Source organism: Curtobacterium uvaldense, assembly GCF_028307415.1.
Classification (GTDB): domain Bacteria; phylum Actinomycetota; class Actinomycetes; order Actinomycetales; family Microbacteriaceae; genus Curtobacterium.
This window is the reverse complement of sequence record NZ_JAQMHU010000011.1, coordinates 1-54,727: the sequence shown is the minus strand read 5'-3', so window position 1 is coordinate 54,727 and position 54,727 is coordinate 1. Positions and strand designations below refer to the sequence as shown.

Genomic DNA, 54,727 nt, shown 5'->3' with positions numbered 1-54,727 from the left:
CAGGACTGGGGCGTGGCCGCACTCGAGCGCGCCGCCGAGGGCCTGCGCGCCGAGACCGCCGTGCACATCTGCTACGGCTACGGCATCGAGGCGAACAACCGGTGGAAGGAGACCCTCGGCGCCGAGTGGCGGCAGTACGAGCAGTCCTTCCCGCTCCTGGAGCAGTCCTCGATCGACATCGTCTCCCTCGAGTGCATCCACTCCCACGTCCCGCTCGAACTCGTCGAGCTCATCCGCGGCAAGAAGGTCATGCTCGGTGCGATCGACGTCGCCACCGAGCAGGTCGAGACACCCGAAGAGGTCGCCGCAGTCCTCCGCCGCGCTCTCGACCACGTCGACGCCGACAAGCTCATCCCGAGCACGAACTGCGGCATGGCGCCGCTGGCGCGTGGGGCGGCCCTGCAGAAGCTCGGTGCGCTGTCCGCGGGTGCGGACATCGTCCGAGCCGAGCTCGCGAGCGTCGCGGTGCCGACAGCGCGGTAGCGGCGCGGCTCCAGACCGGTCTGGAGGCACGGCTCGGTCCCTCGACGAACGTGACGATCGACTGCTTCGCCTGCTCAGGGCTCTTCCCGCAGCGCTCGGGCCCGCCGCGCGACCACTGACACAAGCAGGTCAGGCTGGGAGCGTTGACTACGCCCATGATCACCAAGAGCACGATCCACGAGATCGAGAACGCTCCTGTCAAGGACCGCAACGGCGCATCCGTCGGCAAGGTCGCGCAGGTCTTCCCCTCCGCCGAGGACGGCAGTGCCGCGTTCATCAGCGTCGCAACGGGACTCCTCGGGGGTCACACCGTGCTCGTCCCGGTCGAGGACGCCACGTTCGACGGCAACGACCTGCACGTCGGCTACTCGAAGAGCGCGATCAAGGATGCCCCTTCCCCAGGAGCCGGGAACACCGTGACCGACACCCAGGCGAATGCCGTCCGCAAGCACTTCGGGCTGTCCCCGGCAGGCAAGGCGACCGGCGACATGGGCGACCCGCACGAGAACCTCGACCAGGCCGGTACCGGTCCGGCGGGCGCTGACGACACCGAGGGCGCGGGAGCGACGCCGCCGGCGTGAGCCGCACCAGGATGCTTTCGTGAGCGACGACCGAGACATCTTCGCACCGGAGGTGCGCGGCACCTTCTTCCGCGCGGTGGACCCGCGCTTCCGCGCATCCGCCATCGCAGGGTCACGGTCCGCAGGCCGGTACTCACGTGCTGACGAGCCCCCGCTGTACCTCAGCTCGTCGGTCGAGGGTGTGGAGGCCGCACTGGTGGCGCATCCGGACAAGCGCGCCACGGAGCCGATGATCGTCGAAGTGGGCGTGGTGGCGTCCCGGATCGTCGACCTCCGCGACCGGGCCGCTCGTTCCGAAGCCGTGGTCGACCTCGAGGACGCGACCGCTCCGTGGCAACAGGTCGTCGCAGACGGTGGCGTCCCGGCCTCGTGGCAGGTCCGAGACCGCCTGGTGGCACTCGGCGCCGACGGCCTGATCGATCCGTCGAGGAAGCGCCCGGGCCTCTGGCACCTCGTGTTGTTCCGCTGGAACACCGACGGTTCGCCGCAGGTACGCGTCCGGACAGAGGCCGGCTGAGACCGTGCCGGGTTCGACGACACGTAGGTGACACTGATACTTCGCTGTTCTCCGCCGGGGACGCTAGCGTCGTCGGCATGGACGGTGCGGTGGTGTTCCCGATGGCCCTCGAGATCGGGGCGGCTGCGCTGGTCACGTGGCTGACGTGGAGGGCCGCCAACGGCTCGCTGCCACGGAACAGCCTCGCCGGCGTCCGGACGTCGGTCACGATGTCGAGCGAGGCGGCCTGGCGGATCGGCCATCGTGCAGCGCTGCGCCCGACGATCGTCTCCGGCCTCCTCGTGACGGCGTGGTGCGCGATCAGCATCGGAGTTCCAGCACTCCACACTCCTGCCGCCGTCCTCGTCGCCGCTGGTCTCCTCGTCGGTGGAGCACTCCTGTCCATCCCGGCCGCCCACCGCGCCGTACGACGAGCGTTGCCCGAGGCTGGAGGCGACGGTTCTCACCCCGATGGCTCCCCCGCGACCCCGTCGCCCGTCTCGAACGAGAGGGACACTGACGACGCCGGTACGGTCGGATGATGCTGTGCACGTGGGTGTCCCATCCCGAGGTGACCGTCGACCCGACCGTCCGGATCCAGGACTGGGGTCTGGCGCCGGTCGGACGGGCCCGCGCCGCACACATCGCGACGCTGTTCCCCCAGCCCCTCCGCATCGTCAGCAGCAGCGAGCGGAAGGCCCTGGACACCGCGGAGATCATCGCCGGACAGTGGGGCTCGGAGTTCGAGGTCGACGAGGACCTCGGTGAGATGGACCGCGGCGCGACCGGTTACCTCGACCCGCGTGAGTTCGAACCGATCGTCGACGCGTTCTTCGCCGAACCGCACCGGTCCGTCCGTGGTTGGGAACGCGCGATCGACGCCCAGAGCCGTGTCGAGCGCGCGGTCCGACGCATCGCGGCCCAGACACCCGAGCGGAGCATCGCGTTCGTCGCTCACGGCGGGGTCGGGGCGCTCCTGCTGGCGAGCCTCCGACGCGAGCCCATCAGCCGCGCACTCGACCAGCCCGCGATGGGCAGCTCCTTCGCCTTCGACCCGCAGGACTGGACGGCGCTGTCGTCGTGGGAGCACGTCGGCTGAAGCGGGAGTCGGGGGCAGGTCCGGCGGCGGCAGATCAGGCCGAGAGCAGTACGCTGCCGTCAGGGGAACGCGAGGGGGAACCGTGACCACTGATCATCGAGAACGACCGACGGCCGGGCAGCTCGAGTGGCCCGCGGTGTCCTGGCCGGGGCTGCCGTAGATGGACGACCAGGACACGCGCGCAGGCCTCCCGGACAACTCATGGCCGGAGTCGGAGGTCGGAGACCAGCGCACCATCGCCCAGGTCAACAGCAGCCGGAAGGCCTTCCGCACCACGGCCAGGACCGGCTTCATCATCGCGCCGGCGATGTTCCTCCTCCCGCTCGTCTACCCGCTCCTCGGCCTCGGGTGGCACTTCCTGCCGATCATCTGCATGACGGCGGCGTGGGCCGTGCTCGTCTCCGCGTGCTCGTTCGCCGCGATGACCACCACGGAGCCAGCAGGTCACCCCTGGGTGCACCAGGTGTGGGCGGTACCCGCGGCCGTCCTCGCGATGTTCCCCGGCGGCATCGCCGCCTTCGCGCTGTACGGGTCGGTCGTCGCAACGGTCTACCAGCGAACGAAGTGACGGGCGGGCGCCGCTGCACCCGCAGGACCCGCGCCTCCCGGCCCGGACCGGAGGCGCGCGAGCGCCGCTGACCCGAACGGTGTGCTGCACCAACCGTTGCTCGGTCGACGTGGACGCTGCTGGCGTTCGTCGGTCTGGTCCGACGACGGGGAAGGTGGCGACGATGCCGCTCAGTGCCCCTCGTGGACTGTTCCCCACGAAAGCCGCCCCCGAGCTCGTCGGACCGCGGCCCGTCCCCCCCGGAGTCATGGCAACGCAGCACTGAGCTGACCGACACGGTCAGCCTTCCTCGCCGCGAGCGTTCTGCTCGCGTGCTCCTGCACGCCCGCGCCGCCGCTCGGCGGCGGTGCGACGACCTCACGGGAACACCTCCATGCGCTTCACCCCTGCCCGGTTCCGGCTCCACTCGCGAGCCTCCACGAGCACCGCTTCGTCACGTTCGCGGTCCTGACCGACACCGTCGGCGCCGGCCTCACGCTGCCGCTGACGATCGTCTACTTCACGATCACCACCGACGTGTCCCTGGCGGTGATCGGTGGCCTCTCCACCGTCGCATCCCTGGTGGCCCTCCCGATCGGACTCGTCGGCGGCGTCCTCACCGACCGGTTCGGTGCGAGGGCGTCGATGGTCCTCAACAACCTGCTCTCCGCAGCGGGCTTCACGCTCTACCTCTCCGCCCACGATCCGGCGGTGATCTTCGCGGCGATCTTCCTCGCCAACGCATCCGAACGGCTCTACTGGACCTCGTGGACTGCGTACGTCCACGACCTCGCGGCAGGCCGCCCGTTCGAGCGCTGGTTCGCATTCCTCGAAGCGACGAAGGCCGCCGCCCTGGGTGCAGGCGCGATCGTCGCCGCGGTCACCCTCGCGCACGGACACCAGGACGGGTTGCGGTGGCTGGTCCTCACCAACGTCGTCACCAGCGTCGCAGCGGCCGTCGTGTTCGCCATGCAACGCACCGGCCATCGAGCCCCGCAGGCAGCGGCACCGACGGGAGCGGGACCAGCCGATGCCTCCGGGCTGCTCCGCGCCTTCGTCTTCGACCGGTCGATGCGCCTCATCGCGCTCGGCCAGTTCCTGATCGGCCCCGCCAAGCTGCTGCCGAACGTCGCGTTCAGTGTCCTGTTCATCGAGCGGTGGGACATGTCCCCGGCGGTCGCACCCGTCCTGTTCGCCATCGCCACAGGCCTGTGCGCACTCTTCCAGACGTCCGTCACCCGGTGGGTCGCCGGGCGACGGCGCGGGACGCTCATCGCGCTCGGCGCCGTCCTGACCGCTGCGACGACGGCACCGTTGATCGTCCTTCCTCCGCTGCACGGACCGGGCGCGTGGTCCTACGTCGTCGTGGTCGCGGTCGTGCTGGCCGCGGCGGACATGGTCTCCCTGCCCGCGGCGAACGCGGTCATGGCTGCAGTTCCGCACCCACGCATCCGAGGCCGAGCCATCGGGGTGTTCCAGACCGCGAGCTCGATCGGGATGGCACTCTTCCCGCTCACCCTCGGACTGATGGACTCGCGGATGCCCTGGCTGCTGTGGCTCATCGCCACGGGCGTGTTCCTCGCCGCTGCCTGGGCCTGGCACGGAGCGGTCCGCGGACTGCCGCCCCAGGTCCAGGGAGCGGAGTCGACCGACGTCGACGGATGAGCGGGGCGCGGCCGGACGGACCTGCCACGGACCGGTCGCACCACGCTCGGCCGCACCTGACTCGGTACCGTGCAGGGGTGACTCCCCTGCGTCTGCCGGTCATCTCGTGCAGCCTCGATCCCGTCAGCAGCAGTCGCCGGCTGGCCGAGCGGTCGGCGTCCCTCCTGAGGGCGAGCGGCCACGGGTCAGAGGTCGTCGACCTCGCAACGGCATCGCTGCCGGCGTTCGACAACGACCAGGTCTTCGACAGCGACGCGTTCGGTGCGCTGCACGAAGTCGTCCGGGAGTCGGACGGCGTGGTGCTGGCGTTCCCGATCTACAACTGGGCGCCGTCATCGACGGTCAAGTCGCTCATCGAAGCCACCGGTGCGACGGGGGAAGGCCGGCGTGCTGCATGGTTCGACAAGGTGGTCACCTTCGTGTGCGCTGCCGGGCTCCCGCACAGCTACATGGCGACGGGCGCGCTCGCGCAGTCCCTGATGCTCGACTTCAAGTGCGTCGTCAACCCGTACACGGCGTACATCGCGGAACGGGACTGGGAAGCGGGGACGCTCTCCGTCGACAGGGCAGCGCGTCTGGAGAAGACCATGACGGTGCACGCCGAACTCGCCGGTCTCCTCCGCGGCAGGACCTCCCTGTCAGACTGGGAGGTGTGAGTTCGACGACGGTCGCGCGGTCCACCGGCCACCGGTCCTCCGGCGTGCTCGGACCCGATCACCGACCGACGATCGCCGTCCTCGGCGTGACGTCGAGGGTCCATGATGGGGCTGTGGCCACGCACCCGCTCTGGCGGCCGTTCATCGCAGACGGCAATGCAGCCCGTCAGTCGCAGCGCGTCGCGTTCCGACAGGTCGACCCTGGCAGCCTCCAGGACCACGACCCACATCGGGCCGATGCGTTCGCGCGTGTACGGGACCTCGTCGCAGGTGCGCTCGGCGCCGATCACACCATCGCGCACGTCGGCTCGACTGCCGTGCCCGGGATGATCGCCAAGCCGGTCATCGACGCCGACCTGCTCCTGCCCGACCTCGGTGATGAACGCACCTGGCTCCCGGAGCTCGAGGCCGTCGGGTTCCGTCTGGTCTTCCGCGACGTGATCGCCGGTGACCCGCACCGGCAGCTCACCCTCGGCGATCCCAACACCAACCTGCACGTGTGGCAGCCCGGGGCAGCGGAGCCGCAACGGCATCGCCTGTTCGTGGAGTGGTTGCGATCCCACCCCGAGGACCGGCAGGTGTACGCGGACGCGAAGGCAGCGGCCGTGAACGCCGGCAACGGCCTGCGCTACAACGACGCGAAGGCCGCTGTCGTCCACGAGATCTACGAACGAGCCTTCGCGTCGGATCCGCACCACACCCACGACGCTCAGCCGCGGCCATGACCACCTGCGGCCGTCCGTCGCCCGTGCCGCGGTAGGGTTTGGCCGATCAGCAAGTGCTTGCCAAAGTGGCAAGTATGTGCCAGGTTGGAACCCGAGAGGGGAACACCATGGACAACCAGCACAGCATCAGCCCGGCAGAGGCACGGACGCTCCTCGACACCGCCGATCGCCTCAGTCGAGGAGCGCACGAGTCCACCCGGTGGCCGTACGTGACGTTCATCCTCGCGCTCGGCACGGTGACCTCGTTCGGGACCCTCGGGATGGGCCTGACGACCGGCTCGGCCTTCGGCCTCACCTACGTCGGCACACTCGCCGCCTTCTTCGCGTTGATCGTGTTCTTCGCGGTGTCCATCCGCGGGCGAGCGGCCTTCGCGCGGAGCCGTCGATGGACGACCTACATCGCGAGCTGGTTCGTCACCTACGGGGCTGCGATCGCCGTCGTCGCCTGGGCGCACGGATCTGTCCTGTGGTCCGGGATCACGTCCGGAGCGATCCTGGCGGTCACGATGGCCTGCGCGTCGTACGAGGCACGACGATGACGACGACGAACCAGGCACCGGTCCATCCCCGTCACCGGCTCGACGGTCACTTGCTGAACCCGGTCCGCTTCTCGATCATGGCCACACTCGACCGTGCCACCACGCTGGGGTTCCGCGAGGTCCGCGACGCCGTCGAGATCACCGACTCGGCGCTGAGCAAGCAGGTCGCGCTCCTCGAGACGGCGGGGTACGTCGCCGTCGGGAAGGCCTTCACGGGGAAGACCCCCCGGACGTCGCTCACCGTCACACGCGAGGGTCGGACGGCGTGGCGTGCGCACCTCGCAGCGCTCCAGGAGATCGCCGACCCGTCCTGATCCCTGCGGTCGTCGCTCGCGCGGCACGGGACGAACCTCCTGGAGCGGCCGTCCGCTCCGCTCCTGTCCGCACGGACGGCGGGGGGGGCAGAGTGCGCCGAGAAGCGGTCGACACGTTGGGGAACGACGGGGTGTACTTCGACCCACTGTGGCGGATCGAGGTGCGCCTCACGGCGACCGAACAGCGTCCCCTCCGCACCTGGCCGGTGCGGCGTCTCGCCTTCATCGCCCACGCAGGAGCCGCGTCGATCACGACGGTGCAGACGTACTCTCGCCTCGAGCACTCGCTCGGGGTACTCGCACTCGTGGCCCATTTCGCGCCCGAGCACCAGCCCGCGCGCACCGCTGCGTTGCTGCACGACGTCGGCCACCTCCCGTTCAGCCACACGCTCGAGGGTCTCGCAGGCCTCGACCACGACCTCACCCGACAGCAGATCACCGCGTTGTTCGCCGCCGATGCGGCACTCGGTGACGATGCCGGGACGATCATCGCACTCGACGACGGAAGCATCCCCTCGCCACTCACGGCGTCACACGGCGGTCTGAAGCTGGACCACCTCGACTCGTTCCTCCGCAGCGGACAGGCCCACGGGCGCACACGATCAGCACCGCATGAACTCCTGCGACGGCTGCATCTGCGCGACGGTGCCGTCGATGCTGATCCGGTCGATGCGGTCGAACTGGCGGACCTCGCGATCAGCGAAGCACTCGCCCAGAGGAGCGCGGCGAACCTCGTGCCCGTCGCCGTCGTGCGGGGCCTGGTGGGTCGCCTCCTCGACACGGGAGCCCTCGAACCGACCGAGTTGGTCGGCATGACCGACGACGAACTGTGGTCAGTGCTCCTCTCCAGCACTGAGACCCGTGCCGACGCAGCGTCGTTGCGACGGCATCCTCAGCAGTGGCAGCTTCGCCATCACAGCGACGACAGTTGCGGCGAACCCTTCTCGCACGTGGTCCGCCGCAGCTACCTCGACCTCCCCAGGAGTGGCGGTCGCCCCACCTCCGATCCGCGCGTCGCCGCCTTGCAGGGGGACCTCCCGATGTGGGTGAGCGCGAAGCGGATCGACGATCGGACGCACGTCGCCTGAGCCGAACCGCACCCGGTGGTGGATCGGCCGTCGGACGGACCGGCTGTGCGTCTCGTGCAGCACGGGTGGGAGCCGACACGAGCCACGCAACTCCACCGGCTCGACGGCGATGACTCAGCAGGTGATGACCGCACCGATCGACCACCAGGACGAACGCGCGCGGTAGGTTCTCGGCATGGACTCGGCGAGCGCGAAGGTGCTGGGTTCCATCGCGCTCGTCTTCGGCTTCATCTTTGTCGCGGCATCGGTCGTGCGCCTCACGCGTCCCGAAGGAGACGTGCTGCTGGTGCTGCTCACGATAGCGCTGGGCGCCCTGTGGCTCGGAGCAGGGGTGTGGTTGTGGCGCTCAGGGGCTTCGCGGCGGCCGCCGAACGAGGTCGCGGTCTGGACGCCGTGCACATGAACGCTGGCGGTGGGGTGTTCACGGCCCTCGACGCCGTCACCGCCGGAAGATTCGAGGTGACGTTCGGCATCACCCGCCGCCAAGCTCACCCCGACCGATGACCGGGCGACCCGCTCTTGGACACACGTTTCCGAGAGCGGATCGTTCAGCGAGACGCAGGAGTTTCCAGGTCGAGTGTGGCGGCGATGAGTTGCGCCGTTCTGTCTGCGCTGAGATGGCTCGTGTCGATCCACCAACCGCGGTCTCCGAAGCCGCGACGCATCGACCGGTCGAGTTCGTCGTACCCGTCGAAGGTGAACCGCTCGCTCGCTTCTCTCCCTGCGTCGCGCTCCTTGCACGCAGCCGCGCCCGGGGCAAGAACAACCAGAGAGAAGGAATCCGTTGAGAGATTCCCGAGTAGCCGATTGAGGTGCGCACCATCCGGAATAACGCAGTCGATGACCGTGATGAACCCAGCCTCGGTGAAGTTCTTGGCCAGCGCAGCGAGATTCCGGTAGCTGAGCTCGACCTGACGGTCGGCCTCTTCCGCGGGTTGACCAAGTGGCCAGACGGCACCGGCGATGATCATGGCGTTCAATTCGTCCGCTGCGATCCGCGCGGCGCGCGGCAGCCTCGTCGCGAGAAGTCGGCTCACGGTGGACTTGCCGGCACCGGGCATCCCGGTCAGGATCACTGTCTGCACGAAGCCATCCGATCACGTCCGCGGTCATCCGACTCCGAGCGGAGCTTCTCGACGCGGCTTGGTCCGAGAAGCTATCGGGCTGCCGGTGCGCGGTAGCCGATGGGCATCCGGATGCACATCGGTAGAAGCGCGGTCCTCAGCACCTAGAGGTCCGGATCAGCGCGCCACGTTGTCCACCGGATCAACTGTCTCAGCCGGCTTAGTTGCGCGAGGGCTGACCTGCGTGGCGAGGACGACACCAACGGCGCAGAACACCAGCGGCAGGATCAGCGCGTGACTCAGACCCGTCAAATGTGACAGCCACCCGATGACGGCAGGTCCGGCGAGGAGGCCGACGTAGCCTGCTCCGACGACCCGAGAGATGACCACGCCCTGGTTCTGCACGCCGAGGTTGCCCGCCGCGGTGAAGATCTGCGGAACGATCCCGGAGAGCCCGAGGCCGAACACGACCCACCCCACGAGGGTCAGCGGGTACACGCCGGAGAACACGACTAGGGCCATGCCGATCGCTGCGAGGACGGAGCCGTAGCGGACGATTGCGACGGGGCCGAAGCGGTGTGACACGGGGTCGGCAGCAAACCGCCCGATGGTCATGGCGACCGCGAACGCCCCGTAGGCGATTGAACCAGCGGCCTCGGGCACGCCGAGCCGCTCCACCGCCTGCAGGGCGGACCAGTCGTTCGCCGTGCCCTCAGCCAACATCAGCAGGAACGCCAACAGCGCCAACGCTGCGATGCGGCCACGAACTACCTTCGCTGGTACGACGGTCGATGGAACGGGCGCCTCTGACCCGGCCGGGCTGACCGGCGCGCTGGGCAGCAGCAACGGGATGCACACGGCGGCCAGGATGACTGCGACCACGGCACCGAACCCGAGCGACCAGTGCACGGAGAGCCCATTGGCCTGGACGAGGGCACCGACCCCGGCGCCGACTGCTCCACCCACCGAGAAGAACGCGTGGAAGCTGGACATGATCGGCCTACCCCAGCAACGCTCGACGACCACGGCCTGGTCGTTCATCGCGACATCCATGACGCCGTTGCCGAGTCCGAGGACGAACAACGCCACACCGACACCCCAGGCATCTTGCGCCACTCCTGGCAGGTTCACGCCGACCGCGATCAACGCAGCACCGAGGACGGTCATGCGCTTGCTGCCGAGGCGGTCGATCAGCGGACCAGCGCCCTGCATGCCGATAACCGATCCGGCGCCGAGAACGAGGAGAAGTCCGCCGAGCACGCTGTGCGAGACCCCCGTCCGAGCCTGCACGGCGGGGATGTTCACAACCCACATGGCCAGCGCGAGGCCGGTGAGGAAGAACAGGCCGATGACCGCGAAGCGCGCGCGGCGAAGAACGGTGGAAGTGGGCATGCGTACGAACGTACACATGATGTGGACGGTCGTAAACTCCACGTATGGTCGATCATTTTCCCGGCGACGCCCGAACCAACCGGGAGCGCATGCTCGCCGGTGACCTCTACATCGCCGACGACCCCGAGAACACCCGTCGCGCACAGCGGGCAGTGCGCCTCGCGGCCGAGTACCACCGTGCCGCGGTCGAGGACGAGCCGTCCGCTACACCGATCCTCGCTGACCTGCTCGGGCACCTGGGCGACGACGCGTTCGTGAAGCCGCCGTTGTTCGTCGACTACGGCGAGAACATCTCGATCGGTGCCCGGACGTTCGTCAACTACAACCTGATCGCGCTCGATGTCGCCCCGATCACGATCGGATCCGATTGCCAGATCGGACCGAACGTGCAACTACTCACACCGACCCACCCCGTCGAGGCAGGCCCGCGGCGGGACAAGCTCGAGGCCGCGCGGCCGATCAGCATCGGTGACAACGTCTGGCTCGGCGGAGGGGTCATCGTGCTGCCGGGAGTGAGCATCGGCGATGACACCGTCGTCGGAGCCGGTGCCGTCGTGACGAAAGACCTGCCCGCAGGTGTGGTCGCCGTCGGGAACCCGGCGCGGGTCATCAGGACGATCGCGTGATGCGGCGCCTCGATCCCGAGCGGCGCGATCGCATCATTGCTGCCGCGACCGACAGCATCGCCCAAGAGGGGGTATCCGGTACGTCGCACCGCAAGGTCGCGGTACGGGCGGACGTCCCGCTCGGTTCGATGACCTACCACTTCTCAAGCATGGACGACCTCTTGACCGAGGTGTTCACTGCCTTCGCCGCGACGATCAGCACCGAGTTCGAAGCACGCATGGCGGCAGCGGAGACACCCGCTGCCGCGCTGGATCAGATCGTCGATCTGATTCACAGCGACCTCCAGCGATCCAAGCGGGAGCACGTGCTGACGTACGAGCTCTACACACTCGCGGCACGCCGGGCCGACTTCCGCTCGATCACCGAGCAGTGGATGCAGGCGAGCCGCGCAGCACTCGAACGTCACTTCGAACCAGACGTCGCGCGCGCCCTCGACGCGTACATCGAAGGAACGGCACTGCACATCGCCCTCGACACCAGACCGCAAAACCGTGAACTTACCCGCGCAGCGCTGCACGCACTCACCAACAGCTCGTCAATTCACGAACGATCCAAGATTGCCTCCTGACACACCACCTCAGGCGGGATTGGGAGTTCCCGCTCCGCTTGAGGTGTCTCAATAGACGATTGGCTATTGGACACCGACGGGTGTTCGTAGGCTGCACGAGTGGGGGCCGGTGACGCGAGACGACAAGTGCGACGCCTCACCCTCATCGCCGCACTGTGGATGCTCGGTTTCAGCGTCGGCACGCTGACTCATCTGGTCGAACTGATCGCCGTGGGGGTGAACGTCTACGACGGCGCACCCGAGCCGGTCCGATGGTTCTGGGTCTCGCTCACCGTCGTCGATCCTGTGATCGTCGCCCTGCTCCTGACCAAGCTCCGAGCAGGTGTGCTCGTTGGAGTGGCCACGATGGTCGCGGACGTCACGGTCAACTGGTTGGCGGCGTCCGCGCATCCTGCCCTCGCAGGGCCCGGGCTCGTCACGCAGCCGGCGTTCCTGCTGTTCCTGCTGCTAACCGCCCGGCCGCTTTGGAACTCTGCTGGAGCGACGCGACCTCGTCGTCCCCGTCCCGATAGCTGATCGGTCACCGGTCACACGATCGCGACGTTGTGGGCACGGAAGAAGTAGCCGTCCTGCCCCGGCGGGTACGGCTCTACTTCGAACCGGACACGTTGTCCGGCTCTCAGCGAGTGGTAGCCGGTCATGTCGACGTTGGAGAAGTGAACGAAGACCTCCGACTCGACCTCGTTTGAACGGAGAGCGCCCCAACCGTCCTCGTCACTCCACCAGACACACACGCCATCGACCACCTGCACCAGCGCACGCTACCGCGCTATCGTCCGATAGCCGATCGGCTACCGGGACGGCGTTGGCTACCCGGTTTCGGGTTGTTGGCTGGGTAGACCGGTGGCTCGTACGCTCAGCGTGTGATGGACCGTGAAGACGACGTCGAAGTTGAAGACGATGGACGCTGGGGTGCCGCCACGGAACAGGCCCGGGTGCTTGCGGAGCGGGGTCCAATCGTCGTTGGCGCGTGATTGCAGGCCGTTCTCACAGGACTCGCCTTCGTGTTCTTTGCCCTCGCAGCGCTGCCGGCGTCGCTCGGATCACCTCCTTGGGGACTCATCACGAGTGGCGCCGGCTTCGCGGTCGCCGCGATCGCTTGGTGGCGAGCTCGACGCTGGAACGGGCTCGAGCCGGCTCTCCCGAGTGGTGAGCCGACTCCGATGGCCCTTCTGCGTCCAGGGCAGCGACGGGATCTGCGTTCACAGCTGCGCGGGAGGACGAAACCAACGCATCAGTCTGTGGAGCTTGTGCGCTTGCTTATCGAACGGCAGCGTGCGTCGTCGAGGATTCTCTGGCCCACCCTCGCCGGGTTCGGCATCACCCTCCTGGGTAGCAACATCACATCGCCCCGACTGTTGCTTGGCGGTGCGATATGCGTCGTCCTGGTTGCGATTGCTGTGTCCGTCGAACGGTCGCGGTGGCGCCGAGGAGTAGGGCTATCGCTCAAGTCAGCGCGTTTCGGTAGCTCATCCTTTTCGGGACCCAGGATGCTGAACATGTCTACGGAAGCGGCCGTCGTCGGATCCAAACGGTGACCACCAAGTGGGCGAGTCCGCTTCCGGCGGCGCAGATCATGGCCCATCCGATGAGGCTGCGTCCGGTGGCGATGGAGACGACCCCGAACGCGAGGGCGAGCGCTACCAGTAGTGCGCCGAGGACGACCATCACCAGGCTGGTCACGGGACTGGCGTTCTGAGTGAGCTGGGTGTCGCGCACCCACGTCGGATTCCGCACGCGCCACAGGAAGAGCGCGACGGTCCCCACCAGGACCACGACGCTCACTGCAAGGAGAAGCGCTTCGGCCATGACGAGATGCTAGCTCGCGTTCAGATCCGCCCAGCCAACGTCCGGAAGGCCCGCCTGCTTGCCCCATTGACCGATCCGCCAGTGAGACGGTCAACGAGTCGACGGTGATCGTCGAAGGCGCCCCTCGGGCGACCGGCTATTGGGCGAGAGGTCAGTGCTCGAGCCAGGTCGCGCCCCCGCATCACGTCGTGTCAGGATGACCGCATGGGGAAGCTAGTAGGAACGCTGGTGTTCGGGGCTGTCATAATCGTCGCACTTAGCGGCTGTGCCTCCAACCAACCGGCACCGACGAAAACTGTGACTGTGAGCGCAACTCCGCGCGCGCTACAAGCCGGCGACATGGACACCAGCGTTCCGGCAGTCTGCGGGCAGATCAGCGCCGTCGAGACGATCGCATTCAATGCCCGCGAGGCGCATCAGCGCGGGGAGCTCTCGGACGAGGGGTACCAGTCACGGCTAGAAGCGGCGCGATACGTCTACGCACACCTGCCCACCAACAATGCGATCGCGGCGGCTGTGATCAAGTTGCAGTCGTGGCTGTCCGATCATCCGACGACCGCTGGAGCACTCGCGCTGGACCCGGACGATTCCGGACTGCAGGATGCAATTGGTGCCGTAACGAAATCATGCGGCGATGCTGGCTCGCCCATCGGGGTGTCCGCCGCGTACGGCGGATGACTCCTCCCGCGAACCCGGTCGGAATCGTCGATTCCGTCGTCGACGGCCGCCACGGTCGGACGACGACCCGAAGGTCCTGGCGAAGGCTTCGACCGCCGAACTGCGGTGCGGGCCGGCCCGCCGCGGGCTATCGCGGGGTAAGACGGCGATGGCCGCGCTACATCGGCTCGGCCTCCGCACGCCGGACGATGTCGCGGCGATCGGTGTCGAAGACGCACCCTCGCGGTGCTATCCGGCCCGCCGCCGACGAGCGTCGCCCTTGTCGGGGATCAACCACCCGGGGTGGAGGAACGAGTCAAGGCGCTCGAGGCGCCGACGGGCTCGTCCGAGGGACGCCGAGTGGCCGCCCGGGCGTCCGCCGGATCGATCCAGGCTCAGCGATCGCCTTGAGGCGCCGTCGTCACCGACCACCCGGGGCGGAGCCGTGCCGTCGTACTCGGACGGCGTCGTCCGGAGCGTCCCTCAGGACGCCTCGCGGGCCCGTGCCGCTCGGGTCGCCTCGTCGAGGTACCGCTCCGCCGCATCGCGCAGCGGATCCAGCGCTCGGACCTCCCAGTCACGGCCTTCGGGAGCGCCTCCGGAGGTCGTCTCGGTGAAAAGCGCGTCGCGCATCGCGACGACGACCGCGACGGCCAACTCGGCCCGCGAAACGAAATTGCTCAGGTCTCCGATCGCCTCCCGGACGTGGGCGGTGACTGCCGTGATGGTCTGCTCATCGTCGCGAGAGGTCATGCATGGCAGTCTGCTGCATCCGCAGGTCTCGGCGCCACCACGTCCCGAGCATGGGACCCGTGCGCGCGGTCGAGCGTCTTCCGCTGGCACGATGCGACGGACATCAGCAGGATGGCCGTATGACGAGCAGCTTGTACACGGACCGTGCCGATGGCGGCGGCCGAGGACCGCTCAGACCCTGCCCGCGGCGACGGCAGATGGTCTCCTCGCCCTGGTGATCTCCCGTCTGCAGGGGGATTGGTTCGCCGAGGGGTTCCCCGACCGCTGCCCCGATCCCGATACACAGCATGTCTACGCGACCGACGTCGACGCGTTCCAGCGGCGCATTCAGGCCCTCGTCCCCGACCTGCGCATCCCGCTTCGGCGTAACCACGGGCAGATCCGGACGACACCCTGTTCGACCTGCTCGAAGCGGTCGGGGGGTTCGTCTCGGAACCCACCAGGCGGTCGTATCACAAGTTCAGGGTCCGCCGACGTGGATGGTGCAGGAGTTCATCACCCGCCTCGACCGCGGCGAACCGGTCGGTCCCGGCATCGACGCGGGCCTGCTCGTCACCGACGTTGTCGTCGCGATCCACGAGTCGTTGGAGACCGGGGAGCGGATCACGCTCGCCGCGACCACGGGCGAGAGCGCCGAGCGGTGAGCGCGATCGTCCGCCCGGAGCGCCGGGCCAGGTCGCTGACGCGGAGCGTGACGACCGTCGCGGCGGCGGTCGGCGTCATCTACGGTTACGACGCAGGGTCCATCAGCGGTGCGCTGCTGTTCCTTGAGGATCAATACCGCCTGACGACGACGGAACAGTCGGTCATCACCTCGGTAGTGGTGCTCGGCAGCATCATCGGGGCGATCATCGGACCGCGGATGGCGAACGAGCTCGGTCGTCGGACCACGATGATCGTCCTGTCCGCGGGCTTCGCCGTGTTCGCCGCCCTGAGCGCCGTCCCGCTGGGGGTGGCTTGGCTGACCGGTGTCCGACTGCTCCTCGGCATCACCATCGGACTCTCCACCGTCGTGGTCCCCGTGTTCATCTCGGAGTTCGCCGCCCCCCACAACCGCGGCAAGCTCGGCACCGCATACCAATTCTTCACCAGCGCCGGTGTCGTGCTGTCCCTGGTGGTGTCCTACCTGCTGGCGCCGTCGAAGCCGTGGGAGCTGATGCTCGGGCTCTCCGCGATCCCCGCAGCAATCCTCTGCGTCGCGTTGTTCCGCTACCCCGACAGTCCTCGCTGGTACGCGATGAAGGGCCGCGACGCGGAAGCACGGCACACGGTGCACCGCATCGACCAGGATGCCGACGCGACTACCGAACTCGCCGCGATCCACGCCGACCTCGGGCACGGTGAACAGGGCCGTTACCGGGACGTGTTCACCAAGCGATACGCGCGGGCGACGTTCTTTGTCATCGCTTTCGGTTTCTTCGTCCAGATCACCGGCACGAACACGGTGCTGTCCTACAGCCCGACGATCTTCCGCGCCGCGGGCATCGCCGACGCCTCACAATCCATCCTCGTCTCCGCCGCGGTGCAGGCAGTGTCCGTCGTCGGCGTCGTCCTGTCGATCCTCACCGTGGACCGGTGGGAGCGGCGCCGACCGCTGATCGTCGGCGGCGTGGCGATGGTGGTCGGGCACGATGCTCGCGACGGCATTCGCGATCGGCGCCAGATCTGCGAGCGTGCTCGCCATTGCCGGGATGTCGATCTTCTACCTCGGCTTCTACTTCTGGATCGGCTCGCTGATCTGGATGTACACCGGCGAAGCGTTCCCCGCCCGGCTGCGCAGCGTCGGCGCCGCCGTGCTGCTGCTGTCCGACTTCGGCGCCAATCTCATCGCGACGTTCCTGTTCCCGGATGTGCTCGCCCACCTCGGTGGCAGCGTCGGCTTCGGAGCGTTCGCCGTCCTGTCCGTCCTGGCGGTCGTGTTCATGTGGTTCCGCGCCCCGGAGACCAAGGACCGGTCGCTCGAGGAGATCCGCGGGTACTGGGACAACGGCGGCAGGTGGGCCGACCGCGCGGGACGCTGACCACGACGCACGGGCCTGGCCGGCGGTGCTCTTCGGCGCCGCTGCCCAGGCCCGTGCGGCATTCAGATGTCGATGCGCACGATCTGTCGGATCTCCTCGAGCAACGGCGGAGGGATCGCGGGATAGTTTTCGAGGATCCGTCTGGCGCCGTTGGAGCCGTAGAGCGCTGCGATGACGCAGACGATCACCCCAGCCGGCGTCGTACAGGGGATCGGGAACGCGGGCCTGCTCTCGAGTACGTGCCGCCTGTTCAGACCCGCGTTGACGTCCGGGTCGTACCAGAACGGTGCATGGAAGCCTTTGTCGTCGCTACCGTCGACGATCTTCTGCCACGAGGAGATCGCCTGCACGTGCGGGAAGTGATGGAAGTGGTCCCCGGTTCCCGGTCCCCCGTCGGGACCACCATCGGGCAGCTCGAACCGCCACCCCGACGCGTACAGTCGCGCGTCCTGTTCGTAGTAGGTGACGATGCGGACGTTCATGTTCGGCATGTCGTCGCGTTTCCCGAATCCGAACATCACCACCGGGTACAGGGCCAGACCGTCCGCGGTCGCGATCGGCGCCGGCAGGAAGCAGTCCTGGACATAGTTGATCTTCACCTCACCGCGGGCCTTCTCGTACTCATTGAGGTGCTTGCGCAACACCTGCGCGTTGGTGCGGCTGAAGTAGTTCCGGTAGGCGTCCGCCGGGCTGGTCGAGTCGATGTCGGCCGGCGACGACGCCTCCCACGCGAGCATGACGTCGTAGAAGCGTTTCGTCGCCTCGCTCCACCCGCCGCTCACCGACGTCGGGTCCTCGGTCGGTACTCGACCTCCTCGTCCCCACGACGGTCGAGGCTCTCGACGAAACGGCGAGCAGCCGACCCGGGCAACGCGGACCGGAACCCATCCGCCTCACTCGGGTCGACGAAACGCGACGTGTCCTCGGCGTAGACCAGACGCACCGCCGGTCCGGTCGACGTCCGCTGCCGTGGGCCGAGGGAACGAACCGCCTCGAGGTCGTAGAACGGTCGTCCGACCAGCTGCGAGACCGGGCTCCGGGCGGCGTCGAGGAAGCGAACGTCGACGGCGGCCTCGGCTCCCTTCACGGCGGCCGCATCCCAGAAGCCGCGTTCGGCGACGTCGTCGCCGAAGAGCTGCGGGAACCGGGTGAGCAGGTGCGGCAGGTCGCTGACCACGTTCTGCGGCGAGCAGACGGTGCGGACGAGCCATCGCAGCAGTACCGAGGCGGCTACCCGGCGGACGGCGTCCTCGCCCACCGGCGCGTCCGGGAATCGCAACCCCAGCGGTGAGTCGACCAGCTGCCGGAACGTCGCGTCGTGCGGATCGTCGACGTGCTGCAGGACGTCGAGCTGCTCCGGTTCGAGCAGGTCGGGGTCGATCCCGAGCGTGTCGAAGACCTTCGCGTCGAGATCCTCGACGACGGTCACGGCGCGGTCGATCGCGTCGAGACGCGCACCGAGCACTGGCCAGTACGAGGGGTTGAATCGAGCTCCGTCGGCCGTCCCGGTCCAGAGGGCAGCATCGCCGATGTCGTCGTTGGTGATGTACAGGTCGGCGGCGCCGGTCTCGAACAGGTTCATCGTGAGGTCGAAGAACCGGCTGCCGTAGTAGCGGTTCACGACGATGATGTACCCCACCGTGGTGAGGGCGCGTGCCTGCCGAGCGAGCGTCTCGCCGGACTGGTTCCGCAGCGCACGGGTGATGTCCTCGCCGTCGGCGATGGCATCCATGTCGGATCGGCTGGGCGTGAGATCGGAGTCGAGGACGAGCAGCCCGGCGTCGTCGACCCGCCGCAACATGGCCGACTGGTCGGAGGTGAGATTGGCGTCCGGGTGGCCCGCCTCCCGGTGTGGACGCTCGGCCTCGGAGAGCGCGTCGACGAGGAGAGCCAGCTCGGTACCGGTGATCTCCTCCACCCGCCATCCGTCACCCAGGCGCTCTTCGAGCTTCGTCGCCCACGTGTGGAGGCGGTCGGCTCGATCGTCGCAGACGAGGGCGATCTGGGTGCTCATCAGCGGTGGCTCCATTCGATCTGGACGGCGGTCGACTGGCCCGGCGGCGGCGGGACGAACGTGACGCGCACGCGGAGCTCGTCGGCGATCATCCGCACGATCGTCAGCCCCAGACCGGTCCCGCCGAAACCTTCGTCGACGATATCCGACGAGAGCTGCATCCGGCGGACGAACGGTTCCCAGAGTTCGTCGGCGCGTGCAAGGTCCACTCCGGAACCGTTGTCCATGACACGGACCCGGCCTCCGCGACCCCGGTGCTCGGCGTCGATGGTCACGGTCGGCTGCGCGACACCGTCCATGGCGTTGAAGGCGTTGACGAGCAGATTCTGGAAGATCGACGTCCACGCAGGGTACGGCCCGACGGGCAGGGTGAAGTCCTCGGGCACACCGCTGGTGTCGATGTCGATCATCGCGGAGACGGACCGGACCTGATCCTGCACGTCGGCGATGATGGCGTCCAGCTCGAACGCGTCGACGGCGTTCCGATCCTCGGGTGAGGTCAGCGGGGCGAACACCATCCGCAGGTCGCGGGAGCGTTTCGCCCAAGCGCGGATGTCCCGCGATGCACGATGCACCGCCGGGCGGGACCGTTCGGCGACGTCGTCGACGAGGCCGTCGAGGACGTCCGCGATGTCACGGATGGTGCTGACCTGCTTGCTCATCTCGTGTTCGTAGGCGAGCGACGTCATACCCGCGGTCGCGAGCGCACCCAGCAGTGCCGCATATCCGCGCCGAGACTCCTCCGCGGCGGTTGCCTCTCGGGCCGCGGTGTCGAGACTGCTCTCGAGCCGTTCGAGTACCGGTACGGGGATATAGGGGCGGGCCGCGTCGAGCTCACGCCGGACCGACACGAACGACGTCGCGGCCGGCGTGATGTCCGCGGTGCGGGTGATCTGGTAGGACCGGTCGCGCGCCGCCTCCATCGCGTACAGGTCCAGCGGCGCGCGCAGGAGCACCCGTAGCTGCTGATAGGCCGCGTTGTCCGTGAGACGGTCGCGACTGACCTGGATCGACAGGCCGGACCGTGGTGCGTAGCCGATCTGCTGTCGCCACGCGGTCTCATGGTTGGTGGAGACCTTCACCCCGCCGTACAGGCGGCGGTTGCTCGGCAGTTCCAAGAGGCCCCGGCTCACGGAGAGGTAATCCGGCAGCAGCCGCGAGGCGACCAGCCGCGCCGAGTGGGCCTTCTCGATGTCCAGCCAGTCCTGCTCTCCGCCGTAGTAGGGCAACCGGAACCCGTTGTCGTAGACGCCGACACCGCCGAACCGTCGAAGGTAGGACCGGGCCTCACCGACACGGATACCCTCGGGTTGGCGGTTGTCGAGGTCGAACACCAACACCTCGAGGTCGAGTTCGTCGATCTCGCAGTGCTCGACCCGCCAGACGGTCGTCGTCGTCGAGCGGTCCTTCAGCTCCACCGTCGCCTGCAGGTACCGGGTCGGCAGCCGTCCCCGATCCGGTTGCACGTCGGCGGGATCTACCGGTTCGTCATCACCGATCCCGATCGGCGGTAGCTCCGACGGCAACGGATGCGCGTACCCTGGCGGTTCCTCGCCGGCCGGCAACAACGCCGCCGTGACCCGCGCGTTCCAGATCTCGAAGATCGCCCGCATCTTCTTCGAGAAGGCGTCGACGATCTCCTGGTGCTCGGAGGTGAGCTCGATGGTGAACGCGCCGGTGTCGACATCGAAGGGGGGCTGCAACGCCCACACCTCCTGCCCAAGCCGGCCGAACCGGGCACGGTTCCACCGCTCGACCAGACCCGAGAGACGGATACGCGTCCCGTGCCGGCTCCCACCCGGGTACATCGTCGCCGCGGGCCGGGACCGCACGTCGACATCGACGGAGGTGAGGAAGTCGTGGCGGACGGCCGAATCCCAGTCGACCTCCGCCTCGATCTCCCGCTCCAACCCGCGCGACGGGTCGGTCTGGTCCTGCAACGCGGTCGAGGTGATCTGGATGTTGCGTGCCAGCAGCTGTGCCGCCAACCGTCCGACACCCTTCGACCCGGTCATCGTGCGCGAGAACCGAGGAGAGGTACGGCCGGAGAGTTTGTGGACGGTGCCGACCCGGAGCCATTTCTCCGCGAAGTCGTCCTCCGACATGCCGTGGCCGTCGTCGCTGACGATGATGTCGGATCCAGTGAACTCGATGCGCACGTGCGTCGCGTCGGCGTCGTAGGAGTTCTTGATCAACTCCGCGAGCGCGATGTGAGGGCGTCCGACGAGACGTTCGCCGAGTTCTCTGAGCAGCTTCGCGTCGACGGTGAACGAGTGCTTCGCCAAGTGCCCTCCACTGCCGGGGAACGGTACCGCCGGCACCCGACGGGGACGCGGCCGTTCGAGCCTATCGGGCGACGCACCCGAGAAGGCCCGACCCGCTCGCCATCCATGACATCGATGCCGACGCGCGTCCCGGCTCCGGCCGGTCGGGCCGCTGGGCCAGCCGACCTCATCCGGGGTCCGTGTCCGCCTCGGCCCGGCGCTGCAGGCGAGCCGAGAACATGGCCGCGACGGAGCGATGCAACGTCGTCACACGCATGGTGGCGGCGACGACCTTGCGCCGCAACGCCGTGACGTCGTCGAAGTGCTGGCCGAACCGTTCGGAGCTCGACCACCGCACCGCTTCGTCGAGGGCGTCCAGCAGCCCCCGCTTGTGGAGGAGGATGCGTTCCACCGCGTCGGCGAAGGCGAGGCCCGCATCGGTCTGCTCGGGTGTCCGGTCGTCCATCGGGTCGCTCCTGTCGTCGGGGTCACGACCGCTATGCGCGGACGGAACGACGAGTCGCGAACCCGGACGGCCCGGGCGCGAGGATGACGGTGGACTCGAGTAGGGTGACCGGGTGCAGCACCGACCGGCGTCCGAGCCCGCACGCGCACTCCGCGTGGTGTCCCTGTTCTCCGGTGCGGGTGGCCTCGACCTCGGTCTGGAGCGAGCCGGTCACCGCATCGTGCAGCTCTGCGAGAACTGGGCGCCGGCGCAACGGGTCCTCGCCGAACGGTTCCCCGGCGTGCCCATCGCGGACGACGTCCGAGAGCTGGAACCGACGACCGAGTACGACCTGCTCACCGCCGGTTTCCCTTGCGTCGACCTGTCCCACGCAGGCCGGCAACGGGGGATCTTCGGGCCGCAGTCGGGACTGGTCGAGGAGGTGTTCCGCATCGTCGAGGCGACGGCGCCGGCGTTCGTCCTGCTCGAGAACGTCACGAACCTGCTCCGCCTCGGTCGCGGCGCCGGGATCGCGCACGTCGTCGATTCGCTCGAACGACTCGGTTACGCCTGGGCGTATCGGGTCCTGGATTCCCGGTTCAGCGGTGTCCCGCAGCGACGACGACGGGTCTTCATCCTCGCCGCACGCGACGACGATCCGACGTTCCTGCTCGACGGGGATGCGGTCGTCCCTCCCCCGCCGGACGACACGGATGTGTACTCCGGTTTCTACTGGACCGAAGGCCGTCGCGGCGTCGGACTCGTCGCCGACGCCATCCCGACCTTGAAGGGCGGGTCGACGCTGGGGTTGCCGTCCGCGCCGGCGATCTGGCGGCCGGGGGCACCCGTCGGTGACCGGATCGTCCTGCCCGACATCTCGCACGCGGAGCGGATGCAAGGGTTCCCGGTCGATTGGACGGCACCGGCGCGTGTCGCCGGGGAACCCGACCGCCGCTGGAAGTTGGTCGGGAACGCGGTGACCGTCGGTGTCGCCGAATGGCTCGGCCGCCGGCTCGCCGCGCCGGGCACCCCGGTCACTTCCCGGCCGGCGGAGCCTTGGGATTCCACCCGGCCGTGGCCGGATGCCGCATCCGGGGACGCATCGGGACGATGGCGTTCCCCCGCGACGGACCGACCCGAGCAGTCCACCCCGACCCCTCTGGCGAGCATCTTCGACGAGGGCAGCACGACCCCGCTGTCCCGACGCGCCACGGCCGGGTTCCGTTCGAGGGTCCGCGAGTCCGGGATCACCTTGAACCCACGGTTCGTCGAGGACCTCCAGACCCACGAGACGGCCATGGACACGCTGACGGTGTCCTGGGCGTCGTCGCCGACGGTCCGACGACGTATGCAGCACACGCTGCCCGCGGGGGGATCGGCCGAACAGCGGATCCGTCGCGCGTTGACGGCGCGCGGCGCGCGGTACCGCCTGCAGATGCGGCTCGTCCCGGACGCACGGTGGCGGTCCGACATCGTCTTCACCCGAGCCCGGGTGGTCGTGGACGTCCGCGGATGCTTCTGGCATGCGTGCCCCGATCACGGCACTCGACCGAAGACGAACACGACCCGTTGGGACACAAAACTCGCTGCGAACATCGACCGTGACGCCAGGATGGTCGCCGACCTCCGACGGCACGGCTGGCATGTCGAAGTGGTCTGGGAGCATGAGGATCCCGACGCCGCCGCCGAACAGATCATGCGGATCGTCGCCGACCGCCGAGCAAAGATCGCCTCATAGTGGCGAGCTCCCCGACGACACTCGGTGCGGTGTACACCCGACGCTGGGCGGCCGAGCTGCTGCTGGATCGGATCGGGTACGTCGCCGACGAGGACCTCACCGTGGACGTGCTCATCGAACCGTGCTGCGGTGACGGTGCGTTCGCGGTCCCCATCGTCGAACGGCTGCTCCGTTCGGCGCGGCAGCACGGCGTTCCCGCGGCCAGTCTGCGGAGATCGTTGGTGTTCGTCGATATCGACCCCGACGCCGTCGACGCCGCGGCGGAGGCCGTCACCGGTGCGCTCCTCCGAGCGGGCGTCGACTACGAGACCACGGCCATGTTGACCGGCAGCTGGTTTCGGGTCGCGGATTTCCTCCTCACCTGCACGTTGCCGGGAGCACGATGGGTGGTCGGGAACCCGCCATACCTGCGCATCGAGGACGTCCCCGCAGCGCGGCGCGACCGCTACCGGCGCCGCTGGGACGCTATGCGTGGTCGGGCGGACGTCTACGTCGGGTTCTGGCAGGCGGGTCTTGCCACGCTCGCGCCCGGCGGACGGGTGGGCTTCATCTGCGCCGACCGGTGGCTGCGCAACCAATACGGCACCACCCTCCGACGGATCGTGGCGCAGCGGCATCGAGTCGAACTCGTCTTGGACCTCCACGACGTCGCGACGTTCGAACAGGACGTCGACGCGTATCCCGCGATGGTCGTCATCGGACGTGGACCCTCGTCCGAACCCGCCCGCGTCGGGAAGCTCGCCGCGGGCTTCGGCGCAGACGACCTCGACGCCCTCGAGACCGCACTCACGCGCTCCGCGACCCGCCGGACCGAGACCTTCTCGGTCTGGTCGCAACCTCAGGCCTCGTTCGGCCCGTCCGGCTGGGTGCTCGTCTTGCCGGGAGACGACGGCGACGTCCGGCACCTGCAGGATCTGCTGCCGTCGCTGCCCGATGCCGGGGTGCGCGTCCACGGCGGCCTCGCGACCGGCGCCGACGACGTCTTCATCGTCCATGGGAGCGTCGACGTCGAAACAGAGTTGCTGCGCCGCATCGTCGGGCCGTCGGATCTCGTCGGCGGCCGGCTCGTGTGGTCGGGCCGTCGGCTGATCTTCCCCTGGACGCGATCGCGTGCGCTGGTCGACCTCCACGACCACCCGAGGCTCGCGGCCTACCTCGCTCCGTATCGTGCTCGCTTGGAGCGTCGTCACGTCGTCCGGACGCGGAAGGATCGGGACGGGTGGTGGCGCACCATCGACCGGGAACCCCTCGGTGGGTACGTGGGCGATGCGCTCCTCATCCCGGACATCCGGGAACGGGTGGAACCCGTCCTGGACACCGAGCAGCACGTGCCGATGCACAGTCTCTACCGGCTGACTTCCGACGTGTGGGACCTGGAGGTCCTCGGGGGTGTGCTCCTGTCGGACTTCGTCCACGGTCAGATGAAGGCGCTGTCGATCGCGATGGCGAGCGGCCGGATGCGCGTCAGCGCCCAATACCTCAAACGGCTCCGTATGCCGACCGTCCACCAGCTGGGCGATGTCGCGGACCCGTTGCGGGAAGCGTTCCGCCGACGTGACCGCGAGAGCGCTTCGGAACTGGTACGCGGGGTGTTGACGGCGGTGCAGGCGTCGTCGGAGGCGGGCCGCGATGGATGCTGAATCGGCGGGCGAGTGGGAACTGCCCCGGAAACGGTTGCGGGTGGGTGTCGTCTCGGAACGCGGAGCGGTGAACGCCGTCCGCGCGCTCCTCGAACGTCACAGCTTCGTGGTCAGCGAATGGGACGCGCGCAGCGACTACGGCCGTGATCTCTTCATCGACCTGACCGACGCCGGTGAGCTGACCGGCACGGTCATCGCCGCGCAGGTCAAAGGAGGCAGGTCGCATTTCTGGAGAGGGACCGCGACGATCTCCGCACGCCTCTCGGACATCCGGTTCTGGTCGGAGTCCACCGTCCCCGTCGTCGGGATCGTGTGGGATCCGGACGATGGGTCGATGTGGTGGGTGGACCTGACGCTGCGGAGCCGGGAGCTCGCGGTCCGGTTCCGCGACGAACGTCCCGCTCGCGGGCATGTCGAACGCATCGCCGTGACAAACCCGCTGGACGAACTGACCGTGCACGCGATGATCGACGCGGTCAAGGACAACGCTCCCGGATACGCGGAGGACGCGTTCCTGAAGTTGTTCGACGACGACGACGTGGTTCGCTCCGACGGCGTCATCGCATGCTGGACGTTCGCGCGACGAGATCCTAGATCGTTGACCCTGCTGCGTCGCGCGCTGCCCCGCCTCCGCGGCCGCAGCTTCCTCGACGCCCTCACCGTCTTCGGGATGTACGTCGGACACCCCGACATCTGGTACCCCCGCGGGTTCGACGTGGATCGGCGGCCGAAGGATATGCCGGCGCTGCTCGACTGGAGCGGCGAGGAGGTCGCCGCGATGATCCACGAACACGAACGTCTCGTCGGCGACGACGACCAGTGGCGACGCGGCGGCACCGGACAGACGCTCTGGCACGTCCTGCATCCTCTCGGTCGGACCGGACCGGTGCCGTTCGAGGAGGCGCTGCGTATCGCGGTGCACCGCCGGCAGTTCGATGCGGCGTTCAGGATCCTCGTCGGCGTCGCAGCGTGGGCCGACGATCCGTGGACGGCGCTCGGGGATGCGCTGCGGACGTATCCCGCTCTCGACGGACGCAGCGACGTCGCGATGTTGCTCCAGCACATCGCCGACGTCGGGACGATCGAACCGTACGACTGAGCGGACGCGCACCATCGGCATCCCGAACGCAACCGCGACGGCCCGGTGACGGCACCGCGACCGGCCCCCGCGGCGGCACGCCGAGACCCGGACACGGGTCCTTCCGCCGACGTCGGTACCCGCCGCATATGATCGGCGGAAGACGACCGACAGCCTCGTGCCGCCGGTGACGGATCCACACGCGGGAGGAACCGATGTACGGAGCACAAGACGACCTCGCCACCGGGCTGGCGACCTCGGCCCTCGGTCTCGAGCTGACACGCGTGGCGACGGCTGCGTCGAGGACCCGTCACGGTCAGCCGCCGCTTCCCGTGGAGCTGCGGGCGATCGATGCGGTCGTGCACAAGCTCCGCACCGAGGTCGACCTCCTCAGCGGTCGACGTGAGGCAGCGGTCGACGACCGATCATCGTACGCGATGGCCGGGTTCACCCTCGACGCCCTGCACGCGCAGACGGCTCCACGACCGGCCGACACGTCACCGGACGCCGCCGTCGACGAGCTGGAACGCATCATCGATCGACTGCAGCGACTGCACGACGCACACGTCGAAGCCGCCGATGCCGAGTTCCTCGAGGAGCTGTTCCTCGCGAGCGGTTCCGGGGCGCTCCAAGCGCTCTCCGCGACCGGCGAAGAAGCCCCGGCGCAACTCTGATGCTCCCCGTCGTGCCGTCGAACGCTCGTGCACGGCACGAACGCGACGCGCTGCTGGACCGGGTCAGAGCATTTTCGTCCCACGTGGAGACACAACGCGCCCTCCTCGGCGGCGACGGCACCGGTGCGCATCTGGCGCTGCGACTCTTCCTCGACTACTGCGACCTCGTCGAGGTCGAAATCACCGAGTCGTTCGATACCGCTCCGAGCGATGCGACCCGGTTGGGACAGATCCGACACTGGAGCAACCACGTCCGCACCCGCGTGCGCCTGTTCGACGCGCAGTTCCGCCGCGGCCGAGGGGAGGTCCCCGCGCCGGTGGTCGACCTTGTCGAGTCGGAGCTGACCAGCATGGGTCTCCCGGACGTACGTGCGGTCGTGTCGGTGGGGATCCCGGGCAACTTCCTCACCTGGACCGACTTCGTCCGGTCGCTGTTCAACGGGCTGTCCGATCCCGCCGCACGCGACCGCACACCGATGGTCGTGATCACCGCCCCGGACATGGAGGGGTCCCAGGCGTCGTGGATCCCCATCGTCACAGGTCATGAACTTGCCCATTACCTCCAACGCCACCGGCCGATCAGCCGCTCCCACCCGAACCAGTTCACGGAATGGGACGTGGCAGCGCTCCCCGTCAACCCCCACTCGACGCACGTGGAACTGGCTCGGGAACTCAACCAGATCGCAGCCAGCTGGTTGGAGGAACTCACCTGCGACGCATACGCGGTGCACCGTTACGGCGCAGCCGCCGTCGTCGCACTCACCGACTTCCTCCACTACGTCGGGCCCGTGTCCATCCCGGGCGAGAGCCACCCTCATCGTGCGCTCCGGACACGACTGATGTTCCGGTGGCTGGACGGCACCACCGGCGGCGACACGCTCCGGATCGCCGGGGTCGCCAGGCCCATGACCGTACAGGACCGTCCGCTGCCCGCCTGGGCGCAGTTGCTGGAGAAGCACTTCGAGGCGGTCGCGGCGAGCATCTGGGACGACGTGACCGCATGGTCACCGCACACGACGTACACGCAGGCCACCGCGAGCGACACGATCGAGGACTGCGCGGAGCAGCTCCTCGCAGGACACCCGGCGATCGCTCGAGAACGCGCCCCACATCGTGGGGACCCGGTCAGCGAACCCGACCTGGTGAATGCGATCTGGCTCGCCTTCCGCAGCAGCACCGACGTGCCGCTGAACCGGATGGCGTTGAAGTCGTTGGACCTGCTCGGCTTCCTCCACCGATGGCACGCCGCCGGCGGCGGCCACCAGCCGCCGGCGGCGGCGGCCACACCGTCGCCCACCCCGTTCGGTGCGCTGTCCGCCGCCGAACTGACGCATCGGCTCGGAGTCACCGACGACACCCGCTTGCAGGTCATCCCCCGCCTGCCTCCCGCGGTGACCGCCGCGAGCATCGACCTCCGGCTGGGCAACGAGTTCATCGTGTTCGAACGTTCCTCCCTCGGCGAGTTCGACGCGCTCGACGATGCGCAGGATCCACGCGCGATCCAGAAGCGGGTGTCCCGAGCGTGGGGCGACACCTTCTTCCTCCATCCCGGGCAGCTGGTCCTTGCGGCGACGTTGGAGTACCTGATGCTGCCCGACGACCTGGTCGGCCAGGTGATCACCCGTTCCTCGTACGGTCGACTCGGGCTGCTCTCCGCGACCGCGGTAGAGGTCCATCCCGGCTTCCGAGGATGTCTGACCCTGGAGCTGGTCAACCTCGGCGAACTACCGATGGCGATCGCGCCCGGAGAGCGGATCGCGCAGCTGATGCTCTGGCACACCGCACCGCCCGCGGCGGGAGCGGGGACCACCGCGGCGAAGTACAGCTACCCGATCGGACCGGAGTTCTCCAAGATCCGAAGCGACACGGAGGCGGAGACGCTGCGGCGGATGCGGCAGGCGCACGCAGCGCGGTGACCGCGCACCGTGCGACGTCGCACCGGCCGGCGCACGGCAGCCGCTCCCCCGCTCCGCTCGCATCGGGTGGCGGCGGCGGGCGGGCCGGGCGTCGACGAGGGCGTCAACGCATCGGATCGCCAGCCGGCGGTTCCTCTAACCGCCGGGCGACGCCGTCCACGGCACGTTCGGGTGACCAGAGGACGAACGTGGAACCGGCACCGCCTCGGCTCTCCAAACGGATGCGGCCATCGTGGCTCTCGAGGATCTGCCGGGCGATCGCCAGGCCGAGCCCGCTGCCGCTTCGCCGGTCCGACGTGTCCGCACCACGGTAGAAGCGGTCGAACACGCGCGCACGGTCCGCCTCCGCGATCCCCGGCCCCTCGTCGGCGACACCGATCCACGCCCACCTCGGACGCTGCCGACCCCGACCGTGATGGTGCTGCCGGCGGGGGCGAGCCGCACCGCGTTGGAGAGGACGTTGCCGACCGCACGCGCGAGCGCATCGGGGTCGGCGAACGCGACGGGCCCAGCGGCGATACGCCGGCGGATGACGATCCTCCGATCCTGCGCGGTGCTGCGGTACTCCTCTGCGGTCTGCTCGGCGAGTCTGGCGATGTCGACGACGCGGTCGGTGAACGCGCCGGATCGTGCGCGAGCGGACGCGAGGAGGTCTTCGAGAAGCCGACTCATCCGCCGCGTGGACTGTAGGACCACCGTCGCGGCGGCGTGCCGCTCGGACGGCTCGGTGAAGTCGTCGGCGAGGACGGCTTCGACGTTCGACTGGACGACCGCCACCGGGTTCCGGAGCTCGTGGGAGACGTCCTCGACGAGCATGCGTTCGGCTCGGAACGCCCCGTCGAGCCGTTCGAGCATCCCGTCGATGGTGTCCGCGAGGCGATGGAGCTCGTCCGGGGGCCCGTCCGCGGCGATGCGTCGGGAGAGGTCGGTTGCCGTGATCTCCTCCGCCGCCCGGATGATCGCACCGACCGGGCGCAGTGCCCGCCCCGCGACCCACCAGCCGATCCCGAGGCTGAGGGCGAACATCACCACGAGCGCGATCAGCGATTACCGCTGCAGGCTCTGCAGCGACGCGAAGTTGACCGCGCGTTGCACCGTGGCGAGGTCCGCGACCTGGAACTGCTCACCCGGCCGGTAGACGATCGTGCCGTCGGCAGCGGTGTAGAACTTCTTTACCGTCACCGGGTTCAGCGGCGCCGCCGAAATGGTGGACGACACCGCGACATAGACGGCGGAGAGCGCCAAGCACGAGAGGCGGACGTCGGGAAGGCGACGCTCTCGCGACGCGCAGCCGGATGCGGTGTCCGCTCAGGGTCGTGACGAAGAGCTTGCTGTCGGAATAGCTGCTCGACGGCGTCAGACCCTGCCAGTCGGCTCCCTCGAGTCGAGGTGAACCGCTGAAGTGCATGTCACTGCTGACGTAGACGTGCCGCTCGACCGAAGTCAACAGAGCGGTCATCAGGTAGGGAGCCACCACGTTCGCGGGCAGCATCTCACTACCAGAGTTCACGCCGGCGTTATGGACGACGGCCTGGACCGGCGCACCATCCTGGAGCTATTGGATCGCGTCGAGGACTTCCTGTCGGACGGCGAAGTCCGCGACGACCATATCGGCGCCGCGCTCGACGAGGTCGGCGACGGCACCAGCGCGCTGTGCGGAACGGGCGTGGAGAACGACGTCATGACCGTCGTGGAGAAGCGCTTCGGCTGTCGCCCGCCCGATGCCGTCGGTCGAACCGGTGATCAAGATCCGTGTCATGGCACCATGATGGATCGCGAAGCACGGACCTGCGGAGAGGACAGGCCCGGGTCCGGGTCCGGGCCCGGGCAGTCAGCAGAGCTGCACACCCAATGACAGCTGCAATCGTCCGATCGTTGCGAGATCAGGCCACACCGTACCGGCCAGCACATTGGTCAGAGTCTGATGATTTACGCCCGCCTCAGCCGCAACGGAACGAACGGAACGTGAACCGATTGCTGCCCTCAGCCGCAACACGAACTGGCGCCCGAACTCGCCCAAGGGGTTCGGACTCATCACATCGGGCCACGGTGCCGGCGCCAAATCAACTGGCCGAGAGCGAGCCAACCTACCCATAGAACGCCACCACCGAAGCCATCCAAAGCAAACGACCCCACACCTGACCTCGGAATGCCCCTCCGGGAGAGACCGCTACAGCGCCGAATTGGCCAAAAGCGCACAACATCGGCCAGATCACCTGCCGCGCTGACCACACACCACGCATGTTTGGCCAACTCCGGCCCGGCGCATCAGGAGCCAGCGGGGCGTTCTCGTTCGTCAGACCGGGATCAGAAGTCCCAGTCCTCGTCCTCCGTCACGACGGCCTTGCCGATGACGTACGACGACCCCGACCCCGAGAAGAAGTCGTGGTTCTCGTCCGCGTTCGGCGACAGCGCCGACAGGATCGCCGGGTTCACGTCCGTCGTCTCCTTGGGGAACATCGGCTCGTAGCCCAGGTTCATCAGCGCCTTGTTGGCGTTGTAGTGCAGGAACTTCTTGACGTCCTCGGTCAGCCCGACACCGTCGTAGAGGTCCTGCGTGTACTGCACCTCGTTCTCGTAGAGCTCGAAGAGCAGGTTGAACGTGTAGTCCTTGATCTCCTGCTTGCGCTCCTCGGAGGCGCCCTCGAGGCCCTTCTGGAACTTGTACCCGATGTAGTACCCGTGGACGGCCTCGTCGCGGATGATCAGGCGGATCAGGTCGGCGGTGTTGGTGAGCTTCGCCCGGCTGGACCAGTACATCGGCAGGTAGAAGCCGGAGTAGAACAGGAACGACTCGAGCAGCGTCGAGGCGACCTTGCGCTTCAGGGGGTCGTCACCCGTGTAGTAGTCGAGGACGATCTGGGCCTTCTTCTGCAGGTTCGGGTTCTCCGTGGACCAGCGGAAGGCGTCGTCGATCTCGGGCGTCGAGGCGAGCGTCGAGAAGATCGACGAGTAGCTCTTCGCGTGGACCGACTCCATGAACGCGATGTTCGTGTAGACGGCCTCTTCGTGCGGGGTGATCGCGTCCGGGATCAGGCTGATCGCGCCGACGGTGCCCTGGATCGTGTCGAGCAGCGTCAGGCCGGTGAAGACCCGCATGGTGAGCTGCTGCTCCTCCGGCGTGAGCGTGTTCCACGACTGCACGTCGTTCGACAGCGGCACCTTCTCGGGCAGCCAGAAGTTGTTGACCAGCCGGTTCCAGACCTCGACGTCCTTGTCGTCCTGGATGCGGTTCCAGTTGATGGCACTGACCGCGCTGATCAGCGGGATGGACTTGCCCGTGGCGTGGACCGGGTCGGTGAGGGTCATGGCTTTCTTCCGGGTGGTGGTGGACAGGACGATCGGACGGACTGGAGGCGCAGGGCGGGGCCCGCCCCGCGCCTCCAGGAAGAGAGCAGCAGCTCTACAGCATGCAGCTGACGCAGCCCTCGACCTCGGTGCCCTCGAGGGCGAGCTGGCGCAGACGGATGTAGTAGATCGTCTTGATGCCCTTGCGCCATGCGTAGATCTGGGCCTTGTTGATGTCGCGCGTGGTGGCGGTGTCCTTGAAGAACAGCGTCAGCGACAGGCCCTGGTCGACGTGCTGGGTGGCAGCCGCGTAGGTGTCGATGATCTTCTCGGCACCGATCTCGTACGCGTCCTGGTAGTAGTCCAGGTTGTCGTTCGTCATGAACGGCGCCGGGTAGTAGACGCGACCGAGCTTGCCTTCCTTGCGGATCTCGATCTTCGACGCGATCGGGTGGATCGACGACGTCGAGTGGTTGATGTACGAGATCGACCCGGTCGGCGGGACGGCCTGCAGGTTCTGGTTGTAGATGCCGTGCTCCTGGATGGACGCCTTCAGCGCCTTCCAGTCGTCCTGCGTCGGGATCGTGATGTTCGCGTCGTCGAACAGCGAGGCGACGCGCTGGGTCGCCGGCGTCCAGGCCTGGTCGGTGTACTTGTCGAAGAACTCGCCCGACGCGTACTTCGAGTCGCGGAAGCCGTCGAACGTCTCCCCCGTCTCGATCGCGATGTTGTTCGAGGCGCGCAGGGCGTGGAACAGCACCGTGTAGAAGTAGATGTTCGTGAAGTCGATGCCCTCGTCGGAGCCGTAGAACACGCGCTCACGAGCGAGGTAGCCGTGCAGGTTCATCTGGCCGAGGCCGATGGCGTGCGACTTGTCGTTGCCGTCCTCGACGGAGCGGACCGACGAGATGTGCGACATCTGCGAGACCGAGGTCAGGCCGCGGATCGCGGTCTCGATGGTCTTGCCGAAGTCCGGCGAGTCCATCGTCAGCGCGATGTTCAGCGAGCCGAGGTTGCAGGAGATGTCCTTGCCGATCTCCTTGTAGGACAGGTCCTCGTTGAAGGTCGTCGGCGTGTTGACCTGCAGGATCTCCGAGCACAGGTTGGACATGTTGATCCGACCCTTGATCGGGTTGGCCTTGTTCACCGTGTCCTCGAACACGATGTACGGGTAGCCCGACTCGAACTGGATCTCGGCGATGGTCGTGAAGAAGTCACGCGCCTTGATCTTCGTCTTCTTGATGCGCGAGTCGTCGACCATCGCGCGGTAGTTCTCGGAGATCGGGACGTCGCCGAAGGGCATCCCGTAGACCTTCTCGACGTCGTACGGCGAGAACAGGTACATGTCCTCGTTGTTCTTCGCGAGCTCGAACGTGATGTCCGGCACGACGACACCGAGCGAGAGCGTCTTGATGCGGATCTTCTCGTCCGCGTTCTCGCGCTTGGTGTCGAGGAACTTCATGATGTCGGGGTGGTGCGCCGACAGGTAGACGGCACCGGCACCCTGACGCGCGCCGAGCTGGTTCGCGTACGAGAAGGAGTCTTCCAGCAGCTTCATCACGGGGATGATGCCCGACGACTGGTTCTCGATCTGCTTGATCGGGGCGCCGGCCTCGCGGATGTTGGAGAGGAGCAGGGCCACGCCACCGCCGCGCTTCGAGAGCTGCAGCGACGAGTTGATCCCGCGCGAGATCGACTCCATGTTGTCCTCGATGCGGAGGAGGAAGCAGGAGACGAGCTCGCCGCGCTGGGCCTTCGCGGTGTTGAGGAACGTCGGGGTCGCGGGCTGGAAGCGGCCGGCGATGATCTCCTCGACGAGGTCGATCGCGAGCTGCTCGTTGCCCTGCGCCAGGCCGAGGGCGGTCATCACGACGCGGTCCTCGAAACGCTCGAGGTAGCGCTTGCCGTCGAACGTCTTGAGCGTGTAGCTCGTGTAGTACTTGAACGCACCGAGGAACGTCTGGAACCGGAACTTCTTCGAGTACGCCAGGTCGTTGAGCTGCTGGATGAAGTCGAGCGAGTACTGCTCGATCGTCGCGGCTTCGTAGTACTCGTTCTCGACCAGGTAGTCGAGCCGCTCCTTCAGGTTGTGGAAGAAGACGGTGTTCTGGTTGACGTGCTGCAGGAAGAACTGCTTGGCGGCCTCACGATCCTTGTCGAACTGGATGTTCCCGTCCGCGTCGTAGAGGTTGAGCATCGCGTTGAGGGAGTGGTAGTCCATCCCCGTCTGCGGCGACGTCAGATCGACGTCTGCAACTGCTGCGTCCAAAATGCATCCAATCCTGAGTTGACCGCCTGCACGTCGTCAGGCGTTCCGAAGAGTTCGAAGCGGTACAAGAGCGGGACGCCGCACTTCTCGGCGATGACGTCCCCGGCGAGGCCGTAGGCCGCGCCGAAGTTCGTGTTCCCTCCGACGATCACACCGCGGATGAGCGAGCGGTTGCGTTCGTCGTTGAGGAACTTGATGACCTGCTTGGGGACCGCGCCCTGGCCGTTGCCGCCACCGTAGGTGGGCAGCACGAGCACGTACGGCTCGTCCGCGTGGAGGAACGGGTCGCTCGGGAGGAGCGGGATGCGGTCCGCGTCACGGCCGAGCTTCTCGACGAAGCGGGCCGTGTAGCCGGACACGCTCGAGAAGTAGACGAGGCGACTCATGTGCGCGCTCCTTGTGAGAGGTGCGGACAGCAGATCAGGGGTGGCCCGTCGGAGGTGCTGCGCGCCTCCGGGCCGGCGGAGCTGCGGGCCCCGGTGACGGGACCCGCACGGCTCACGCGAGTTCGGCGCTGAGCGTCGCGATCTTGTCGGGACGGAAGCCCGACCAGTGGTCGTCGTCGGTCACGACGACGGGGGCCTGCATGTAGCCGAGGCTCTTGACGTGCTCGAGCGCTGCTTCGTCGGCGGAGACGTCGAGCACCTCGTACTGGATGCCCTTGTTGTCGAGCGCGCGGTACGTCGCGGTGCACTGGACGCAGGACGGCTTGGTGTAGACGGTGACGGCCATGATCTCCCCTGGTTCTTGCTGGTGTCGTGCTTGCTGTGGAGGTGGTGCTGATGCCACGTGTGCAGGTGGTGCAGGTAGCTGCGCAGACGTGTCCGGGAAGGGGCCGCTGCGATGTCTCCACACTACATCTAGTGGCTGACTGCCGCACCGACCACTAGAGGAAGTGTTACAGCCGTGTAGTTCTCCACAAGCCCTTCCACAGTGTGCACAGCTCGGGGAGGCCCGCGGTTCCGCCAGTCTGCGGCCGACCACCGACACTTCCCCACACTCGTGGAGAGCCTCGATCCACAGGTGTGGAATCGACGCGTCGGCGTGTCGCGGCAGCCCGTGCCGAGCACCGTGGGCACCCGGTCTGTCCACAGCACCCCCGGACGGGTGACGGCACGTTCCGTCCGGTCGGTACGCTCGTCCCGTGAGCGCCTACGGACCCCTGCTGAAGACCCCCGGAGTCGGTCGCGTCATCGCAGCACAGCTCACCGCGCGCTTCCCGTTCGGCATGCTCTCGCTCGCCTACCTGCTGCACGTCGAGCACGTGTTCCACTCCTACGGCGCCGCGGGGCTCGTCCTCGCGACGACGAGCATCGGCCAGGCGATCGCCGGCCCGCTCACGAGCCGGTGGATGGGCAGCTGGGGCATGCGGCCGGTGCTGGTCCTGACGAGCGCCGTCGCCCTGGCGAGCATGGTCGTGATCGCGTTCGTCACGATGCCGCTCTGGGGGTACGTCGTCGTCGGGTTCCTCGGCGGTCTGGCGGTCCCGCCCGTGCAGCCCGCGGTGCGCACCATCTACCCGAAGATGGTGACCTCGTCGCAGCTCACCCCGCTGTTCTCGCTCGACGCCAGTGCGCAGGAGCTCATCTGGGTCGCCGGCCCGGTCATCACCACGTTCGTCGCGACGCAGGTCGGCACGGTGCAGGCGATCGTCGTCGCCATGGTGTTCCTGGTCGTGGGCGGCGTGTGGTTCATCGCCTCCCCCGAGCTCGGTCGCGTCCGCATCCCCCGGTCGAAGCGCGCGTTCGGTGTCGTGCTGAAGCGGCCGTCGGTGATCGTCGCGACGCTGACCGGCCTGCTGCTCATCGGCGCGTGCTCGGCGGTCGAGGCGAGCGTCACCAGCGTCTTCGGAGAGGGCAGTCCGAACGCCGGCATCGTCCTCGCGGTGTTCGCGGTCGGGTCGCTCGCCGGCGGCCTCGCGCTCGGACACCGACCGATCTCGAAGAACACGCTCTGGGCGCGCATGTCGATCGTCTTCGTCGGGCTCGCGCTCGCGGTCGGCGGCACCGACTTCTGGTGGCTCTGCCTGGCCCTCGTCATCGCCGGTGCCGGCATCGCACCGGCACTCGCGGTCATGTTCGGCTCGGTGTCCGCGACGGTCAAGTTCTCCGACACGGCCGAGGCCTACGGCTGGATGGGCACCGGCCAGCTCATCGGTGCCGCCGGCGGGTCCGCCGTCGCGGGCTTCCTCATCGACGCGAACGGCCCGACCGGCGGCATGACCGTCGGAGCGGTGATGGCGGCGGCGGGGGTCGTCCTGCCGCTCGTGACGAAGCGGTGGTTGCCCGACCTGCGCGGCCGCGACGCGAGCCCCCTCCCCGACACCGAGCCGGTCACGCTGCCGAGCTGACGGCCGGGAGGCACGACGTACCCCCGCCCCGATGGGCAGGATGGGTGCATGGTCACCTCCTTCCCCCTCCGCGACGGCCGGTCGATCCCCGCGATCGGGTTCGGCGTCTACAAGGTCGACGACGCCGAGGCGGAGACCGCCGTCCGCCTGGCGCTCGACGCCGGGTACCGCCACGTCGACACGGCCGAGATGTACGGCAACGAAGCCGGCGTCGGGAAGGCGATCCGTGCCTCCCGGCTGGACCGCGACGACGTCTTCGTGACCACCAAGGTGTGGAACGACCACCAGGGGCGCGACGCGACCCTGCGGGCGTTCGACGCGAGCCTCGAGCGGCTCGGACTCGACGCCGTCGACCTGTACCTCATCCACTGGCCGGCGGCGGCGAACGGCCGGTACGTCGAGACGTGGCGGACGCTCGTCGAGCTGCGCGAGCAGGGTCGGGCGCGGAGCGTGGGCGTCTCGAACTTCCAGGTGCCGCACCTGCAGCGGGTGGTCGACGAGACGGGCGAGGTGCCGGCCGTCAACCAGGTCGAGCGCCACCCGTGGCTGCCGCAGCGCGAGCTGATCGAGTTCCACGAGGAGCACGGCATCCGGACCGAGGCGTGGTCGCCGCTCGGACGTGGGCGGCTCGTCGACGACCCGGTGCTCACGCGGATCGCGGACGCGCACGGGGTGAGCGTGGCGCAGGTGCTCGTGCGGTGGAACGTGCAGCAGGGGGTCGTCGTGCTGCCGAAGTCGGTGACGCCGTCGCGCATCCGGGCGAACATCGACGTCGACGGGTTCGAGCTGACCGACGAGGACCTGACCGCGATCGCCGGTCTCGAGAACGGACAGCGGACCGGGTCGCACCCGGACTCGGTGTCCTGACGCCGTCGCCATCGCCGTCGCCGTCGCCGTCGCCGGGGATCTAGAGCGTGTCTCCTGAATGGTGGGTCCAGGCGATGACGGCGTTGAGCACGACGGCTGAGCGGTAGACGATCGCGAGGTCGTCGTACCTCGTCGCCAGGGCTCGCCATCGCTTGAGGCGACAGAAGCCACGCTCGACGACGTTCCGGTTCCTGTAGTCGATGCGGTCGCAGGTCACGGGTCTCCCGCCGCGGGAACCACGCCGTTTCCGGCGTCCTTGCTGGCCGCGAGGCTCGGGGATCACGGACTCGATACCGCGGTCGCGCAGGTGTTGCCGGATCGCTTTGGATGAGTACGCCTTGTCACCGCGGAGCCGGTCCGGTCGGGTCCGCGGCCTGCCCACCGGACGGGCCACTTCGAGCGCTGCCAGCAGCGGCAGCAGCCTCGGTGAGTCGCCGGCTTGTCCGGGCGTGATCAGGGTGACCAGGGGCAGCCCGTGGCCGTCGACGAGCTGGTGGACCTTCGTGGACAGGCCGCCGCGGGAGCGGCCGCATCCGTGATCAGGCGGCTCGAGCGTCCGCAACCGGACGGCCACGTTTGCCTGTCGGACTCGGCATGAACGACTGGATCGAAGACCACTGAGCATCGGAGAGCAGCTGGAATCATGTCACCACTACAGCGCGCCAGCGCTCTACCTGATCTTCAGCAGACACGCCCTAGTGCGTTGCAGCGGGAGTACTGGCGTGGGCTTCTTCCGATGTGGGGTCTTCGCTCTGCGCTCGCTTGCCGGAATTCCGGGTCAGGAGACCGGCGATCGTCGCGGCGAGGAAGAGCGCGGCGGACACCAGGAAAGCGGTCTGGTAGGCGGCAAGCGTCGTCGCACCTGTCGGTGTTCCCGAACCCTCTGTGAGGAGAGCAGTGGCGTAGACGGTGTTCAGCAGCGCGACGCCGAGAGCTCCGCCCAGCTGCTGCGTCGTGTTGATCGTGGCGCTGGCGACTCCGGAGTCAGCGTCCGTGACGCCGTTCAGCGCGGCGTTGTTGATCGCAACGTACGTCACACCGAGTCCGAGGCCCATCAGGATCTGGGAGGGCAGCACAACGGTGATCCAGGATGACGGGCCGATCGTGGTCAGCCACGCCATGCCTGCGGTAGCGAGGATGAGGCCGCCGACGATGAGGGGCTTGGCTCCGATGCGGGGCAAGAGGGATGAGGACAGCGTGGCACTCGCGACGATGCCGATGCTGAAGGGGAGGAACGCAAAGCCGGTCTGCAGCGGTGTGAAGCCGAGGGAGAGCTGCAGGTAGTAGGTGAGGAACAGGAACATACCGAACACCGCCGCGTTGGCAAGGAAGCCGGCAGAGAGCGCGCTGGCGCGGGTGCGGTTCGTCAGGATCCGTAGTGGGAGCATCGGGTTCTTCACCTTCGCCTGCACGAACACGAAGGCTGCGAGAAGCACGACGGCGCCGATGAGCGAGGCGATCGTGACGGCGCTGGTCCAGCCCGCGCCGGGTTCGGCGGCGTAGGTGAACCCGACGACGAGGAGAGCGGATCCGGCGGTGACGAGCACCGCGCCGAGAACGTCCAGGCGGCGCGAGTTCCCGGCGTGGCTCTCCCGAACGGCCCACATCGCCGTGATCACGGCGACGAGGGAGATCGGCACGTTGATGAACAGCGTCCAGCGCCAGTTGACGAATTCGGTCAGGACCCCGCCGAGGAGCAGACCGACTGCACCGCCAGCCCCCTGAACGGCCCCGTACGCGGCAAACGCCCGTGCTCGCTCACGCGGGTTGGTGAACGTGACGTTCAGCAAGGACAAGGCTGCGGGTGCGAGGGCTGCGGCGAACACACCCTGGGCGGCGCGAGCGGCGAACAGCATCTCTGGCGTTGAAGAGAGACCACCGATGGCGGACACGATCGCGAAGCCGATGAGCGAGATGACCAGGGTCTTCTTGCGCCCGACGATGTCCGCGATCCGACCGCCGAGCATCAGGAGCCCGCCGAAGGTGATGGCGTAGGCGGTCACGGCCCAGACGCGGTCAGCGTCCGAGATCCCGAGTTCCTGCTGCGCCTCCGGCAAGACGATGTTGATGATGGAGGCGTCGAGCACGACCATGAGGCTGGCCAGTGTGATCGCGACGAGGGCGAACCACTTCCGTGGGTTCTCCGGTGCGGACGGCGGCGGGGCGGTGACGGGTGAATCTGACACGTGGTGGTCCACTACTTTCGGGCAGGCCAAGGAGGCCCGAGGTGACGGGGAGGGTGGGGCAAGCACGAAGCACGAACCGGCTTCGGTTGGTCGGTCAAGGACGCTGGGCGATGATGACGTTGTCAGCGACGTCGGCGCGCTGCCCGTCAGGGCCGGACGCCTCACGCCACGCGGTCTCCTGCCGCACGATGCGCAGGTCTTCACCGAGGCCCAGCCGGGTCACCGCCTCGTTCGCGGTGGGGAACTCCTGGTCGTGGGCACCCCAGGACCATGGTGCCGATGACGCGTGGTCGATGACGACGAGGTACCCGCCCGGGGACAGGACTTCGGATGTGCGACCGATGATCGCGTTCCGGTCGATGTCCACTGGCGTGTGGAAGTAACAGGCGTACACCAGGTCGAACGGGCCGGCGGGGATGTCTCGAGCAAGATCCTTCCGGAAGGCACTCAGGCGCGGGCCCAACTCACTGCGCTGCGCTGCGTCGGTGACGCGTGCAATGGCGGTCGCGGAGACGTCTACCGCAGTGACGTGCCAGCCGTTGGAGGCGAGCCAGAGCGCATCCCCACCGTGTCCGCATCCGAGGTCCAGAGCACGAGCCGGGACAGGAGCCAGGTCATCCAGGACTGCAGCGAGGACTGCGTTCGGCCGGGTCCCCCAAGACGGGTCCATGCCCTGGTAGTGGGATTCCCAGAACCGCTCGCTCGGCGTGGTGTCCTCGCTCATCGCGTCTCCGCCTTCGCGCTGCCGCGGAGTGCGAGGCGGACGTCGTCGAGGACGAGAGCGTGGTTCACCGCGCCTGCGGCGAGGGCCGCGGTGCCGATGGAGACAGGGACGTTGGCCATCGCGTTGACCACGTTCCCGGCCGCCCACACCCCGTCGACGCTCGTCCTCCCGCTGGGGTCGACGGTGGCGAAGGACCCCCAGGGGTGTTCAGTGCGCTCGACCTCCAGCTGTCGCAGTGCCGCGTCCTGTGGGATCAGACGCGGTGCGGTGAAGATCGCGTCGAGCTCGATGGTCCGTCCATCGTCGAACTCCACGCCGGACAGCTGGTCACCTCGGGACAGCACACGCGTGACTCGCCCATCCTCGATCCGGATGCCGCGGGCGTCGAACGCCGCCTGGTCCTCACCGGTCGGCGCATCCGTGTCGTGTGCGAGGTAGATGATCTGGTCGGACCACTGTCGCAACAGTTGCGCTTGGAAGATGCTGCCGGGGCCGGTAGCCAGGATCCCGATCCGTCGGTCGCGCACTTCGTACCCGTCGCAGTACGGGCACGCCGCGACACCGCTGCCCCAACGCTCGGCGAGGCCATCGACGTCAGGCAGTTCATCGCTGGCACCCGTCGCCACGAGGAGCGCCCGCGCCAGCACGGTCCGGGAGTCATCGGTCTCCACCGCGAACCCGTCGCCCTCGTGACGGGTCGTCACAGCCGGAGTGTCCCAGATGGCACCGCCGTGGGCTTCGACTTCGGCCCGACCTACCGCGAGAAGCTCCAGCGGAGGTTTCCCGTCATGACCGAGGACACCGTGCATGTGGGCGGCGAACCTGTTCCGGGGTGCCCCCGCATCGAGCACAAGCACCTTGCGGCGCGCACGTCCGAGCATCAGCGCTGCGCTGAGGCCAGCACTACCGCCACCGAGTACCACGACATCCCACTCGAATCTGCTCACGTGATGACCCTGCAACACGGTGACCAGAACCTCAAACTGATTTGCGAGAATCGCAAAGGCGGGAGAGGCTGTACGGTATGGGACACGACGACCTCGATGCGGTAATGGACGGGCTCGGCGCGCGGCTGAGGGAGCAGCGGACGAGACGGGGCCTCCGGCTCGCCGACGTGAGCGAGATCACGGGAGTCTCGATCAGCATCCTGTCCAGGCTCGAATCAGGGGTCCGCGCTCCAAGCCTCGACGTGCTGCTGAAGATCGCCCGCGTCTTCCAGGTTCCTCTCGACGAGCTCGTCGGCGCGCCCGCATCCGGTGATCCACGTGTGCACCCCAAACCGGTCCGTCGCCACGGGATGATCTACCTTCCCCTCACCACGAGGCCGATCGGGGTTCAGGCCTTCAAGGTGATCCTGCCGGGTCGTGAGCCGGACGCGCGGATCTGCCAGAAGACCCATGTCGGCTACGAGTGGGTGTTCGTTCTCACTGGGACGCTGCACCTGCAGATCGGCTCGACACTCACGGTGCTCGATGCTGGAGAGGTGGCCGAGTTCGACACGGCAGCGCCGCACGGCATGGCCAGCGGCACGACGAACCCGGTCGAGGTCCTGACCCTCTTCAGCGCACAGGGCGAGCAGCTGCACATCCGCGACGCCTGACCGTCGAGACTGCTCGCCAGGGTTGACGGTCGAACACAGAGAACCCGCGGTGTGGCGCCTTGCCGACCGCGTCACCTACGAGCGCGGGGCAGGGTTCCCAGGAGCGCCGAAGTTGATGAGCTCAGGAGGGCGTCCCAGAGACAGAGATGCCGCACCGCAATCTCCGGTTGGTCGGCCTACGCGGTGTGACCTGCAACGCGGAGTGGGCACAGGGCAGAGCTGCCCTGTGCGGACACCCTCCGTGCGGCGTGTGCCGTCGGGGCCGGCGTTGTGCTCCACGAGTCGAGCCAACCGCCGTTTCGTCACCTGTCAACGTGTGTTGACGTGCCGTATCGGGCCGCGCCTCCGCGTCCCCTGACAAGAGCTCCTTCCGGTCAGCGAACTTCGTTGAAGCGAGGTCTGCTGGCCGAACCCGCGTTCACGACGCCACACGCGGCAGCCCCGAGTGGGCGAAAGTCGGACCCGTCACCCGACGACATCAACGCCGTTGTGCAACGGCGATCGTCGCTGCACCCGCACCCGAGCGGACGGCCAGTCGACGCCGCCGGCGCTACAGACAGGATCGGTCCGACCTACCAAGACTTCTTCACCAACGGAGATGCCAGTGGTACGCGCGTCCGTTCGGCTGGGGTCCAGAGAAATCGCACCGGACTGATCTGCCGACGACTCGGTTTGAACATGCGCTTGACTCCCGGCTCGGCGGGCGGGCCCCGTTCCCGAGTGACCAGGGCCTGCGTGCCTACTGCTTCGGCGTCCTGCCGGTCATCTGCCGACGGCAAAGTGTTCCTGCACCGCGGCCGCCGGCAGCGTGTCTTCATATACGGCGACGTTGTCGAGGTTGCCCTTGAAGTGGAATGTCGTGTGGTTGCCGGGCCAGCCGTTGAGGTTGTCGAAGCCGATCCGCCACCACCCGGTGCTGACCTCTGCTCTGGCGTTCGAGCTCGCGGCGACCTGTTCGCCGTCGACGTACAGCCGCATGCCCGACGCGTCCATGGTCGCGGTGGCGAGGTGCCAGACGCCGTCGTTCAGGCCGGCTGCGGAGCTGATCGCGATGTTGGTGCCGTTGTAGGCGCCGAAGTGCACGGCGCCCTCGTCGGAGAGGTAGAGCTGTCGGTCGTACTTGGTGGACTGGTCCGAGCGGAGGTTGCCGAAGCCGAGGAGCATCCCGCCGGTCGTCGTCGTGGTCCGGAACCACGTTTCGATCGCGAAGATCTGCGGTGCATCGACCGCCGCGTCCGTGATCACCTGCCCCCGCACCCCGCCCGTCAGCAGGGACGGACTGTCCCCGGCTCGGCAGGTGCCCGGGGCGAGCGAGACTCCCGAGGTGAGGGTGCCGTGGCGACCGTTCCCGGATCCGTCGGCCGCGGAGGTGCCGGGGGCGTCGTCGAACCGGTAGGTCAGGTACGTGTGTGCGAACGGCGCTCGCTGCAGACACGGGAACGTCGCGGTGGCGAGCCGGGTACCCGTGTTCGCCGCGGTGGCCGTGAACGCTGCGCGAGCGGCATCGTCCACCACGATCACCACGGCGAGGACGGCGGCGAGTGCACCGACGAAGACCACGCTCCGGGCACGTTCCGCGCGGACGGACCGCCGTCGTCGCCGACCGTGCCCGACCGCACGGGTCACCTCGGGTCCGCCTGGGCTGCCCAGGCGGGACGAGAGCACGAGGGCGCCCCCGAGTCCGAGCGTCGCCGCGGCGAGCCTGCCGACGTCGTGCTCGCGGACCCACAGTGCAGGGAGACCGACCAGCGGGACCCGGAGCACACCGACCCCGCGGACGTCCTCCGGCTCCACCGTCCGGGCATCGGGCGTGGGGTTCGCGTCACCGCGGAGTTGCAGGGAACCCGACGGCGTCCGCGCGACGAGTCGGTGCAGCAGCAGCGCTTCCGGGTGGTCGGGGTCCTCGACCAGCAGCACCTGCCCGATCGTCACCTCCCGATCGTGGACCGGCATCGCGACGACCACGTCACCTGGGAGGATCTTCGGCGCCATGGATCCCGACACCACCGTCGTGGGGGTCCACGCCCATGACGCAGGCAGCGCTGCCCAGAGCAGGAGGCTCACGGTGACCACGAGGACCGTGCGGCCGAGCAGTGCCGCAGCGAACACCACCCAGGTCGAGGCGGAGGCGTGCCCGGATCGTGTCACCGCGACAGCCGAGGGCTGTTCGCGTCGTCCGTCCGGACGCAGGGTGACGTCGGCCACGGCCGGGCTCAGGAACTCTGCGCTTCCCAGGTGAGACCGATGCGCGCGGTCCCGTTCTGGGCAGAGTTCGGCGTCGCGGCGTCGAGCGCGACCGTCACCTGGTACGTGCGCGACTCGGAGGAACCGCCGGCGGTGCGCCAGGTGCCGATGCCGTTCGAGAACCTCGTGGCGGTCGATCCGAGGTCGGCGAGGGAGCCCGACCAGACCGCGGCGGGCGAGAGCGGGGTGAAGCCGCTGCACTTGCCGAAGGACCCGCCGGTGCCCTCGGTGACGGTGACGTGCAAGGAGCTCGACAGTGCGTTGGTGGTCGCCGGGTCCGTGCCGTACAGCTTCACCGTCGAGGGGAGTGAGCCGGTCGACGTGACGACGATGCACGATGTCCGCGTGTCACCGGGCTGCAGCCCGGAGGCCGTGAAGAGCGCGGTGTCGGAATCGTCGTCACTGAGCGAGACGGACCCGGCAGACCAGGTGTTCGGGGCGTTGCTCGTCGTGGCCGAGAAGGCGGCGTAGGACGCCTGGGCGATGACGAGGCCGGAGGCCAGGACAGCCGTCGGGACGACGGCGAGGGCGATGGTGCGGCGTGCTCGAGACGTGAGGTGCACGGGGTTCCTTCGGGGAGGGCGCCACACCGTCGTCGGTGGACGCGAGCATGTGCAGGACGAGGGAGCGCGGATCGACTCCCGGTGCGGGGCGCGGCGGGGCCGTGCTGTCGGTCCCCGCCGCGCCCGGAGATGGTCAGACGCGGCCGAGCATCGCCTCGTTGAGGATGGTGCCGCCGAGCATCCAGCCGCCGTCGGCGACCTCGTCGAGGATGACGAGCGTCGTGGGTCGGGCTCGCTCGCCGTAGACGTCGACGATGGCGTCGGTGACGGCGTCCTGCAGCTTCTTCTTCGACTCCGGGGTCAGGGTGTCAGCGTGGACCTTGATGTTGGCGAAGGGCATGGTGTTCCTCTCGGTGGGGTGTCCCGGACGTTCCGGGGGTCAGAGCGCGGCGTTCGGGGACAGGAGGTCCTCGATGCCGACGCGGTGGTAGAACTCGGATCGGATGCGGTCGGCGACCGCCGAGACGACCTCGCTGCCGTCACGGGAGGGGTCGACGTGGGTCCGGAACGGGCGGGCGCCGTCGGCCAGGCCGACCACGCGCACGATCTCGTCGGCGACGTCCTGCACGTCGGCGTCGGCCGGCACGATCGCGGCGAGGCGGTCGGTCAGGTCGCGCCGGAGCGCCCCGTACTCCGTGTCGTGTTCGTCGACGCGGGCGGTGTCCGTCGGGACGGCGGCGTTCGTGAAGTGGTTCGTGCCCGAGGTGAAGGCGCCCGGGACCACGATCGTGGTGTCGATGCCGAAGCGGATCAGTTCCGCCGCGTAGCTCTCGGCCAGGGCGTCCATGCCGGCCTTCGCCGCGAAGTACGGCGCCAGGAACGGCGGGTGGCCGCCGCGGGTGGCCGAGCTGCCGACCCAGACGACGAGTCCGGACCGGCGCGCCCGCAGGTGTGGCAGGACGGCACGTGCGACGCGCTGGGCGCCGACGACGTTGACGTCGTACAGGGCGGCGAACTGTTCCGGCGTGAACGCCTCGGCCGGACCGTAGGCCATGTGGCCGGCGTTCTGCACCAGCACGTCGATGCGCCCGTGCGCACGGATCACGGTGCTGACCGCCTCGTCGACGGACTGCTCCGACTGCACGTCGAGCTCGACCGCGCCGAGCTGCAGGCCCTCGCGCACGGCGAGGTCGTCGAGCGCGGCACGGGCGGGCGCGTTCCGGCCGTCGACCGCACGCATCCCGGCGACGACGACGTGCCCCGCCCGCGCGAGCGACTCCGCCGTCAGCCGGCCGAAGCCGCTCGACGCGCCCGTGACGAGGACGACCCGCGGCGTCGGCATCAGACCATCCCGCCGTTGGCGCGGATGGTCTGGCCGTTGACCCAGTGCCCGTCGGGCCCGGCGAGGAACGCGACGACACCGGCGATGTCCTCCGGCATGCCGAGCCGTTCGAGGGGCGGGACCTTCGCCAGGGTGTCGATCTGGTCCTGCGTCTTGCCGTCGAGGAACAGCTCGGTCGCCGTCGGCCCCGGGGCCACCACGTTCGCCGTGACGTCCCGGCCGCGGAGCTCCTTCGCGAGGATCATCGTCATGCCCTCGACCGCGCTCTTGCTCGCGACGTAGGCGCCGTAGGTCGGGAACTGCGTCCCCACGACCGACGTCGACATGCCGACGAACGCCCCGCCGGCCCGGAGACGACGGGCAGCCTGCTGCGCGACGACGAAGGTGCCGCGGATGTTCGTCCGGTGCAGTGCGTCGAGGACGTCGAGGTCCTGGTCGGCGATCGTCGACAGCGCAAGGCGGCCGGCGGAGTGCACGACGACGTCGACGCCGCCGTGTTCGGCCTCGACCCGGTCGAACATCGCGGCCACGGCGTGCTCGTCCGCGACGTCGGCCTGCACGGCGACGCCACGGCCGCCCGTCCGCTCGATCTCGGCGACGGTGTCCTCGGCGGCGGCCGTCCCGCTGGCGTGGTTGACGACGACCGTGAAGCCGTCCGCGGCGAGCCGGATCGAGACGGCGCGGCCGATGCCGCGAGAGCCGCCGGTGACCAGGGCGACGCGGCGAGGAGTGGTGCTCATCGTCTGTCCTTTCAGTGATACGCGCAGAGCATTTCGGCGCTACGGCAGAACGTAGCACGGTTACGATCATCGATACAACTTGCGCTACGATCACTGCATGGCCCGATCTGACGAAGCGCTCCGCAGCGCCCTGCTCCGCGCAGCGGAGGACCAGCTGGTCACTGCCCCCGACGGGGACGTCGCCACCCGAGCGGTCTGCGAAGCGGCCGGCGTGACCCAGCCCGTGCTCTACCGGATCTTCGGCGACAAGCGCGGGCTCCTCGACGCCCTCGCCGAGACGGGCCTGCAGCGGTACACCGCTCGGAAGGCCGAGCTCGAGGTGTCCGACGACCCGGCAGCGGACCTGCGCCACGGATGGGACGACCACCTCGCGTTCGCTCGGGAACACGCCGCCCTCTACCGGCTGATGTTCGCCCCACGGCCGTGGGCGAGCAGTTCCGCGCGGGACGGCCTGACCGCGCTGCTCGAACGGACGCTGACCCGGTGCGCGGCCGCGGGCCTGCTCCGCGTCGACGTCCCCGTCGCAGCGACCATGCTGCTCGCCGCCAACGTCGGACTCGCACTCCACCAGATGACCACGACGGCTCCGGACACTGCCGACGACGACGCACTCCGGGACGCGGTCCTCGACGCCGTCCTCATCGAGGCGTCCGCCCGCGACCAGGACGACCTCGACGCGGCTGCTCGTCGCCAGCTCCGCGCCCGGCTCGACGACGACGGGTCGGACGCGTTGCTCCCCGAGGAGACCGCACTCATGCGGATCTGGCTCGACCGACTCGACCACGAGGCCGACCACGAGGCCGACCACGGCCACGAAACCGACCACCACCAGGACCACGAAGGCACCCGATGATCTCCACGTTCCTCGCCGAACACGCACCCCTCGTCCCCATCGGGTTCTGGGTCGCCCTCGCCGTCGCCACGGGGGTCGCCTGGCTGCTCCACCGTCTGCGGCTCCGCGGCGTCCTGCTCGGCCTCTCCGGCCTGTCGTTCGTCGCCGCCCTCGTGCTCACCCTGCTCCCCGACGGTGCCCGCTCTGGCGGCGTCACCTGCACCGTGCAGTTCTCGGTCCCGTTCCAGGGCATCGACACCCTCGCCAACATCGCGCTGCTGCTGCCGCTCGCGCTCTTCCTCAGCGTGGCGACGAGCCGGCCACTCACCGTCCTCGCCGGCACCGTCGCCCTCTCCGTCGCCATCGAGGTCGTGCAGGCCCTCGCACCGGCCCTCGGCCGGCGATGCGACACCAACGACTGGTTCATGAACACCGTCGGAGCACTGCTGGGCGCGGTCATTGCTCTGACCATCCATGCGATCGACCGGCGGCGGCGCGCCGCTTTCGTCCTGGACTGAACCGCTGCCGGATCACGACAGGCGCTGACCGGTCGATGTCCGTCCTCGATCAGGGTGCGATGTGCGCGTGCTCACCTGCCGCAGCAAGAATGGTGAGCGCCCCGACAGGCCTGCCGTCAGCTGCACCGATCGTGTGCGGGATCATCGTCGGCCGAGTCCCTGCCACTTGCGGAACCCGGCGACGCGCGACGCGTCGGGGCGCTGACCGAGGATCAACAACACGTTGCCCAGGCTGTAGGCGTGGAACGCGGACGCGCGCGCGAGGAACGCCGTCCACCGTTCCGCGTCGCGCAAGCTCTCAACCTGCGTCGCGATCGACTCGTGGAGTGCGGCGGCCTGCGCCTTCTTCTCCTCGATGGTGCGGCGGGGCGTCGAGGTCTTCCCGGCCGGACGGAGGGCCGCGGTCTTGGTGGTGCGTGTCGTGGTGATCATGGTTCCTGCTCCTGGGTCGATCGGGGACGATGGGCGGAGCGGGAGGGATCTAGATCGTGTCTCCTGAATGGTGGGTCCAGGCGATGACGGCGTTGAGCACGACGGCTGAGCGGTAGACGATCGCGAGGTCGTCGTACCTCGTCGCCAGGGCTCGCCATCGCTTGAGGCGACAGAAGCCACGCTCGACGACGTTCCGGTTCCTGTAGTCGATGCGGTCGCAGGTCACGGGTCTCCCGCCGCGGGAACCACGCCGTTTCCGGCGTCCTTGCTGGCCGCGAGGCTCGGGGATCACGGACTCGATACCGCGGTCGCGCAGGTGTTGCCGGATCGCTTTGGATGAGTACGCCTTGTCACCGCGGAGCCGGTCCGGTCGGGTCCGCGGCCTGCCCACCGGACGGGCCACTTCGAGCGCTGCCAGCAGCGGCAGCAGCCTCGGTGAGTCGCCGGCTTGTCCGGGCGTGATCAGGGTGACCAGGGGCAGCCCGTGGCCGTCGACGAGCTGGTGGACCTTCGTGGACAGGCCGCCGCGGGAGCGGCCGCATCCGTGATCAGGCGGCTCGAGTCCCGGATCCGTGTGATTCGATGGTTCCCCCTGTGGTGCGGGCGATGTTCGTGGCGTGCTGATGCGCGCGAGCGATCGTGGAGTCCACTGACAACGACCGATCCACCGCCTCAGCCTGGTCCGCGGACGCTGTCACCGCGGCGAGGACCCTGTCCCACGTGCCGTCGCCTGCCATCCGGCGATGCCACTTCCACACCGTCTGCCACGGCCCGAACACCTCGGGCAGGTCACGCCACGCGATCCCGGTCCGATACCGGTCCACGATCCCCTCGACCATGCTCCGAGCGTCCGCAAACGGACGGCCACGTTTGCCTGTCGGACCCGGCATGAACGACTGGATCGAAGACCACTGAGCATCGGAGAGCAGCTGGAATCATCTCACCACTACAGCGCGCCAGCGCTCTACCTGATCTTCAGGAGACACGCCCTAGCCCCGGCGGTCCTCCTCGGACTGCCACGGCAGGTTCAGGTCGCCCGGCTCGGGCTCGACGTCGCCCGCGTCGTCCGCACCGCCGGTGCCGGGTGCCGCCACCACGCGGGACGGGTCGATGCCGTCCTGCTCGAGGTCCTCGCGGCTGCGCTGCTGCGTCTGGGACGCGACCGTCTCCCGTTCGCTCGACGGGCTGTAGGACGTGTCGGCGGCACGCTGCTCGCGGTCGCTCACGCCGTCGACGTCGTCGCTGTGCGCCGCGTCGCGGAGTTCGTCGTTGCGGGCGCGGTCGTCGGACTCGTCGGGGCCGGGCACGTTCGGGATGCTGTCGCTCATGCCCCGCACAGTAGGCCGGGGCTCCTGGTACCGGTTCGGTCACGACGGCCGTGATCCGGTTCGCGCTCGGGTACCGTCGTCCCGACGAAGGGGGTCGGACGATGGGTCGGACGAGGGCACGGGGCACGGCGGCCGTCGCACTGGTGGGGATGAGCACGCTGCTGTTGGCGGGCTGCTCGCTGTTCGGCGACGACGCCCCGCTGCCGGCGCCGACCGGCCACGCTGCGCCGAGCGCCTCCGCGACGCCGGGGCCCGTCGACGGGTCGGCTGCCGCGGACGACACCGCCCAGCCCGTCGCGGCACCGCAGGCGGTCCCGGCCGGCACGGTGGTCGCGGAGACCGACGCCGTGTCGAAGTCCGGCGACACCGCGGTCCACGTCCGGGTCGTCGCGAACGACCACGGCACGTTCGACGCGGAGCTCTCCGGCTACCGCACCACCCAGCCGCAGCCGATGTCGGTGGAGTTCCGGCGCACGGCGCAGTACGGGGACGGCTACGACGCCCGAGCCGTGGGCACGACGAGGTGGGGCGCGCAGGCCCAGCCCCCGGCCACCGTCAGCCTGTCCGGAGCAGGGGCGGACCCGGACTGGCTGCGCACCGTCGTCCTCGTGTCGGACCAGTCCGACGGTGACGACAGCGACCGCCCGTGGGTCCACAAGGTGCTCGCGATCGGCACGCTGTCCTGGTCGATCCCGGATCCGGAGCCGGATCTCCACGTCACGCTCGGCACCGCTCGCCCGGGTGCCTACGGCTACGCGTTCGACGCCGCCGACGAGACCCTCCGCGGCACCACCGGCACCCCGGTCAGCTACCGCGTCAATCAGGGTGACGACCTGACCACGATCGCGAAGCGCTTCGGGATCACCGTCGCCCAGTTGCGGTGGCTGAACCCGCAGATGGAGACGGAGGGCGACGACTGGGTGATCAAGGGGACCCTGCTCAACCTCGACCCCGCCACGCGCTGATCTGGCGTGCGTCCGTCGGTCGGCTACGCTCGACCAGCACCCCGCACCACCCAGGAGGCCACATCGTGACCATCGTCGCCGCCGCAGACGGCTCCGCCCTCGGCAATCCCGGACCGGCCGGCTGGGCCTGGTACGTCGATGACGACCGCTGGGCAGCTGGCGGGTGGCCGCGTGCGACGAACAACATCGGTGAGCTGACCGCCGTGCTGCAACTGCTCCGCGCCACGAAGGACACCGGCGAACCGCTGCACATCCTCTGCGACAGCCAGTACGCGATCAAGGCGTGCACGGAGTGGCTGGCCGGGTGGAAGCGCAAGGGCTGGCGCAAGGCCGACGGCAAGCCCGTGCTGAACGTCGAGATCATCAAGGAGCTCGACGCCGAGCTGCAGGGCCGCAAGGTCACCTTCGAGTGGGTCCGCGGGCACGTCGGCCACGAGATGAACGAGGCCGCGGACGTCCGTGCCCGCGGCGCTGCGACCGCCTTCCAGAACCGCACCGAGGTACCGACCGGTCCGGGTTGGCCGGACACCGTCGTCCCGCCCGCTCCGGAGCCGGTGCAGGTCGAACCGCCCGCCACCCTGTTCTGACGAGCCACACGCCCTGTCGGGCTGCACGACGACGGGCCGCACGACGACGGGCCGCACGACGACGGGCCCGGGCGATGTCCTCGCCCGGGCCCGTCGTCCGCTCGGGACGTGCGCTCAGTAGGTGCCGTCGCGACGGTCCTGCCGGGTGATCTGCTCCCCCGACGCCGGGTCGACGCCCGACCGGGTGGTGGTCGTGGTCCGACGCCCGCCGAACCCGACCGCCAGGCTGATGATGAGCAGCACGACGCCGGCGGCCATCAGGATGTAGCCGATCAGGCGCAGGTCGATGCCGGCGATCTGGTAGTCGACCGCGAAGGCGACGATCGCTCCGATGACGATCAGGGCGATGCTCGATCCGATGCGCATGACGGGTCCTTCCGTGGTGCCCCGTCCCGGGTGTCCGGGGCTGGCGTCGAAGGTACCCGGACCGCGGCGGCGAGGTTCCCTGTGACCGCCGAGCGAGGCCGCCCTCAGTCGACGTCGACCTCGGCCCAGCCGTCGAACCGGCCGATCTCGGTGACGCGCACCACGGCTTCGCCGGTCTCGTCGGACGCGTCCAGGTCGATCGTCGCCGAGAACCCGAAGTCCTTGTCGCCCTCGGGGTCGGCGAAGATCTGCCGTGCCCGCCAGGTCCGACCCGGCCCGTGCTCGTCGAGCACCAGGTACGCCATCGAGCGGGCGTCGCCGTCGGTCCCGATCGCGTCGTGCTCCTCGTAGTACTCCTCGAGCACGGCGTCCCACTCGTCCTGCCCGAACCCTGCGGCCCCGTCGAGCGCGGCGAGCCCGGCAACGTCGTCGGCCGCCGCGAGCAGCACCCGCTGGAACAGGGCGTTCCGCACGAGCACCCGGAACGCCCTCGGGTTGCCGGTGAGCCGGGCGGGCTGCGGCGGCGCGATCTCGTCGTGTTCCGCGGCGGCCTCCGCGACGGAGCCGTTGACCAGCGCCTCCCACTCGTCGACGAGCGAGGAGTCGGTCTGCCGCACGACCTCGCCGAGCCACTCGATCAGGTCGTCGAGCTCGGGCGTGCGCTGTTCCTCGGAGATGGTCTGGCGCATGGTGCGGTAGGCGTCGGACAGGTACCGGAGCACGAGTCCCTCGGAGCGGGTCAGCTGGTAGAACCGCACGAAGTCGCCGAAGGTCATCGCCCGCTCGTACACGTCGCGCACCACGGCCTTGGGCGACAGCGTGAAGTCGAGCACCCACGGCTGTTCGGCCGCGTAGGCCTCGTACGCGGCGGTCAGCAGTTCGTCGAGCGGCTTGGGCCAGGTGACCTCCTCGAGCAGCTCCATCCGCTCCTCGTACTCGATGCCCTCGCGCTTCATCCGGGCGACCTCCTCGCCGCGCTCCTTGAACTGCTGCTGCGCGAGGACGGCGCGCGGGTCGTCGAGGGTCGCCTCGACGACCGACACCATGTCGAGCGCGTACGTCGGGGACTCGGGGTCGAGCAGTTCGAAGGCGGCGAGTGCGAACGGCGACAGCGGTTGGTTGAGCGCGAAGTTCACGGGCAGGTCGACGGTCATGCGGTAGCGCCCGTCGACCTTCTCGATCACGCGGGCGTTGATCAGCGTGCGGGCGATCGACAGCGCGCGTCGGGCCATCGCGAGCTGCCGGGAGCGCGGCTCGTGGTTCTCGAACACGAGCGAGCGGACGTCGGTGAAGGCGTCACCCCCGCGGGCGACGACGGCGAGCACCATCGCGTGCGTGATCCGCATCCGCGACACCATCGGCTCGGGCTCGGCGGCGATGAGCCGGTCGAACGACGCCGGCCCCCACGAGACGAACCCCTCCGGCGCCTTCTTCTTCTTGACCTTGTTCTTCTTCTTCGGGTCGTCCCCGGCCTTGGCGACGGCCCGGGCGTTCTCGATCTCGTGCTCCGGCGCCTCGGCCACGACGTCGCCCTCGGTGTCGTAGCCGGCTCGTCCGGCTCGTCCGGCGATCTGGTGGAACTCGCGGGCGGACAGCTGCCGCATCCGGGAGCCGTCGAACTTCGTCAGCCCGGTGAGCAGCACGGAGCGGATCGGCACGTTGATCCCGACCCCCAGGGTGTCGGTGCCGCAGATGACCGGCAGCAGGCCGCGCTGGGCGAGCTGCTCGACGAGCCGGCGGTACTTCGGCAGCATGCCGGCGTGGTGCACGCCGATGCCGGCCCGGATGAGTCGTGACAGCGTCTGCCCGAACCCGGCGCTGAACCGGAACCCGGCGATCGCGGCGGCGATCTCGTCCCGGCGTTCACGCGACGCCACCTTCACGGACATGAGCGCCTGCGCACGCTCGAGCGCCGCGGCCTGGGCGAAGTGCACGATGTAGACCGGCGCCTTCCCCTCCTCGAGCAGACGTTCGACCGTCTCCTGCACCGGGGTCAGCACGTACTCGTACGACAACGGCACGGGCCGCGAAACGCCGGTGACCCGTGCGGTCGGGCGCCCGGTCCGGCGCGACAGGTCGTCGGCGATGGTCGTGACGTCGCCGAGCGTCGCCGACATGAGCAGGAACTGCGCGCGCTCGAGCACGAGCAGCGGCACCTGCCACGCCCAGCCGCGGTCGGGGTCGCCGTAGAAGTGGAACTCGTCCATCACCACGACGTCGACCTCGGCGTCCGGGCCCTGGCGGAGCGCGGTGTTCGCGAGGATCTCGGCCGTGCAGCAGATGATCGGGGCGTCCGCGTTGACGCTCGAGTCACCGGTCACCATGCCGACGTTCTGCGCGCCGAACAGGTCCACGAGCTGGAAGAACTTCTCGGAGACGAGGGCCTTGATCGGCGCCGTGTAGTAGCTGCGCTTGCCCTCGGCGAGCGCGGCGAAGTGCGCCCCGGCCGCGACGAGGGACTTGCCGGTACCGGTCGGCGTGCTGAGGACGACGTTCGCGCCGGAGACGAGCTCGATGAGCGCTTCGTCCTGCGCCGGGTAGAGCGGTCGTCCGCCCGCCTCGGCCCAGTCGGCGAACGCCTGGTAGACCGCGTCGGGGGGGGGGGGGGGGGGGGGGGCCGCCGCCGGGGGGGGGGGGGGGGGGGGGGGGGGCGGGGGGGGGCGGGCCCCCCCCCCCCCCCGGTCGGCGCCGGGTGCGGGCGGGAGAGCGTGACGGTCATGCGGCTCCTCCGGG

Annotated in this window: 63 protein-coding genes and 2 pseudogenes (1 of these 65 cut by a window edge); 34 read left to right on the top strand and 31 right to left on the bottom strand. The window is 68.7% G+C overall.

Annotated elements, in window-relative coordinates; genetic code table 11:
* The 13 genes from PIJ49_RS08490 to PIJ49_RS08430 all read left to right on the top strand — a co-directional run.
* On the top strand, positions 1-483 hold the final stretch of the coding sequence (locus tag PIJ49_RS08490) for a methionine synthase (protein ID WP_271826332.1). 567 nt of this gene lie to the left of the window's left edge; 483 of the gene's 1,050 nt are visible here — the last part of the coding sequence; its start codon lies beyond the left edge, outside the window; its stop codon occupies positions 481-483.
* Between the two features lie 155 nt (positions 484-638).
* Complete coding sequence (locus PIJ49_RS08485) at positions 639-1,064, top strand: PRC-barrel domain-containing protein (RefSeq protein WP_271826331.1); 426 nt, start codon at positions 639-641, stop codon at positions 1,062-1,064.
* A gap of 19 nt (positions 1,065-1,083) precedes the next feature.
* The gene (locus tag PIJ49_RS08480) at positions 1,084-1,581 is read left to right on the top strand and encodes an RES family NAD+ phosphorylase (protein ID WP_271826330.1); all 498 of its coding nucleotides are present in this window, start codon (positions 1,084-1,086) and stop codon (positions 1,579-1,581) included.
* A gap of 77 nt (positions 1,582-1,658) precedes the next feature.
* Positions 1,659-2,102, top strand: a complete 444-nt coding sequence (locus PIJ49_RS08475) for an SdpI family protein (RefSeq protein ID WP_271826329.1) — start codon at positions 1,659-1,661, stop codon at positions 2,100-2,102.
* Positions 2,102-2,659 carry a histidine phosphatase family protein gene (locus PIJ49_RS08470; RefSeq protein WP_271826328.1) on the top strand — a complete coding sequence of 186 codons (558 nt, stop codon included), beginning with the start codon at positions 2,102-2,104 and terminating at the stop codon, positions 2,657-2,659. Before PIJ49_RS08475 ends, PIJ49_RS08470 begins: the two co-directional genes overlap by 1 nt.
* A gap of 160 nt (positions 2,660-2,819) precedes the next feature.
* Complete coding sequence (locus tag PIJ49_RS08465; protein ID WP_271826327.1) at positions 2,820-3,227, top strand: MATE family efflux transporter; 408 nt, start codon at positions 2,820-2,822, stop codon at positions 3,225-3,227.
* 303 nt (positions 3,228-3,530) lie between these two features.
* Positions 3,531-4,871 carry an MFS transporter gene (locus tag PIJ49_RS08460; RefSeq protein WP_334212821.1) on the top strand — a complete coding sequence of 447 codons (1,341 nt, stop codon included), beginning with the start codon at positions 3,531-3,533 and terminating at the stop codon, positions 4,869-4,871.
* A 77-nt stretch (positions 4,872-4,948) separates the two neighbouring features.
* The gene (locus tag PIJ49_RS08455) at positions 4,949-5,527 is read left to right on the top strand and encodes an NADPH-dependent FMN reductase (protein ID WP_271826326.1); all 579 of its coding nucleotides are present in this window, start codon (positions 4,949-4,951) and stop codon (positions 5,525-5,527) included.
* A gap of 113 nt (positions 5,528-5,640) precedes the next feature.
* Complete coding sequence (locus PIJ49_RS08450) at positions 5,641-6,252, top strand: GrpB family protein (RefSeq protein WP_271826325.1); 612 nt, start codon at positions 5,641-5,643, stop codon at positions 6,250-6,252.
* Between the two features lie 107 nt (positions 6,253-6,359).
* Positions 6,360-6,791, top strand: coding sequence for a chemotaxis protein CheY (locus tag PIJ49_RS08445; protein ID WP_271826324.1), 432 nt, complete (start codon positions 6,360-6,362; stop codon positions 6,789-6,791).
* A complete protein-coding gene (locus tag PIJ49_RS08440) occupies positions 6,788-7,105 on the top strand; it encodes a winged helix-turn-helix domain-containing protein (protein ID WP_271826323.1) in 318 nt (105 codons plus the stop codon). Before PIJ49_RS08445 ends, PIJ49_RS08440 begins: the two co-directional genes overlap by 4 nt.
* Positions 7,106-7,236: 131 nt before the next feature.
* Entirely contained in the window at positions 7,237-8,193 is a 957-nt protein-coding gene (locus PIJ49_RS08435) for an HD domain-containing protein (RefSeq protein WP_271826322.1), read from the top strand.
* A gap of 175 nt (positions 8,194-8,368) precedes the next feature.
* Positions 8,369-8,596 carry a hypothetical protein gene (locus PIJ49_RS08430; protein WP_271826321.1) on the top strand — a complete coding sequence of 76 codons (228 nt, stop codon included), beginning with the start codon at positions 8,369-8,371 and terminating at the stop codon, positions 8,594-8,596.
* Positions 8,597-8,741: 145 nt separating this feature from the next.
* On the opposite strand, the gene PIJ49_RS08425 is transcribed toward PIJ49_RS08430, so the two are convergent.
* A complete protein-coding gene (locus PIJ49_RS08425) occupies positions 8,742-9,278 on the bottom strand; it encodes an AAA family ATPase (protein ID WP_271826320.1) in 537 nt (178 codons plus the stop codon).
* A gap of 156 nt (positions 9,279-9,434) precedes the next feature.
* A complete protein-coding gene (locus PIJ49_RS08420) occupies positions 9,435-10,649 on the bottom strand; it encodes an MFS transporter (protein WP_271826319.1) in 1,215 nt (404 codons plus the stop codon).
* Between the two features lie 44 nt (positions 10,650-10,693).
* Between PIJ49_RS08420 and PIJ49_RS08415 the strand changes: the two genes are divergently transcribed.
* The 3 genes from PIJ49_RS08415 (at position 10,694) to PIJ49_RS08405 (ending at position 12,360) form a co-directional block, all read left to right on the top strand.
* Positions 10,694-11,275, top strand: a complete 582-nt coding sequence (locus tag PIJ49_RS08415) for a sugar O-acetyltransferase (protein WP_271826318.1) — start codon at positions 10,694-10,696, stop codon at positions 11,273-11,275.
* On the top strand, positions 11,275-11,844 hold the full coding sequence (locus tag PIJ49_RS08410; RefSeq protein ID WP_271826364.1) for a TetR/AcrR family transcriptional regulator: 570 nt from the start codon (positions 11,275-11,277) through the stop codon (positions 11,842-11,844). The genes PIJ49_RS08415 and PIJ49_RS08410 overlap by 1 nt, the downstream gene beginning before the upstream one ends.
* Positions 11,845-11,943: 99 nt before the next feature.
* A complete protein-coding gene (locus PIJ49_RS08405) occupies positions 11,944-12,360 on the top strand; it encodes a hypothetical protein (RefSeq protein ID WP_271826317.1) in 417 nt (138 codons plus the stop codon).
* An 11-nt stretch (positions 12,361-12,371) separates the two neighbouring features.
* Here PIJ49_RS08405 and PIJ49_RS08400 read toward each other — a convergent pair whose 3' ends face one another.
* Positions 12,372-12,596, bottom strand: a complete 225-nt coding sequence (locus PIJ49_RS08400) for a cold-shock protein (protein WP_271826316.1) — start codon at positions 12,594-12,596, stop codon at positions 12,372-12,374.
* Between the two features lie 751 nt (positions 12,597-13,347).
* Positions 13,348-13,653, bottom strand: a complete 306-nt coding sequence (locus PIJ49_RS08395; protein WP_271826315.1) for a hypothetical protein — start codon at positions 13,651-13,653, stop codon at positions 13,348-13,350.
* A 303-nt stretch (positions 13,654-13,956) separates the two neighbouring features.
* On the opposite strand from PIJ49_RS08395, the gene PIJ49_RS08390 reads away from it, so the two are divergent.
* The gene (locus tag PIJ49_RS08390; protein ID WP_271826314.1) at positions 13,957-14,331 is read left to right on the top strand and encodes a hypothetical protein; all 375 of its coding nucleotides are present in this window, start codon (positions 13,957-13,959) and stop codon (positions 14,329-14,331) included.
* A 462-nt stretch (positions 14,332-14,793) separates the two neighbouring features.
* Here PIJ49_RS08390 and PIJ49_RS08385 read toward each other — a convergent pair whose 3' ends face one another.
* Positions 14,794-15,063 (bottom strand): hypothetical protein, encoded by a 270-nt coding sequence (locus PIJ49_RS08385; RefSeq protein WP_271826313.1) that lies wholly within the window; start codon positions 15,061-15,063, stop codon positions 14,794-14,796.
* Positions 15,064-15,542: 479 nt separating this feature from the next.
* Here PIJ49_RS08385 and PIJ49_RS08380 point away from each other — a divergent pair, with 479 nt between their 5' ends.
* Together PIJ49_RS08380 and PIJ49_RS16985 are read left to right on the top strand one after the other, a co-directional pair.
* Positions 15,543-15,707, top strand: a complete 165-nt coding sequence (locus tag PIJ49_RS08380) for a hypothetical protein (protein WP_271826312.1) — start codon at positions 15,543-15,545, stop codon at positions 15,705-15,707.
* A pseudogene (locus tag PIJ49_RS16985) lies at positions 15,704-16,627 on the top strand (MFS transporter); the annotation flags it as partial. The gene PIJ49_RS08380 and the pseudogene PIJ49_RS16985, both read left to right, overlap by 4 nt.
* On the opposite strand, the gene PIJ49_RS08375 reads toward PIJ49_RS16985, so the two are convergent.
* Positions 16,559-16,747, bottom strand: a complete 189-nt coding sequence (locus PIJ49_RS08375) for a hypothetical protein (RefSeq protein ID WP_271826311.1) — start codon at positions 16,745-16,747, stop codon at positions 16,559-16,561. The pseudogene PIJ49_RS16985 and the gene PIJ49_RS08375 overlap by 69 nt on opposite strands.
* A 7-nt stretch (positions 16,748-16,754) precedes the next feature.
* On the opposite strand from PIJ49_RS08375, the gene PIJ49_RS08370 reads away from it, so the two are divergent.
* Positions 16,755-17,084: an MFS transporter gene (locus PIJ49_RS08370; protein WP_271826310.1), complete on the top strand. Its 330-nt coding sequence runs from the start codon at positions 16,755-16,757 to the stop codon at positions 17,082-17,084.
* A gap of 62 nt (positions 17,085-17,146) precedes the next feature.
* Here PIJ49_RS08370 and PIJ49_RS08365 read toward each other — a convergent pair whose 3' ends face one another.
* From PIJ49_RS08365 to PIJ49_RS08350, 4 genes are all read right to left on the bottom strand, one after another.
* Complete coding sequence (locus PIJ49_RS08365) at positions 17,147-17,866, bottom strand: hypothetical protein (RefSeq protein WP_271826309.1); 720 nt, start codon at positions 17,864-17,866, stop codon at positions 17,147-17,149.
* Positions 17,863-19,098: a hypothetical protein gene (locus tag PIJ49_RS08360; RefSeq protein WP_271826308.1), complete on the bottom strand. Its 1,236-nt coding sequence runs from the start codon at positions 19,096-19,098 to the stop codon at positions 17,863-17,865. The genes PIJ49_RS08365 and PIJ49_RS08360 overlap by 4 nt, the downstream gene beginning before the upstream one ends.
* On the bottom strand, positions 19,098-21,419 hold the full coding sequence (locus PIJ49_RS08355; protein ID WP_271826307.1) for an ATP-binding protein: 2,322 nt from the start codon (positions 21,417-21,419) through the stop codon (positions 19,098-19,100). Before PIJ49_RS08355 ends, PIJ49_RS08360 begins: the two co-directional genes overlap by 1 nt.
* A 130-nt stretch (positions 21,420-21,549) precedes the next feature.
* Complete coding sequence (locus tag PIJ49_RS08350; RefSeq protein ID WP_271826306.1) at positions 21,550-21,828, bottom strand: hypothetical protein; 279 nt, start codon at positions 21,826-21,828, stop codon at positions 21,550-21,552.
* Positions 21,829-21,940: 112 nt separating this feature from the next.
* Between PIJ49_RS08350 and dcm the strand changes: the two genes are divergently transcribed.
* The 5 genes from dcm to dcd all read left to right on the top strand — a co-directional run bounded on the left by dcm (position 21,941) and on the right by dcd (position 28,853).
* The gene (gene dcm / locus PIJ49_RS08345; RefSeq protein WP_271826305.1) at positions 21,941-23,545 is read left to right on the top strand and encodes a DNA (cytosine-5-)-methyltransferase; all 1,605 of its coding nucleotides are present in this window, start codon (positions 21,941-21,943) and stop codon (positions 23,543-23,545) included.
* A gap of 29 nt (positions 23,546-23,574) precedes the next feature.
* Positions 23,575-25,185 carry an Eco57I restriction-modification methylase domain-containing protein gene (locus PIJ49_RS08340; protein ID WP_271826304.1) on the top strand — a complete coding sequence of 537 codons (1,611 nt, stop codon included), beginning with the start codon at positions 23,575-23,577 and terminating at the stop codon, positions 25,183-25,185.
* Positions 25,175-26,284, top strand: coding sequence for a DUF4365 domain-containing protein (locus PIJ49_RS08335; protein WP_271826303.1), 1,110 nt, complete (start codon positions 25,175-25,177; stop codon positions 26,282-26,284). The genes PIJ49_RS08340 and PIJ49_RS08335 overlap by 11 nt, the downstream gene beginning before the upstream one ends.
* A 194-nt stretch (positions 26,285-26,478) precedes the next feature.
* A complete protein-coding gene (locus PIJ49_RS08330) occupies positions 26,479-26,937 on the top strand; it encodes a hypothetical protein (protein ID WP_271826302.1) in 459 nt (152 codons plus the stop codon).
* Positions 26,938-27,020: 83 nt separating this feature from the next.
* The gene (gene dcd / locus PIJ49_RS08325) at positions 27,021-28,853 is read left to right on the top strand and encodes a dCTP deaminase (RefSeq protein ID WP_271826301.1); all 1,833 of its coding nucleotides are present in this window, start codon (positions 27,021-27,023) and stop codon (positions 28,851-28,853) included.
* Between the two features lie 103 nt (positions 28,854-28,956).
* Here dcd and PIJ49_RS16980 read toward each other — a convergent pair whose 3' ends face one another.
* The 3 genes and pseudogenes from PIJ49_RS16980 to PIJ49_RS08315 form a co-directional block, all read right to left on the bottom strand.
* Positions 28,957-29,205, bottom strand: coding sequence for a sensor histidine kinase (locus tag PIJ49_RS16980; RefSeq protein ID WP_442874620.1), 249 nt, complete (start codon positions 29,203-29,205; stop codon positions 28,957-28,959).
* Positions 29,206-29,486: 281 nt separating this feature from the next.
* Positions 29,487-29,879: pseudogene (locus tag PIJ49_RS16975) on the bottom strand (histidine kinase dimerization/phospho-acceptor domain-containing protein); the annotation flags it as partial.
* A 21-nt stretch (positions 29,880-29,900) separates the two neighbouring features.
* Positions 29,901-30,071 carry a hypothetical protein gene (locus tag PIJ49_RS08315; RefSeq protein ID WP_271826299.1) on the bottom strand — a complete coding sequence of 57 codons (171 nt, stop codon included), beginning with the start codon at positions 30,069-30,071 and terminating at the stop codon, positions 29,901-29,903.
* Between the two features lie 301 nt (positions 30,072-30,372).
* Between PIJ49_RS08315 and PIJ49_RS08310 the strand changes: the two genes are divergently transcribed.
* Positions 30,373-30,708 (top strand): hypothetical protein, encoded by a 336-nt coding sequence (locus PIJ49_RS08310; RefSeq protein ID WP_271826298.1) that lies wholly within the window; start codon positions 30,373-30,375, stop codon positions 30,706-30,708.
* A gap of 452 nt (positions 30,709-31,160) precedes the next feature.
* On the opposite strand, the gene nrdF is transcribed toward PIJ49_RS08310, so the two are convergent.
* From nrdF to nrdH, 4 genes are all read right to left on the bottom strand, one after another.
* Complete coding sequence (gene nrdF / locus PIJ49_RS08305; protein WP_058725585.1) at positions 31,161-32,162, bottom strand: class 1b ribonucleoside-diphosphate reductase subunit beta; 1,002 nt, start codon at positions 32,160-32,162, stop codon at positions 31,161-31,163.
* 94 nt (positions 32,163-32,256) lie between these two features.
* On the bottom strand, positions 32,257-34,362 hold the full coding sequence (nrdE, locus tag PIJ49_RS08300; RefSeq protein ID WP_251155683.1) for a class 1b ribonucleoside-diphosphate reductase subunit alpha: 2,106 nt from the start codon (positions 34,360-34,362) through the stop codon (positions 32,257-32,259).
* Between the two features lie 17 nt (positions 34,363-34,379).
* Entirely contained in the window at positions 34,380-34,796 is a 417-nt protein-coding gene (gene nrdI / locus PIJ49_RS08295) for a class Ib ribonucleoside-diphosphate reductase assembly flavoprotein NrdI (protein ID WP_209685912.1), read from the bottom strand.
* Positions 34,797-34,908: 112 nt separating this feature from the next.
* Entirely contained in the window at positions 34,909-35,142 is a 234-nt protein-coding gene (gene nrdH / locus PIJ49_RS08290; RefSeq protein WP_058727719.1) for a glutaredoxin-like protein NrdH, read from the bottom strand.
* A 412-nt stretch (positions 35,143-35,554) separates the two neighbouring features.
* On the opposite strand from nrdH, the gene PIJ49_RS08285 reads away from it, so the two are divergent.
* Positions 35,555-36,760, top strand: a complete 1,206-nt coding sequence (locus tag PIJ49_RS08285; protein ID WP_066656297.1) for an MFS transporter — start codon at positions 35,555-35,557, stop codon at positions 36,758-36,760.
* A gap of 48 nt (positions 36,761-36,808) precedes the next feature.
* Positions 36,809-37,627: an aldo/keto reductase gene (locus tag PIJ49_RS08280; RefSeq protein ID WP_066656298.1), complete on the top strand. Its 819-nt coding sequence runs from the start codon at positions 36,809-36,811 to the stop codon at positions 37,625-37,627.
* 40 nt (positions 37,628-37,667) lie between these two features.
* On the opposite strand, the gene PIJ49_RS08275 is transcribed toward PIJ49_RS08280, so the two are convergent.
* From PIJ49_RS08275 to PIJ49_RS08260, 4 genes are all read right to left on the bottom strand, one after another.
* Complete coding sequence (locus PIJ49_RS08275) at positions 37,668-38,252, bottom strand: IS5 family transposase (protein ID WP_271826297.1); 585 nt, start codon at positions 38,250-38,252, stop codon at positions 37,668-37,670.
* Positions 38,253-38,322: 70 nt separating this feature from the next.
* The gene (locus tag PIJ49_RS08270) at positions 38,323-39,813 is read right to left on the bottom strand and encodes an MFS transporter (protein ID WP_209685914.1); all 1,491 of its coding nucleotides are present in this window, start codon (positions 39,811-39,813) and stop codon (positions 38,323-38,325) included.
* Between the two features lie 94 nt (positions 39,814-39,907).
* Positions 39,908-40,537 carry a class I SAM-dependent methyltransferase gene (locus tag PIJ49_RS08265; RefSeq protein ID WP_209685916.1) on the bottom strand — a complete coding sequence of 210 codons (630 nt, stop codon included), beginning with the start codon at positions 40,535-40,537 and terminating at the stop codon, positions 39,908-39,910.
* On the bottom strand, positions 40,534-41,418 hold the full coding sequence (locus tag PIJ49_RS08260; protein ID WP_271826363.1) for an NAD(P)/FAD-dependent oxidoreductase: 885 nt from the start codon (positions 41,416-41,418) through the stop codon (positions 40,534-40,536). Before PIJ49_RS08260 ends, PIJ49_RS08265 begins: the two co-directional genes overlap by 4 nt.
* On the opposite strand from PIJ49_RS08260, the gene PIJ49_RS08255 reads away from it, so the two are divergent.
* Both PIJ49_RS08255 and PIJ49_RS08250 read left to right on the top strand, forming a co-directional pair.
* The gene (locus PIJ49_RS08255) at positions 41,326-41,589 is read left to right on the top strand and encodes a hypothetical protein (RefSeq protein ID WP_271826366.1); all 264 of its coding nucleotides are present in this window, start codon (positions 41,326-41,328) and stop codon (positions 41,587-41,589) included. The two genes, PIJ49_RS08260 and PIJ49_RS08255, sit on opposite strands and share 93 nt — an antisense overlap.
* Entirely contained in the window at positions 41,562-42,137 is a 576-nt protein-coding gene (locus PIJ49_RS08250; RefSeq protein ID WP_066656309.1) for a helix-turn-helix domain-containing protein, read from the top strand. The genes PIJ49_RS08255 and PIJ49_RS08250 overlap by 28 nt, the downstream gene beginning before the upstream one ends.
* 762 nt (positions 42,138-42,899) lie before the next feature.
* Here PIJ49_RS08250 and PIJ49_RS08245 read toward each other — a convergent pair.
* From PIJ49_RS08245 to PIJ49_RS08225, 5 genes are all read right to left on the bottom strand, one after another.
* Entirely contained in the window at positions 42,900-44,285 is a 1,386-nt protein-coding gene (locus PIJ49_RS08245) for a LamG-like jellyroll fold domain-containing protein (protein ID WP_144411376.1), read from the bottom strand.
* Between the two features lie 65 nt (positions 44,286-44,350).
* A complete protein-coding gene (locus tag PIJ49_RS08240) occupies positions 44,351-44,944 on the bottom strand; it encodes a hypothetical protein (protein WP_066656325.1) in 594 nt (197 codons plus the stop codon).
* A gap of 133 nt (positions 44,945-45,077) precedes the next feature.
* Positions 45,078-45,284, bottom strand: coding sequence for a tautomerase family protein (locus PIJ49_RS08235; protein WP_271826296.1), 207 nt, complete (start codon positions 45,282-45,284; stop codon positions 45,078-45,080).
* Positions 45,285-45,323: 39 nt separating this feature from the next.
* On the bottom strand, positions 45,324-46,226 hold the full coding sequence (locus PIJ49_RS08230) for an SDR family oxidoreductase (RefSeq protein WP_066656329.1): 903 nt from the start codon (positions 46,224-46,226) through the stop codon (positions 45,324-45,326).
* Complete coding sequence (locus tag PIJ49_RS08225) at positions 46,226-46,966, bottom strand: SDR family oxidoreductase (RefSeq protein ID WP_066656331.1); 741 nt, start codon at positions 46,964-46,966, stop codon at positions 46,226-46,228. The genes PIJ49_RS08230 and PIJ49_RS08225 overlap by 1 nt, the downstream gene beginning before the upstream one ends.
* Positions 46,967-47,063: 97 nt before the next feature.
* On the opposite strand from PIJ49_RS08225, the gene PIJ49_RS08220 reads away from it, so the two are divergent.
* Both PIJ49_RS08220 and PIJ49_RS08215 read left to right on the top strand, forming a co-directional pair.
* Positions 47,064-47,819, top strand: a complete 756-nt coding sequence (locus PIJ49_RS08220) for a TetR/AcrR family transcriptional regulator (RefSeq protein ID WP_209685920.1) — start codon at positions 47,064-47,066, stop codon at positions 47,817-47,819.
* The gene (locus tag PIJ49_RS08215) at positions 47,816-48,316 is read left to right on the top strand and encodes a VanZ family protein (RefSeq protein ID WP_209685922.1); all 501 of its coding nucleotides are present in this window, start codon (positions 47,816-47,818) and stop codon (positions 48,314-48,316) included. Before PIJ49_RS08220 ends, PIJ49_RS08215 begins: the two co-directional genes overlap by 4 nt.
* Positions 48,317-48,457: 141 nt before the next feature.
* Here the strand turns inward: PIJ49_RS08215 and PIJ49_RS08210 are convergent, their stop codons facing one another.
* From PIJ49_RS08210 to PIJ49_RS08200, 3 genes are all read right to left on the bottom strand, one after another.
* Entirely contained in the window at positions 48,458-48,748 is a 291-nt protein-coding gene (locus PIJ49_RS08210) for an ArdC-like ssDNA-binding domain-containing protein (protein ID WP_209685924.1), read from the bottom strand.
* Between the two features lie 49 nt (positions 48,749-48,797).
* Positions 48,798-49,638, bottom strand: a protein-coding gene (locus PIJ49_RS08205; RefSeq protein WP_271826295.1) for an IS5 family transposase whose coding sequence is annotated in 2 segments (ribosomal slippage) — positions 48,798-49,334 and positions 49,336-49,638 — 840 coding nt in all. Because the reading frame shifts where the segments join, the coding sequence is not laid out codon by codon here.
* A gap of 99 nt (positions 49,639-49,737) precedes the next feature.
* A complete protein-coding gene (locus PIJ49_RS08200; RefSeq protein ID WP_066656341.1) occupies positions 49,738-50,076 on the bottom strand; it encodes a hypothetical protein in 339 nt (112 codons plus the stop codon).
* A 149-nt stretch (positions 50,077-50,225) separates the two neighbouring features.
* Here PIJ49_RS08200 and PIJ49_RS08195 point away from each other — a divergent pair, with 149 nt between their 5' ends.
* Complete coding sequence (locus PIJ49_RS08195) at positions 50,226-51,041, top strand: LysM peptidoglycan-binding domain-containing protein (RefSeq protein WP_271826294.1); 816 nt, start codon at positions 50,226-50,228, stop codon at positions 51,039-51,041.
* Positions 51,042-51,106: 65 nt separating this feature from the next.
* The gene (locus tag PIJ49_RS08190; protein WP_066656346.1) at positions 51,107-51,628 is read left to right on the top strand and encodes a ribonuclease H family protein; all 522 of its coding nucleotides are present in this window, start codon (positions 51,107-51,109) and stop codon (positions 51,626-51,628) included.
* A 114-nt stretch (positions 51,629-51,742) separates the two neighbouring features.
* On the opposite strand, the gene PIJ49_RS08185 is transcribed toward PIJ49_RS08190, so the two are convergent.
* Both PIJ49_RS08185 and PIJ49_RS08180 read right to left on the bottom strand, forming a co-directional pair.
* On the bottom strand, positions 51,743-51,994 hold the full coding sequence (locus tag PIJ49_RS08185; RefSeq protein ID WP_066656348.1) for a DUF6458 family protein: 252 nt from the start codon (positions 51,992-51,994) through the stop codon (positions 51,743-51,745).
* 104 nt (positions 51,995-52,098) lie between these two features.
* Positions 52,099-54,727: DEAD/DEAH box helicase (locus PIJ49_RS08180; protein ID WP_442874618.1), on the bottom strand; the 2,629-nt coding region annotated here is incomplete at its 5' end.

Coding starts and splice junctions, on each gene's coding strand:
- PIJ49_RS08195 (WP_271826294.1), top strand. CDS start 50,226: ATGAGCACGCTGCTGTTGGCGGGCTGCTCGCTGTTCGGCGACGACGCC.
- PIJ49_RS08250 (WP_066656309.1), top strand. CDS start 41,562: ATGGGACACGACGACCTCGATGCGGTAATGGACGGGCTCGGCGCGCGG.
- PIJ49_RS08465 (WP_271826327.1), top strand. CDS start 2,820: ATGGACGACCAGGACACGCGCGCAGGCCTCCCGGACAACTCATGGCCG.
- PIJ49_RS08415 (WP_271826318.1), top strand. CDS start 10,694: ATGGTCGATCATTTTCCCGGCGACGCCCGAACCAACCGGGAGCGCATG.
- PIJ49_RS08225 (WP_066656331.1), bottom strand. CDS start 46,966: ATGAGCACCACTCCTCGCCGCGTCGCCCTGGTCACCGGCGGCTCTCGC.
- PIJ49_RS08265 (WP_209685916.1), bottom strand. CDS start 40,537: ATGAGCGAGGACACCACGCCGAGCGAGCGGTTCTGGGAATCCCACTAC.
- PIJ49_RS08375 (WP_271826311.1), bottom strand. CDS start 16,747: ATGGCGAGCACGCTCGCAGATCTGGCGCCGATCGCGAATGCCGTCGCG.
- PIJ49_RS08410 (WP_271826364.1), top strand. CDS start 11,275: ATGCGGCGCCTCGATCCCGAGCGGCGCGATCGCATCATTGCTGCCGCG.
- PIJ49_RS08485 (WP_271826331.1), top strand. CDS start 639: ATGATCACCAAGAGCACGATCCACGAGATCGAGAACGCTCCTGTCAAG.
- PIJ49_RS08380 (WP_271826312.1), top strand. CDS start 15,543: ATGGTGCAGGAGTTCATCACCCGCCTCGACCGCGGCGAACCGGTCGGT.
- PIJ49_RS08395 (WP_271826315.1), bottom strand. CDS start 13,653: ATGGCCGAAGCGCTTCTCCTTGCAGTGAGCGTCGTGGTCCTGGTGGGG.
- PIJ49_RS08350 (WP_271826306.1), bottom strand. CDS start 21,828: ATGGACGACCGGACACCCGAGCAGACCGATGCGGGCCTCGCCTTCGCC.
- PIJ49_RS08475 (WP_271826329.1), top strand. CDS start 1,659: ATGGACGGTGCGGTGGTGTTCCCGATGGCCCTCGAGATCGGGGCGGCT.
- nrdE (WP_251155683.1), bottom strand. CDS start 34,362: ATGGACTACCACTCCCTCAACGCGATGCTCAACCTCTACGACGCGGAC.
- PIJ49_RS08310 (WP_271826298.1), top strand. CDS start 30,373: ATGGACGACGGCCTGGACCGGCGCACCATCCTGGAGCTATTGGATCGC.
- PIJ49_RS08385 (WP_271826313.1), bottom strand. CDS start 15,063: ATGACCTCTCGCGACGATGAGCAGACCATCACGGCAGTCACCGCCCAC.
- PIJ49_RS08200 (WP_066656341.1), bottom strand. CDS start 50,076: ATGAGCGACAGCATCCCGAACGTGCCCGGCCCCGACGAGTCCGACGAC.
- PIJ49_RS08335 (WP_271826303.1), top strand. CDS start 25,175: ATGGATGCTGAATCGGCGGGCGAGTGGGAACTGCCCCGGAAACGGTTG.
- PIJ49_RS08370 (WP_271826310.1), top strand. CDS start 16,755: ATGTCGATCTTCTACCTCGGCTTCTACTTCTGGATCGGCTCGCTGATC.
- PIJ49_RS08235 (WP_271826296.1), bottom strand. CDS start 45,284: ATGCCCTTCGCCAACATCAAGGTCCACGCTGACACCCTGACCCCGGAG.
- PIJ49_RS08420 (WP_271826319.1), bottom strand. CDS start 10,649: ATGCCCACTTCCACCGTTCTTCGCCGCGCGCGCTTCGCGGTCATCGGC.
- PIJ49_RS08280 (WP_066656298.1), top strand. CDS start 36,809: ATGGTCACCTCCTTCCCCCTCCGCGACGGCCGGTCGATCCCCGCGATC.
- PIJ49_RS08260 (WP_271826363.1), bottom strand. CDS start 41,418: ATGCTCGGACGTGCGCGCCGCAAGGTGCTTGTGCTCGATGCGGGGGCA.
- PIJ49_RS08210 (WP_209685924.1), bottom strand. CDS start 48,748: ATGATCACCACGACACGCACCACCAAGACCGCGGCCCTCCGTCCGGCC.
- PIJ49_RS08275 (WP_271826297.1), bottom strand. CDS start 38,252: ATGCTCAGTGGTCTTCGATCCAGTCGTTCATGCCGAGTCCGACAGGCA.
- nrdI (WP_209685912.1), bottom strand. CDS start 34,796: ATGAGTCGCCTCGTCTACTTCTCGAGCGTGTCCGGCTACACGGCCCGC.
- nrdH (WP_058727719.1), bottom strand. CDS start 35,142: ATGGCCGTCACCGTCTACACCAAGCCGTCCTGCGTCCAGTGCACCGCG.
- PIJ49_RS08470 (WP_271826328.1), top strand. CDS start 2,102: ATGCTGTGCACGTGGGTGTCCCATCCCGAGGTGACCGTCGACCCGACC.
- PIJ49_RS08360 (WP_271826308.1), bottom strand. CDS start 19,098: ATGAGCACCCAGATCGCCCTCGTCTGCGACGATCGAGCCGACCGCCTC.
- PIJ49_RS08445 (WP_271826324.1), top strand. CDS start 6,360: ATGGACAACCAGCACAGCATCAGCCCGGCAGAGGCACGGACGCTCCTC.
- PIJ49_RS08185 (WP_066656348.1), bottom strand. CDS start 51,994: ATGCGCATCGGATCGAGCATCGCCCTGATCGTCATCGGAGCGATCGTC.
- PIJ49_RS08220 (WP_209685920.1), top strand. CDS start 47,064: ATGGCCCGATCTGACGAAGCGCTCCGCAGCGCCCTGCTCCGCGCAGCG.
- nrdF (WP_058725585.1), bottom strand. CDS start 32,162: ATGACCCTCACCGACCCGGTCCACGCCACGGGCAAGTCCATCCCGCTG.
- PIJ49_RS08230 (WP_066656329.1), bottom strand. CDS start 46,226: ATGCCGACGCCGCGGGTCGTCCTCGTCACGGGCGCGTCGAGCGGCTTC.
- PIJ49_RS08440 (WP_271826323.1), top strand. CDS start 6,788: ATGACGACGACGAACCAGGCACCGGTCCATCCCCGTCACCGGCTCGAC.
- PIJ49_RS08215 (WP_209685922.1), top strand. CDS start 47,816: ATGATCTCCACGTTCCTCGCCGAACACGCACCCCTCGTCCCCATCGGG.
- PIJ49_RS08255 (WP_271826366.1), top strand. CDS start 41,326: ATGACCGAGGACACCGTGCATGTGGGCGGCGAACCTGTTCCGGGGTGC.
- PIJ49_RS08330 (WP_271826302.1), top strand. CDS start 26,479: ATGTACGGAGCACAAGACGACCTCGCCACCGGGCTGGCGACCTCGGCC.
- PIJ49_RS08430 (WP_271826321.1), top strand. CDS start 8,369: ATGGACTCGGCGAGCGCGAAGGTGCTGGGTTCCATCGCGCTCGTCTTC.